The organism is Hydrogenophaga sp., from assembly GCF_022844385.1.
In the GTDB taxonomy this organism is placed as follows: domain Bacteria; phylum Pseudomonadota; class Gammaproteobacteria; order Burkholderiales; family Burkholderiaceae_C; genus Hydrogenophaga.
Map to the genome: position 1 here is coordinate 55,512 of NZ_JALHLX010000001.1, position 50,163 is coordinate 105,674.

Annotated in this window: 48 protein-coding genes and 1 tRNA gene; 26 read left to right on the forward strand and 23 right to left on the reverse strand. The window is 66.3% G+C overall.

Annotated elements, in window-relative coordinates; all coding sequences use genetic code 11:
• Nucleotides 1-154 precede the first annotated feature (154 nt).
• The 4 genes from Q0C59_RS00275 to Q0C59_RS00290 all read left to right on the forward strand — a co-directional run bounded on the left by Q0C59_RS00275 (nt 155) and on the right by Q0C59_RS00290 (nt 2,301).
• Nucleotides 155-943 carry an enoyl-CoA hydratase gene (locus tag Q0C59_RS00275; RefSeq protein ID WP_291210186.1) on the forward strand — a complete coding sequence of 263 codons (789 nt, stop codon included), beginning with the start codon at nt 155-157 and terminating at the stop codon, nt 941-943.
• Nucleotides 944-1,100: 157 nt separating this feature from the next.
• Nucleotides 1,101-1,517 (forward strand): high-potential iron-sulfur protein, encoded by a 417-nt coding sequence (locus Q0C59_RS00280; protein WP_291210188.1) that lies wholly within the window; start codon nt 1,101-1,103, stop codon nt 1,515-1,517.
• A gap of 66 nt (nt 1,518-1,583) precedes the next feature.
• Nucleotides 1,584-1,660, forward strand: a tRNA-Met gene (locus Q0C59_RS00285).
• Nucleotides 1,661-1,740: 80 nt separating this feature from the next.
• Nucleotides 1,741-2,301 carry a YaeQ family protein gene (locus Q0C59_RS00290; protein WP_291210191.1) on the forward strand — a complete coding sequence of 187 codons (561 nt, stop codon included), beginning with the start codon at nt 1,741-1,743 and terminating at the stop codon, nt 2,299-2,301.
• A 26-nt stretch (nt 2,302-2,327) separates the two neighbouring features.
• Here the strand turns inward: Q0C59_RS00290 and Q0C59_RS00295 are convergent, their stop codons facing one another.
• A complete protein-coding gene (locus tag Q0C59_RS00295) occupies nt 2,328-2,897 on the reverse strand; it encodes a lipocalin family protein (protein WP_291210193.1) in 570 nt (189 codons plus the stop codon).
• A 106-nt stretch (nt 2,898-3,003) separates the two neighbouring features.
• Between Q0C59_RS00295 and Q0C59_RS00300 the strand changes: the two genes are divergently transcribed.
• The 8 genes from Q0C59_RS00300 to mdoH all read left to right on the forward strand — a co-directional run bounded on the left by Q0C59_RS00300 (nt 3,004) and on the right by mdoH (nt 12,524).
• Nucleotides 3,004-3,351 carry a hypothetical protein gene (locus tag Q0C59_RS00300; RefSeq protein WP_291210196.1) on the forward strand — a complete coding sequence of 116 codons (348 nt, stop codon included), beginning with the start codon at nt 3,004-3,006 and terminating at the stop codon, nt 3,349-3,351.
• Between the two features lie 99 nt (nt 3,352-3,450).
• Nucleotides 3,451-3,852, forward strand: a complete 402-nt coding sequence (locus Q0C59_RS00305; protein WP_291210199.1) for a hypothetical protein — start codon at nt 3,451-3,453, stop codon at nt 3,850-3,852.
• Nucleotides 3,853-3,957: 105 nt separating this feature from the next.
• Complete coding sequence (gene miaB, locus Q0C59_RS00310) at nt 3,958-5,319, forward strand: tRNA (N6-isopentenyl adenosine(37)-C2)-methylthiotransferase MiaB (RefSeq protein ID WP_291210201.1); 1,362 nt, start codon at nt 3,958-3,960, stop codon at nt 5,317-5,319.
• A 14-nt stretch (nt 5,320-5,333) separates the two neighbouring features.
• Nucleotides 5,334-6,752 carry a sensor histidine kinase KdpD gene (locus tag Q0C59_RS00315; RefSeq protein ID WP_291210204.1) on the forward strand — a complete coding sequence of 473 codons (1,419 nt, stop codon included), beginning with the start codon at nt 5,334-5,336 and terminating at the stop codon, nt 6,750-6,752.
• Nucleotides 6,742-7,377: a hypothetical protein gene (locus Q0C59_RS00320; protein WP_291210206.1), complete on the forward strand. Its 636-nt coding sequence runs from the start codon at nt 6,742-6,744 to the stop codon at nt 7,375-7,377. The genes Q0C59_RS00315 and Q0C59_RS00320 overlap by 11 nt, the downstream gene beginning before the upstream one ends.
• Nucleotides 7,374-8,780 carry a sigma 54-interacting transcriptional regulator gene (locus Q0C59_RS00325; RefSeq protein ID WP_291210208.1) on the forward strand — a complete coding sequence of 469 codons (1,407 nt, stop codon included), beginning with the start codon at nt 7,374-7,376 and terminating at the stop codon, nt 8,778-8,780. The genes Q0C59_RS00320 and Q0C59_RS00325 overlap by 4 nt, the downstream gene beginning before the upstream one ends.
• A 190-nt stretch (nt 8,781-8,970) precedes the next feature.
• Nucleotides 8,971-10,542 (forward strand): glucan biosynthesis protein G, encoded by a 1,572-nt coding sequence (locus tag Q0C59_RS00330; RefSeq protein ID WP_291210210.1) that lies wholly within the window; start codon nt 8,971-8,973, stop codon nt 10,540-10,542.
• On the forward strand, nt 10,515-12,524 hold the full coding sequence (gene mdoH / locus Q0C59_RS00335; protein WP_370654538.1) for a glucans biosynthesis glucosyltransferase MdoH: 2,010 nt from the start codon (nt 10,515-10,517) through the stop codon (nt 12,522-12,524). The genes Q0C59_RS00330 and mdoH overlap by 28 nt, the downstream gene beginning before the upstream one ends.
• Before the next feature lie 54 nt (nt 12,525-12,578).
• On the opposite strand, the gene Q0C59_RS00340 is transcribed toward mdoH, so the two are convergent.
• From Q0C59_RS00340 to Q0C59_RS00360, 5 genes are read right to left on the reverse strand one after another with little or no spacing between them, the layout of a single operon-like run.
• Nucleotides 12,579-13,499, reverse strand: a complete 921-nt coding sequence (locus Q0C59_RS00340; protein ID WP_291210216.1) for an EamA family transporter — start codon at nt 13,497-13,499, stop codon at nt 12,579-12,581.
• Nucleotides 13,496-14,506 carry an SDR family oxidoreductase gene (locus Q0C59_RS00345; protein ID WP_291210218.1) on the reverse strand — a complete coding sequence of 337 codons (1,011 nt, stop codon included), beginning with the start codon at nt 14,504-14,506 and terminating at the stop codon, nt 13,496-13,498. Before Q0C59_RS00345 ends, Q0C59_RS00340 begins: the two co-directional genes overlap by 4 nt.
• Nucleotides 14,503-15,438: a bile acid:sodium symporter family protein gene (locus tag Q0C59_RS00350; protein ID WP_291210221.1), complete on the reverse strand. Its 936-nt coding sequence runs from the start codon at nt 15,436-15,438 to the stop codon at nt 14,503-14,505. Before Q0C59_RS00350 ends, Q0C59_RS00345 begins: the two co-directional genes overlap by 4 nt.
• Before the next feature lie 32 nt (nt 15,439-15,470).
• Nucleotides 15,471-16,784, reverse strand: coding sequence for an NAD(P)/FAD-dependent oxidoreductase (locus Q0C59_RS00355; protein ID WP_291210224.1), 1,314 nt, complete (start codon nt 16,782-16,784; stop codon nt 15,471-15,473).
• Nucleotides 16,781-17,590 carry an SDR family oxidoreductase gene (locus Q0C59_RS00360; RefSeq protein WP_291210227.1) on the reverse strand — a complete coding sequence of 270 codons (810 nt, stop codon included), beginning with the start codon at nt 17,588-17,590 and terminating at the stop codon, nt 16,781-16,783. Before Q0C59_RS00360 ends, Q0C59_RS00355 begins: the two co-directional genes overlap by 4 nt.
• 95 nt (nt 17,591-17,685) lie before the next feature.
• On the opposite strand from Q0C59_RS00360, the gene Q0C59_RS00365 reads away from it, so the two are divergent.
• Complete coding sequence (locus tag Q0C59_RS00365; RefSeq protein WP_291210229.1) at nt 17,686-18,459, forward strand: IclR family transcriptional regulator; 774 nt, start codon at nt 17,686-17,688, stop codon at nt 18,457-18,459.
• Between the two features lie 27 nt (nt 18,460-18,486).
• Here the strand turns inward: Q0C59_RS00365 and ffh are convergent, their stop codons facing one another.
• Entirely contained in the window at nt 18,487-19,857 is a 1,371-nt protein-coding gene (gene ffh, locus Q0C59_RS00370; RefSeq protein WP_291210232.1) for a signal recognition particle protein, read from the reverse strand.
• A gap of 173 nt (nt 19,858-20,030) precedes the next feature.
• Here ffh and Q0C59_RS00375 point away from each other — a divergent pair, with 173 nt between their 5' ends.
• The 8 genes from Q0C59_RS00375 to Q0C59_RS00410 all read left to right on the forward strand — a co-directional run bounded on the left by Q0C59_RS00375 (nt 20,031) and on the right by Q0C59_RS00410 (nt 30,566).
• Entirely contained in the window at nt 20,031-20,831 is an 801-nt protein-coding gene (locus tag Q0C59_RS00375; protein WP_291210235.1) for an inner membrane protein YpjD, read from the forward strand.
• Nucleotides 20,832-20,843: 12 nt separating this feature from the next.
• Complete coding sequence (locus Q0C59_RS00380) at nt 20,844-21,086, forward strand: PP0621 family protein (protein WP_291210238.1); 243 nt, start codon at nt 20,844-20,846, stop codon at nt 21,084-21,086.
• Nucleotides 21,087-21,134: 48 nt separating this feature from the next.
• Nucleotides 21,135-22,919 carry a PAS domain-containing sensor histidine kinase gene (locus Q0C59_RS00385; RefSeq protein ID WP_291210241.1) on the forward strand — a complete coding sequence of 595 codons (1,785 nt, stop codon included), beginning with the start codon at nt 21,135-21,137 and terminating at the stop codon, nt 22,917-22,919.
• A gap of 23 nt (nt 22,920-22,942) precedes the next feature.
• A complete protein-coding gene (locus Q0C59_RS00390) occupies nt 22,943-24,451 on the forward strand; it encodes a sigma-54 dependent transcriptional regulator (protein WP_291210244.1) in 1,509 nt (502 codons plus the stop codon).
• On the forward strand, nt 24,441-25,049 hold the full coding sequence (ampD, locus tag Q0C59_RS00395; RefSeq protein WP_291210247.1) for a 1,6-anhydro-N-acetylmuramyl-L-alanine amidase AmpD: 609 nt from the start codon (nt 24,441-24,443) through the stop codon (nt 25,047-25,049). Before Q0C59_RS00390 ends, ampD begins: the two co-directional genes overlap by 11 nt.
• A gap of 444 nt (nt 25,050-25,493) precedes the next feature.
• Nucleotides 25,494-28,427, forward strand: a complete 2,934-nt coding sequence (locus Q0C59_RS00400) for a ribonucleoside-diphosphate reductase subunit alpha (RefSeq protein ID WP_370654573.1) — start codon at nt 25,494-25,496, stop codon at nt 28,425-28,427.
• Between the two features lie 141 nt (nt 28,428-28,568).
• Nucleotides 28,569-29,768, forward strand: coding sequence for a ribonucleotide-diphosphate reductase subunit beta (locus Q0C59_RS00405; RefSeq protein ID WP_291210250.1), 1,200 nt, complete (start codon nt 28,569-28,571; stop codon nt 29,766-29,768).
• 225 nt (nt 29,769-29,993) lie between these two features.
• Nucleotides 29,994-30,566, forward strand: a complete 573-nt coding sequence (locus Q0C59_RS00410; RefSeq protein ID WP_291210252.1) for a histone H1-like DNA-binding protein — start codon at nt 29,994-29,996, stop codon at nt 30,564-30,566.
• 60 nt (nt 30,567-30,626) lie between these two features.
• Here Q0C59_RS00410 and Q0C59_RS00415 read toward each other — a convergent pair whose 3' ends face one another.
• From Q0C59_RS00415 to Q0C59_RS00445, 7 genes are all read right to left on the reverse strand, one after another.
• Nucleotides 30,627-31,517 carry a carbohydrate kinase family protein gene (locus Q0C59_RS00415; protein WP_291210255.1) on the reverse strand — a complete coding sequence of 297 codons (891 nt, stop codon included), beginning with the start codon at nt 31,515-31,517 and terminating at the stop codon, nt 30,627-30,629.
• Nucleotides 31,518-31,547: 30 nt separating this feature from the next.
• Nucleotides 31,548-32,516, reverse strand: a complete 969-nt coding sequence (locus Q0C59_RS00420; RefSeq protein WP_291210258.1) for a DUF3426 domain-containing protein — start codon at nt 32,514-32,516, stop codon at nt 31,548-31,550.
• A 31-nt stretch (nt 32,517-32,547) separates the two neighbouring features.
• On the reverse strand, nt 32,548-33,414 hold the full coding sequence (gene prmA / locus Q0C59_RS00425) for a 50S ribosomal protein L11 methyltransferase (protein ID WP_291210353.1): 867 nt from the start codon (nt 33,412-33,414) through the stop codon (nt 32,548-32,550).
• Nucleotides 33,415-33,466: 52 nt separating this feature from the next.
• Nucleotides 33,467-34,816, reverse strand: coding sequence for an acetyl-CoA carboxylase biotin carboxylase subunit (accC, locus tag Q0C59_RS00430; RefSeq protein WP_291210261.1), 1,350 nt, complete (start codon nt 34,814-34,816; stop codon nt 33,467-33,469).
• Between the two features lie 16 nt (nt 34,817-34,832).
• A complete protein-coding gene (gene accB, locus Q0C59_RS00435; protein WP_291210264.1) occupies nt 34,833-35,291 on the reverse strand; it encodes an acetyl-CoA carboxylase biotin carboxyl carrier protein in 459 nt (152 codons plus the stop codon).
• A gap of 251 nt (nt 35,292-35,542) precedes the next feature.
• Nucleotides 35,543-36,070 carry a TlpA disulfide reductase family protein gene (locus Q0C59_RS00440; RefSeq protein ID WP_291210267.1) on the reverse strand — a complete coding sequence of 176 codons (528 nt, stop codon included), beginning with the start codon at nt 36,068-36,070 and terminating at the stop codon, nt 35,543-35,545.
• Nucleotides 36,067-36,690: a hypothetical protein gene (locus Q0C59_RS00445; RefSeq protein ID WP_291210270.1), complete on the reverse strand. Its 624-nt coding sequence runs from the start codon at nt 36,688-36,690 to the stop codon at nt 36,067-36,069. The genes Q0C59_RS00440 and Q0C59_RS00445 overlap by 4 nt, the downstream gene beginning before the upstream one ends.
• Nucleotides 36,691-36,779: 89 nt before the next feature.
• Here Q0C59_RS00445 and mpl point away from each other — a divergent pair, with 89 nt between their 5' ends.
• Nucleotides 36,780-38,165, forward strand: coding sequence for a UDP-N-acetylmuramate:L-alanyl-gamma-D-glutamyl-meso-diaminopimelate ligase (gene mpl, locus Q0C59_RS00450; RefSeq protein WP_291210272.1), 1,386 nt, complete (start codon nt 36,780-36,782; stop codon nt 38,163-38,165).
• Nucleotides 38,166-38,167: 2 nt separating this feature from the next.
• On the opposite strand, the gene Q0C59_RS00455 is transcribed toward mpl, so the two are convergent.
• From Q0C59_RS00455 to Q0C59_RS00465, 3 genes are all read right to left on the reverse strand, one after another.
• Nucleotides 38,168-38,488 (reverse strand): hypothetical protein, encoded by a 321-nt coding sequence (locus tag Q0C59_RS00455; RefSeq protein WP_291210275.1) that lies wholly within the window; start codon nt 38,486-38,488, stop codon nt 38,168-38,170.
• A gap of 73 nt (nt 38,489-38,561) precedes the next feature.
• A complete protein-coding gene (locus tag Q0C59_RS00460) occupies nt 38,562-39,695 on the reverse strand; it encodes a 3-deoxy-7-phosphoheptulonate synthase (protein WP_291210278.1) in 1,134 nt (377 codons plus the stop codon).
• 209 nt (nt 39,696-39,904) lie between these two features.
• Nucleotides 39,905-40,957 (reverse strand): SPOR domain-containing protein, encoded by a 1,053-nt coding sequence (locus Q0C59_RS00465; protein ID WP_291210281.1) that lies wholly within the window; start codon nt 40,955-40,957, stop codon nt 39,905-39,907.
• Between the two features lie 102 nt (nt 40,958-41,059).
• Here Q0C59_RS00465 and Q0C59_RS00470 point away from each other — a divergent pair, with 102 nt between their 5' ends.
• Nucleotides 41,060-42,787, forward strand: coding sequence for a lysoplasmalogenase family protein (locus Q0C59_RS00470; protein WP_291210285.1), 1,728 nt, complete (start codon nt 41,060-41,062; stop codon nt 42,785-42,787).
• A 15-nt stretch (nt 42,788-42,802) separates the two neighbouring features.
• Here Q0C59_RS00470 and Q0C59_RS00475 read toward each other — a convergent pair whose 3' ends face one another.
• Genes Q0C59_RS00475 through ruvA form a run of 5 tightly spaced genes read right to left on the reverse strand, consistent with a single transcriptional unit; the run spans nt 42,803 to nt 47,715 of the window.
• On the reverse strand, nt 42,803-43,525 hold the full coding sequence (locus tag Q0C59_RS00475) for an ABC transporter ATP-binding protein (protein ID WP_291210287.1): 723 nt from the start codon (nt 43,523-43,525) through the stop codon (nt 42,803-42,805).
• A gap of 4 nt (nt 43,526-43,529) precedes the next feature.
• Nucleotides 43,530-44,756, reverse strand: coding sequence for an FtsX-like permease family protein (locus tag Q0C59_RS00480; RefSeq protein WP_291210289.1), 1,227 nt, complete (start codon nt 44,754-44,756; stop codon nt 43,530-43,532).
• Nucleotides 44,757-44,765: 9 nt separating this feature from the next.
• Complete coding sequence (locus tag Q0C59_RS00485) at nt 44,766-46,058, reverse strand: efflux RND transporter periplasmic adaptor subunit (protein ID WP_291210292.1); 1,293 nt, start codon at nt 46,056-46,058, stop codon at nt 44,766-44,768.
• Nucleotides 46,059-46,071: 13 nt separating this feature from the next.
• A complete protein-coding gene (gene ruvB / locus Q0C59_RS00490; protein ID WP_056267842.1) occupies nt 46,072-47,130 on the reverse strand; it encodes a Holliday junction branch migration DNA helicase RuvB in 1,059 nt (352 codons plus the stop codon).
• A gap of 6 nt (nt 47,131-47,136) precedes the next feature.
• The gene (gene ruvA / locus Q0C59_RS00495; RefSeq protein WP_291210299.1) at nt 47,137-47,715 is read right to left on the reverse strand and encodes a Holliday junction branch migration protein RuvA; all 579 of its coding nucleotides are present in this window, start codon (nt 47,713-47,715) and stop codon (nt 47,137-47,139) included.
• A gap of 35 nt (nt 47,716-47,750) precedes the next feature.
• On the opposite strand from ruvA, the gene Q0C59_RS00500 reads away from it, so the two are divergent.
• Genes Q0C59_RS00500 through ybeY form a run of 3 tightly spaced genes read left to right on the forward strand, consistent with a single transcriptional unit; the run spans nt 47,751 to nt 49,604 of the window.
• Nucleotides 47,751-48,731, forward strand: coding sequence for a PhoH family protein (locus Q0C59_RS00500; protein WP_291210302.1), 981 nt, complete (start codon nt 47,751-47,753; stop codon nt 48,729-48,731).
• 10 nt (nt 48,732-48,741) lie between these two features.
• Nucleotides 48,742-49,149 (forward strand): MliC family protein, encoded by a 408-nt coding sequence (locus Q0C59_RS00505; protein WP_291210304.1) that lies wholly within the window; start codon nt 48,742-48,744, stop codon nt 49,147-49,149.
• Complete coding sequence (ybeY, locus tag Q0C59_RS00510; RefSeq protein ID WP_291210307.1) at nt 49,149-49,604, forward strand: rRNA maturation RNase YbeY; 456 nt, start codon at nt 49,149-49,151, stop codon at nt 49,602-49,604. Before Q0C59_RS00505 ends, ybeY begins: the two co-directional genes overlap by 1 nt.
• Here ybeY and dtd read toward each other — a convergent pair.
• The gene (dtd, locus tag Q0C59_RS00515) at nt 49,601-50,044 is read right to left on the reverse strand and encodes a D-aminoacyl-tRNA deacylase (protein ID WP_291210310.1); all 444 of its coding nucleotides are present in this window, start codon (nt 50,042-50,044) and stop codon (nt 49,601-49,603) included. The two genes, ybeY and dtd, sit on opposite strands and share 4 nt — an antisense overlap.
• Between the last annotated feature and the right edge of the window lie 119 nt (nt 50,045-50,163).

Genomic DNA, 50,163 nt, shown 5'->3' on the forward strand with positions numbered 1-50,163 from the left:
GGTGGGTCTCCTCGGCTGGCGGTGGGTGTTCGGTGGATGGCTCGGCGGTGCAATTTACCATTCGCCAACCAATCGGTCGGTGAATGTTTTCCCTCGGTACCCCACCGCTATAGTGGACAGCTTTCCAGCCCCCACCGACACCCGAGGAGACCCCATGACCCCCACCACAGCGCCCGAATGCATCACCGTCCGTACCGAAGGCCGTGTCGGCATCGTCACTCTCAACCGCCCCAAACAACTCAACGCCCTGAACAACCAGCTGATGGACGAGCTAGGCGCCGCACTCAAGGCCTTCGATGCCGATGACGACATCGGCTGCATGATCCTGACCGGCAGCGAGAAGGCGTTTGCCGCCGGAGCCGACATCGGTGCCATGGCCAGCTACACCTTTGCCGACGTCTACAAGGGCGACTACATCACGCGCAACTGGGAAACCATCCGCAGCATCCGCAAGCCCGTGATCGGCGCGGTGAGCGGCTTCGCCCTCGGTGGTGGCTGCGAGCTGGCAATGATGTGCGACTTCATCATCGCCGCCGACAACGCAAAGTTCGGCCAGCCCGAGATCAAGCTGGGCATCATTCCTGGCGCCGGCGGCACGCAGCGCCTGCCGCGCGCGGTCGGCAAATCCAAGGCCATGGACATGGTGCTCACCGCCCGCATGATGGACGCCACCGAGGCCGAACGTGCGGGCCTGGTGAGCCGCGTGGTGCCGCTGGAGAAGTTGATGGACGAAGCCCTGGGCGCTGCGCTCATCATTTGCGGTTTCTCGCTGCCCAGCGTGATGGCGGCCAAGGAGTCGGTCAACCGCGCGTTCGAGGGCTCGTTGTCCGATGGCGTGATGTTCGAGCGCCGCATCTTCCACGCGCTGTTCGCCACCGCGGACCAGAAGGAAGGCATGGACGCGTTTGTGAACAAGCGCAAGGCCGAGTTCAAGCACCAGTAATGGCGCAGCGCGGCGGTGGGGAAGCACATGCTGTAACACGGCGAAACTTGCACAGGCGTATAACCATTGGCACACAGCAGTACACCGAAAGGCAACAAGTCGGGGCTGCGTGGGCATGCCATTGGCATGCATCTCTTTCACAACACAGGAAATCCCCATGACCACCCGCCGACTCTTTTTGATGATGGTGCCCGTGACTGGCGCCGCATTCGCCGCCGCTTGCTCCAAACAGGAAGAACCCGCTGCAGCCGCTCCGGCCCCAGCGCCCGCTCCTGCTCCGGCCGAACCTCCCGCCGCTGCCGCGCCCGCGCCAGCCGCCCCCGAGGCAGCGCCGGCAGCTGCCGGCCCGATGGTTGAAGCCACCGATCCCACCGCCGTTGCACTGGGCTACGTGGCTGTTGCGGCCAACGCCGACAAGGCGAAATACCCCAATTTTGTGGACGGCAGCAACTGCGCCAACTGCGCGCTGTACCAAGGCGCAGCTGGCTCTGAAGCCGGCCCTTGCCCATTGTTTGCAGGCAAGCAGGTGGCCGCAGCCGGCTGGTGCGCATCATGGGTCAAGAAGACAACCTGAGCGACCTGTTTGCGGCCCGGCAGCGTCCAGGCCGGGCTTTGATTTGAGCTACAATCCCGCCTCGTTGGTGATATAGCTCAGTTGGTTAGAGCGCAGCATTCATAATGCTGATGTCGGTGGTTCAAGTCCACCTATCACCACCAACATTCAAGAAGCGGGCTCTGGCAACAGAGCCCGCTTTTTTCATGGCGCACGCCGTTGCGGCCCTCACAGACGGATCTCCATGGCCATCAAGTCCACCATCTTCAAGGCGAACCTGCAGATCGCCGACATCGATCACAGCTACTACGCCGACCACGCACTCACGCTGGCCCGCCACCCCAGCGAGACTGACGAACGCATGATGGTGCGCCTGGTGGCGCTGGCCATTCACGCCCACGAATTGCAGGACACCTGCCGCGGTGACGGCACGTTGGCCTTCGGCACTGGCCTGTCCGATCCGGACGACCCGGACGTCTCGCTCACCGATTTCACCGGTCGCAAGCGCCTGTGGATCGAGGTCGGCCAGCCCGAAGACAAGCCCCTGGCCAAAGCCTGCAGCAAGGCCGACGCGGTGGTGCTCTACGCGTTTGGCAGCGCAGCCGATGTGTGGTGGCGCGGCATCCAGACCAAGCTCACGCGGCTGGACCGGCTGCAGGTCTGGCGCCTGCCGACCGAGGTGGCGCCCGCCCTGGCCCAGATGGCCGAACGCAGCATGCAGCTGCAGGCCACCGTGCAGGAGGGTGTGCTCACGCTCTCCGGCGAACGCGGCAGCGTGGCGGTGGAGCCGATCCGCTGGAAGTGAAGCACGAGACGTGAGGTGTGGGTCGATCAGCTGTCACTGCGCCGGTGCTCGACCCAGATGAGTTCGTTCGTCTTCACGCCCAGTCGCGCGGCCTGGGCCACGAGCTGCTCGCGTACACCCGGCGGCAGTTGTTTGTCGCGCGCCAGGATCCACAGATAGTCCGTGTTGGGGCCGATCACCATGGCCCAGCGGTAGCCGGGGTCGAGTGCGATCACGTGGTAACCGCCATAGAACGGCCCGAAGAACGAGACCTTGAGCGAGGCGGTGTTGGTGTCGCCGGTGAACAGGGCCTTGCCCACCGCCTCTTTCCATTCGCCCTTTTCGGTGTTGAACCCACGGTTGATCACGGCCACGCTGCCATCGGCCTCGAGCCGGTAGGTGGCGTTCACGTCGCTCAGGCCGCGCTCGAAGCTGTGGTCCAGCCGGGCGATCTCGAACCACTGGCCGGCGTAGCGCTTCACGTCAAAGGGGCTCACCACGGTCACGCCGTCGGGCGGCGAAGTGCACGCATTGAGCAAGGGAAGGATGGCCAGGCACAAGACCAGTACAGTGCGCGACCACCAGCGGTGCACAGGGAGGGGAGATGCAGGGCGCATGAGGGGCTTCTCGCAGGTTCGTGGACAAGTTTCATTGTGCGCCGTACATTGAAGCGCAGCTCCTCACGGGGCCAATGCCCCACTCTTCTCAACCGGCCCGATCACCATGTCGATGTTCAACCAGCTCCCCGGGTTCGTGCGCACACCCGCCGGGCTGGAGCGCGTGATCCTGCGCCGCATGCCCAAGGCCTTTCTGCTGAGCGCCCTGCTGCCGGCGCTGGCCGCGCTGTCGGCCCGCTGGTTCGACTGGAGCGGCAGCGAGGCCGCGGTGGCCGCGAGCATCCAGATGGTGGACTTCGTGGCGATCGGCGTGGTGCTGCTGCTCTGGACCCTGCTGCTCACCCTGGCCATCGGCGCTTTCATCGTCATGGTGATGAAAGGCCCGGCTTATGTCGCCGATGGCTATCCGCTGGTGGAGTCGGACCGGCCGCTGGACGGCCCGCGCCGGCCGTGAAGGGTCTTCGGCGGCAAGGGGCGTGAGACAATCGCGTCCTCCTGCCCAACGGCCTTCGTGACCGTTTCGGCCCCTCCCCACAGCCTCTGGACACACACCATGAACCGCTGCCCACCCTCCATCCGTTCCGGCCTGCTCACAGCGCTGCTGATCGCCCTGCCCTTCACCGCCCAGGCCCAGTCGGGCACACGCGACTTCCCCGCCAAGGCCCTGCGCGGCACCCTGGTGGTGGTGCAGCCGCCGAACGTGACCATGGACGACCGTGCCACGCGGCTGTCGCCCGGCGCGCGCATTTACAACACCAACAACTCGCTGGTGATGTCCGCTTCGCTGCTGAACAAGGAGGTGGTGGTGAACTACACGCTGGACCTGCGCGACCAGATCCAGAACGTGTGGATCCTCACCGAGGCCGAGGCCAAGGAAAAACGCGCCGGCTTCGGCGTGCAACGCAACTTCGTGTTCGAGTCGCTGCAGCCCAAGCCGGCCGCCAGCACCAACTGAAGCGCCCACCACCGCGCGCCGGCATGGCCGGCGGTGGTCACCCCGTTTCTCTCTGCGCCCGGCGCGGGCACCGCCTTTGTGAAGCCGGTGCCACAGGAGCTTTCCATGAGCAAAAAAGTTTTTATCAAGACCTTCGGCTGCCAGATGAACGAGTACGACTCGGACAAGATGGCCGATGTGATGCACGCCGCGCAAGGCTATGAGCCCACGCAGGACGTGGAAGAGGCCGACCTGATCCTCTTCAACACCTGCTCGGTGCGCGAGAAGGCCCAGGAAAAGGTGTTCAGCGACCTCGGGCGCGTGAAGCACCTGAAAGACAAGGGCGTGCTGATCGGCGTGGGCGGCTGCGTGGCCAGCCAGGAGGGTGCCGACATCATCAAGCGCGCTCCGTATGTGGACGTGGTGTTCGGCCCGCAGACGCTGCACCGCCTGCCCGAGCTGCTGAACCGGCGCGCGCGCCTGGCCGTGCCGCAAGTCGACATCAGCTTCCCCGAGATCGAGAAGTTCGACCACCTGCCGCCGGCCAAGGTGGACGGTGGTGCGGCCTACGTGAGCATCATGGAAGGCTGCTCCAAATACTGCAGCTACTGCGTGGTGCCCTACACCCGGGGCGAAGAGGTCAGCCGCCCGTTTGATGACGTGCTGGTGGAAGTGGCGGGTCTGGCCGACCAGGGCGTGAAAGAGGTGACGCTGCTCGGCCAGAACGTGAACGCCTACCGCGGCACCATGGGTGACAGCGGAGAGATCGCAGACTTCGCGCTGCTGCTCGAGTACGTGGCCGACATCCCCGGCATCGAGCGCCTGCGCTTCACCACCAGCCACCCCAACGAGTTCACGCCGCGCCTGATCGAGGCCTATGCCAAGATCCCCAAGCTGGTGAACCACCTGCACCTGCCGGTGCAGCACGGCAGCGACCGCATCCTCATGGCCATGAAGCGCGGCTACACCGCCATGGAGTTCAAGAGCACGGTGCGCAAGCTGCGCGCGATCCGCCCCGAACTGGTGATGAGCAGCGACTTCATCGTCGGCTTTCCCGGTGAGACCGACGAGGACTTCGACAAGATGATGAAGCTCATCACCGATGTGGGCTTCGACACCAGCTTCAGCTTCATTTTCAGCCCGCGCCCGGGCACACCCGCCGCCAATCTGGTGGACGACACGCCGTACGCCGTGAAACTCAAGCGGCTGCAGCACCTGCAGGCCACGATCGAAGAGAACGTGCGCCGCATCAGCGCCAGCCGCGAAGGCACGGTGCAGCGCATCCTGGTCGAAGGCGCGTCGCGCCGCTCCAGCACCGAGGTGCCCGAGCTCATGGGCCGAACCGAGTGCAACCGCATCGTCAACTTCCCCGGTGGCCCGCTGGCCGAGCGTCTGGTGGGCCAGATGGTCGACGTGCGCATCACCGAAGCGCGGCCGCATTCGCTGCGTGCCGAGGTGCTGACCCACGAGTCCGCGCTGGGCGCCTGAGACCACCCACTTCTGTGAAATCGCTGCGTTTTTCGTTCCCCCAGCTGCTGCTGGTGGCGTTCCTGCTGATCGGGCTGCTGCTGGGCGCGGCCGCCCTGCGCGCGCTGTTTTCGCTGGAGGCCCTGATGACCCAGAGCCGCGAGAGCGCAGCCCAGGCGATTGCGCTGTCGACAGCGGCGCAGTCCTTGTCCGAGCGCAGCCTCACCATGGAGCGCGCGGCGCGCCAGTCGCTCGTGTTGCGGGACAACCAACTGCGCCAGCGCTTCACCGAAGCCGCCGGCAACGCGCGCGACATCCTGAAAAGGCTGGAAGACAACGAACTCCCACCCGAGTTCGCCTTCAACTGGCTGCAGCAGCTGACCGTGATCACCGAACTGCTCGACGGTCCCGCCGAGACAGCGCTGGACCGCGAACGCGAAGTGGCGCGCGCCTTCCGCGAGATCGACGGCCACAGCGCATCGATCGCGCAGAAGGTGCAGTCCATCATCGGCACGCGCAACGAAACCCTGCAGGCCCGTTTCGAGACCAGCCGCCAGGAACTCACGCAGCAGGTGCTGGGCTCGATTTTTGTGGCCGCGGTGATGGCGCTGGGTTTCGGCGTGTGGCTGGCGCGCCCGTTCAAGCGCATCGAACGAGCCATTCAGGGACTGGGTGAAAACCGGCTCGATGTGCCGATCGACATCGCAGGCCCGGCCGACGTGCGCCGCGTGAGCCAGCAGCTGGACTGGCTGCGGCTGCGCCTGACGGAGCTGGACGCCGACAAGGCGCGTTTCCTGCGTCACATCTCGCACGAACTCAAGACGCCGCTGGCCTCGCTGCACGAAGGTGTGGCAGTGCTGGGTGACGGTGTGGCCGGCCCGCTCAACCCCAACCAGGCCGAGGTGGTCAACATCCTGCAGCACAACACTCTGATGCTGCAGCACCAGATCGAGGCGCTGCTGCGCTTCAACGCCGCGGCGTTCGAGGCGCGCCAGCTCAAGCGCGAGCAGACCGACCTCATGGCCGTGGTGGAAGACCAGATCGACGCCCAGCGCCTGCACTGGCAAGGCCTGGGTCTGACGGTGCGGGCCGAAGGCGTTTCTGTGAACCTTCCGATCGACCGGGAGAAGATCGCTTCCGCCGTGGGCAACCTGCTGTCCAACGCCATCCGGTTCTCGCCACAGGGCGGCGTGATCCGCCTGGTGCTGCTGGACCTGCCGGGACGCGCGAGCCTGGACATCATCGACCAGGGCCCCGGCGTGGCAGAGACCGACCGCGACCGCATCTTTGAACCTTTCTACCGCGGTGAACGACAGCCCCAGGGCGCCGTGCGCGGCACCGGTATCGGCCTGTCCATCGTGCACGAGTACATTGTTGCCCACGGCGGCCGCATCGAACTGTTGCCCCAGCGCCAAGGCGCCCATTTCCGTATCGAGCTTCCCCATGCGAACTAGTCTTTCTGCTGCTGCGGCGGCGCTCCTGGTGTGCGCCTGCGGCTCCACGCCACCGCCGCCCGCCGAGGCGTCCGTGACCACCGTGATCACCACGCCTGCACAAGCCCCGGCGCCCCAGATCCTGGTGATCACACCGGTGCAGGCGCCCGCGGTTGCGCCGCCCGAACCCCTGAACACGCAGGCGCCTGCGCTGCCCGATGTGGTCACGGCCCTGCTCACGTACTCGGAACGCGTGCGCCAGCTCAGCCCCGGCGACCTCGCCGCCGAACTCGCGGTGCAGGGCGACCCGGGCAACGCGCCGCTGCGCCAGATGCAGCTGGCCCTGGCGTTGATGCACAGCCCGCAGGCGGTGGACACGGCGCGCGCGCTGGGCCAGCTGCAGCGGGTGGTGGGCAGCACCGCACCCGAGGCCACGCCCCTCAAACCCCTGGCGCGTTTGTTGGGTTACCAGCTGATGGAGCAGCGCCGGCTCGAAGACAGCCTGGAGCGCCAGAGCCAGCAACTGCGCGAGAACCAGCGCCGCATCGACCAGCTCAACGATCGGCTGGAGGCCATGCGCGCGATTGAACGCAGCCTGACCACCCGGCCGCCGACGGCTCCCAATGGCGGCCGGACACCTCCATGAACACCGCTTCGCCACGCGCGCGCCTGCTGGTCGTTGACGACGACGCCGACATGCTGCGCCTGCTGGCGATGCGCCTGGGCTCGGCGGGTTACCACGTCACCTCGGTCGGCTCGGCCGAAGCCGCGCTCAGCCAGCTCGACATCGAGCGGCCCCAGCTCGTGCTCTCCGACGTGCGCCTGCCCGGCAAAGACGGCCTGGCCCTGTTCGACGAGATCCGCAAGCGCCACCCTTCGCTCCCCGTGATCCTGCTGACCGCGCACGGCACCATTCCCGACGCGGTGGAGGCCACGGCGCGCGGCGTCTTCACCTACCTCACCAAACCCTACGACGCCAAGGAGCTGCTGGAGAAGATCGCCCAGGCCCTGGCGCTGGGTGCCCCGGCCAGCAACAACGCGCGGGTGGACGAAGCCTGGCGCAGCGAGATCGTGAGCCGCTCCAACCGGATGGCCGACCTGCTGGCCGAGGCGCGCATGGTCGCGCAAAGCGACGCCAGCGTCCTGCTGCGCGGCGACTCGGGCACGGGCAAGGAAATGCTGGCGCGCGCCATCCACAAGGCCAGCGCGCGCGCAGGCAAACCCTTCATCGCGGTGAACTGCGGCGCCATCCCCGAGGCCTTGCTCGAGTCCGAACTCTTCGGCCACATGAAGGGCGCCTTCACCGACGCCGTGGCCAACCACAAAGGTCTGTTTCAGGCAGCCGACGGCGGCACGCTGTTGCTCGACGAGATCGGGGACATGCCGCCCGCCCTGCAGGTCAAGCTGCTGCGCGTGCTGCAGGAGCGCGCGGTGCGCCCGCTGGGCTCGAGCCAGTCGCTGCCGGTGGACGTGCGCATCATCTCGGCCACGCACCGCGACCTCGAAGAGGCCATGGCCACGGCGCAGTTCCGCGAAGACCTGTATTACCGCCTCAACGTGGTCACGCTGACCCTGCCCACATTGGCCGAGCGGCGCGAAGACATTCCGCTGCTGGCCAACCATTTCCTGGCCAAACTGGCCGCCAAGTACGGCAAACGCAGCTCGGGCTTCGCGCCCGAGGCGCTCAAGGCGCTGACCATGTCGGCGTGGCCGGGCAATGTGCGCCAGCTCTACAACGTGGTCGAGCAGGTCTGCGCCCTGTCCACCACGCCGCTGGTGTCGCTGGCGCTGGTGCAGCGCGCGCTGCGCACGCCCTCGGTGGAGGTGCTGAGCTTTGCCGACGCCAAGCAGCGCTTCGAGCGCGAGTACCTGGTGGGCCTGCTCAAGATGACCGACGGCAACGTGGCCGACGCGGCCCGACTGGCGCAACGCAACCGCACCGAGTTCTACCGGTTGCTGCAAAAGCACGCGCTGACACCCGGCCTGTTCAAGAGCGACGCCACGCCGGGTTCTTCGGGTATTCCCGGAGATGCTGTCGCCGATGAGTGACAGCCTGATTCCCTTGATTTCATTGGATTTTTTGTACAACGCGGCACCCGATGTCGCCGTTTGACGACAAAAACAGGCGTTTGAAGCCCTGGCCGGCGCCTCTTGCTGGTCAGCAGAAGAGGTTTTCCCTCCAAGCCTTTGATTCAGCTGGGTTTTTTCAACCTGGCACAGGGTTTGCCCACTACAAGGCATGTCCCTCACCATCCGCCCCTTTTCAGCCGCCCGGTGCACCCGCACCCTGGTGCTGCTGGGCGCCCTGTTTTCCCTGCTTTGCGGGGCGTCAGCCCAGGCCCAACGCTTCGACTGGGATGGCCTGACCCAGCTGGCGCAAAGCCGCTCCGCCGAGCCTTATCAAGCAAACAGCGACAAGCTGCCCGCCGAGCTGGCCAGCATCACCTACGACCAGCTGCGCGACATCCGTTTCAAACCCGAGCAGTCGCTGTGGCGCACCGATGCCCTGCCGTTTGAGGCGCAGTTTTTCCACCTTGGCCTGTACCAGACCGAGCCGGTGCGCATCCACGAGCTGCTGTCCGATGGCCGCGTGAACCACCTGCCCTACAGCGGTGCCGACTTCAACTACGGCCAGAACAGCTTCGACCCGGTCCCCTGGGGCGACCTCGGCCACGCCGGTTTCCGCCTGCACTACCCGCTCAACGGCCAGACCTACAAGGACGAGCTGGTGGTGTTCCAGGGCGCGAGCTACTTCCGCGCACTGGGCGCTGGCCAGCAATACGGCCTGTCGGCCCGCGGCCTGGCGATCGACACCGTGGGCGGCAGCGGCGAAGAATTTCCGCGCTTCACCGAGTTCTGGCTGCAGCGCCCGGCCGGCGATGCCAGCGAGATCACCGTGTTCGCCCTGCTCGAATCGCCAAGGGCCACCGGCGCGTACCGCTTCGTGATCCGTCCCGGCCAGCAGACCACCACCACGGTCACCGCGCGCATCTTCCTGCGCCCCGGCGCCGGCCCGGTGAACACGCTGGGCATCGCACCGCTCACCAGCATGTTCCTCACGGGTGAAAACCAGCCTTCGGCCAGCGACTTCCGCCCCGAGGTGCACGACTCCGACGGTCTGATGATCGTCAGTGGCGACGGCGAATGGCTGTGGCGCCCGCTGCAGCGCCCCAAGGCCGTGACGGTCAGCTCCTTCACCATGAAGAGCCCACGCGGCTTCGGCCTGATGCAGCGCGACCGCAGCTTTGCCAGCTACGAGGACGTGGAAGCGCGCTACGAGCGCCGCCCGAGCGCCTGGGTCAAGCCGCTGGGCGACTGGGGCCCCGGCCGCGTCGAACTGGTGCAGCTGTCCGCGCCCGACGAGACGCACGACAACATCGTGGCGTACTGGGTTCCGGGCACGTTGCCCGCACCGGGTCAGCCGCTCGAAGTGGCCTACGAACTTGCCTGGCAAGGCGATGTCCAGCAGCGACCGCCGTCGAGCTGGGTCACCCAGAGCCGCCGCGGCCATGGCTACACCAGGCTCAGCGCAGAAGAACAGGGCCGCCAGCCGCAATACGTCATCGACTTCACCGGCCCCGCGCTGGACGCGCTGCCGGCCAACGCCACGGTCAAGGCCGTGGTGAGCGCCAACACCAACGGCCGCGTGATCGAGACGCTGGCCTACCCCAACCCCGCCACGCGCACCTGGCGCGTGACCTTGCGCGTCGAGCGCGTTGATGCCACCCAGCCCGTGGAATTGCGCGCCTTCCTCCAGCACAACAACGACACCGTGAGTGAAACATGGACACATCTGCTGTTACCCGAATGAACACGTCCACGAACCCCACCCCGGCCTTGCGCAGCACCCTGCGCGAGGAACGCCACCCCAACGCGGTGACGGCACCCCCGCTCAACCGCGGCTCCATGGTGCCGCGCCCGTGGCGCGGTTTCTGGAACAGCATCGGCACCGCGCTGCTGAGCCTGGCCGGCAAGGCACTGCCGCCCTACGAAGCCTCGGTGCAAGCCAGCCCGCAAGCTGCACCCGAAGCCTGGGTGACGGCAGCGAACCGCCGCCGCGCTGTGTTCATGCTGCTCACCGTGCTGAGCACGGCGTTTGCCACCAGCCTGTTCGCCACCGCCCAGCCGGAACACAACAACGCGTGGCTGCAATACGGCCAGCTCGCACTCTTCGGCCTGCTCTCGGCCTGGGTCGTGACCGGTTTTGTGACCGCACTCATGGGTTTCTGGGTCTCGCTGCGCGGTGACGCACACACGCTGTCGGCCGCTGCGGTGCAACACCACCCCATGAACCCCGACGCACGCACGGCGATCATCATGCCGATCTGCAACGAAGACGTGGCCACCGTGTTTGCCGGACTGCGCGCCACCTGCGAGTCGCTCGCAGCCACCGGCCATGCGCGCCAGTTCGACGTGTTCGTGCTCTCCGACAGCTACAACCCGGCGATCGCCGCGGCCGAAAAATCCGCCTGGGAAAACCTGCGCGCGGCCCTGGCCGCCCAGCCCGAGCTGCCACAGATCGAGGTGTACTACCGCCTGCGCACACGCCGCAGCCACCGCAAGGCCGGCAACGTGGCCGACTTCTGCCGCCGCTGGGGCAACGACTACCGCTACATGGTCGTGCTCGACGCCGACAGCGTCATGAGCGGCAGCTGCATCGTCTCCATGGTCAAGCTGATGGAAGCCAACCCCAAGGCCGGCATCGTGCAGACCGCCACCCAGGCCATCGGCCACGCCACGCTGCATGCGCGCGCGCAGCAGTTTGGATCACGCGTCACCGGCCGCCTGTTCACGCTGGGCATGCAGTTCTGGCAGCTCGGCGAGAGCCACTACTGGGGCCACAACGCCATCATCCGCGTCGAGCCGTTCATGAAACATTGCGCGCTGGCCCCCATCCAGGGCACGGGCGGCATGTCCGGCGGCATCATGTCGCACGACTTTGTGGAAGCCGCGCTGATGCGCCGTGCCGGCTACCAGGTGTGGCTGGTCTCCGACCTCACCGGCAGCTACGAACAGCAGCCGCCTGACTTGCTCAGCGAGTTGCAGCGCGACCGCCGCTGGTGCCAGGGCAACCTGCAGAACTCGCGCCTGATGGCCGAGCCCGGCATCCACCGCGTGCACCGCACCATGTTCGCCATCGGCGCCATGTCCTACCTCTCCGCCCCCTTGTGGCTGGCCTTCCTGACCATCGGCACCGCCCTGTGGGCCGCCAACTCCAGCGCGATCCCGAGCTGGCAGGCTGTGCCCGAAGAGCTGCGCGCGCTGTGGATGTGGACGTTGACCATGCTGTTCATGCCCCGTGTGCTGGGTCTGATGGCGGTGTTCATGAAGGGTGAACAGAAGTCGTTCGGCGGCACCGCTGCACTGCTGGTCAGCTCCGTGGCTGAAACCGTGATGGCCCTGCTGCAGGCCCCCATCCGCATGCTGGCGCACTCGCTGTTCGTGCTGGTGGCCATCACCGGTCTCAAGCTGGAATGGAAGTCGCCCCCGCGGGAAGCCGTTGGCGTGACCTGGCGCGATGCCCTGGCGCGGCTGGCCCCCATGACGGTGGTGATCGGCCTGCTGGGTCTGGGTGTGGCGGCGATCAACGCCAACGCGCTGATCTGGCTTGCCCCGGTTGCGCTGCCCCTGCTGCTGGCTGTGCCCATGACCGTGGCCACCAGCCACGTGGACCTGGGCGCATGGATGCGCTCGCGCGGTGTGCTGCTGATTCCCGAAGAGTCGTGGTCGCCGGCCGTGCTGCGCCGCGCGTGGCGCCATGCCAGCCGCTTCACACTGGCACAGGCCGTCTGAGGATTGCTCAGCACGCTCTCTGCCAACGCGCCGCTTCTGCGGCGCGTTGTCGTTTCAGGACCCGTTGTGTCGCACGCGCATGCCCTGCCACCAGCCTCCCATCTGGTTCACGACCAGGCCCAGGAGGACCAGTCCCGTGCCCAGCCACTGCTGGAGCAACGGCAGTTCATCGAAGAACATCCAGGCCGACCACAAGCCCACCACCGGCACCAGCAGCGAAAACGGCGTGACACGTCCGGCCGGATGTCGCTTGAGCAGGCGCGTCCAGAGGCTGTAGGCCAGCAGCGTGGCCAGCCATGCGAGGAACAGCACGGCCAGGAAGGCCTGCAGGTTCATGCCGGCCACCTGCTTCAGCACGGTCTGAGGCCCGTCCATCCACAGTGCCAGCGCCACGAACGGCACGATGGGAAACACGCTGCTCCAGACAATGAAGGGGAACGGGTCGTAGTCGGCCACGCGGCTGGCCAGGCGGGCCACCAGGTTGGACACCGCCCACATGAAGGCCGCCGAAACGGTGAGCACAAAACCGGCCAGCGTCATTTGCCCCGGGCCTTCGCCGTGCGCGGTGGCGATCAACACCAGCCCGCCCAGTGCCACCACCAGTCCCAGCCCTTGCGAGAAGCGCGCGCGCTCACCCAGCACCGGCACCGCCAGCAGCAGCGTGAAGAAGGCCTGCGTCTGCATGACCACCGAGGCCATGCCCACCGTCATGCCCAGCTGCAGGCCGAGGAACAGGAAACCGAACTGCCCCAGGCCCTGCGCCAGCCCATAGGCTGCCACATAGCGCCAGGGCAGTCTGGGAAACTTCACGAACAGCAAAAAAGGCAGGGCGGCGGCCGCAAAACGCATCGCGCCCAGCAACATGGGTCCGATGCCCTGCAGGCCGACTTTCATCACGACGAAGTTCAAGCCCCAGATCACCACCACCGCGAGCGCGCGCAGCAGGTCGCCGCGCGAGAGGGGCAACGCATTCACGGCGCGGCCCTCACGCGGCGGCCCTGCGCGGTGCGCGCCGACACGAAAGCTTCAAAGGCCTCGGCGCTGGTCTTGCGCGGGGTGTAGCCAAAGCGCTCCTTCAGCGCGGTGTTGAGCAGCACCGGGCGGTAGCGCAGGAAGTCGAGTTGCTCCGGGCCGTAACGGGTGATGCCCAGCGCCGAGCCCACGCGCAGCGCGGCGCGCAGCAGACCGGCGGGCAGCACACGCGGCTTCTTGTGCAGGCGCTCTGCGATCTCGGACAAGGTCAGCGCGCCGTCGCCCGCGAGGTTGTAGCAACCCGGCTGGCCCCGGCCGCTGACCGCGTGCAGGATGGCGCCGGTCACGTCCTCGTCCCACACGAACACAAAGGGGCTGTCGCTGCCCTGGATCATGAGGATGCGAGGCTTCTCGAACAGCGCGGTGATCTGGTTGTCCACCCGCTCGCCCAGGATGGTGCCGATGCGCAGCACGGTCTGGCGCAGTTCCGGGGCGCTGGCGCGGGTCTTGGCCAGCATCTCCTCGACCAGGCGCTTGTGGTGCGCGTAGGCGAACACCTCGTTGCCGCGCAGCGGGTGCTCCTCGGTGAGCCAGGCCGGGTTGTCGGCGTGGTAGCCGTAGGCCGCGCCGCTGCTGGAGACCACGAGGTGGTCCACCCGGTGCGCCAGGCAAGCGCGGATCACATTGCGCGTGCCGCCCACGTCCACCTCGTACTCGAAGGCGCGATTCGATCCCTTGCCCGGCGTGACGATGGAAGCCAGGTGCACCACGGTGTCGATGGCGTTCATGGCCACCGTGTCGGCCAGCGCGGGCGAGCGCACGTCCTGCGCAACGTAGACCACGCGCGGAAGGCGCCGCTCGGGGGGCACCTCGCGCACGTCCACCGCCACGATGTGCTGGATGTGCTTGTCACCCGCCAGCGCTGCGATCAGGCCGCGTCCCAGGAAGCCGTCAGCCCCCGTGACCAGCACGCGCCGGGCGGCTGGCGCTTTCTCGGCCACGGTGTTCATGCGCGAGGAACCGGGGGAACCGCCGGCACGCCGCCCTGCAGCGGCCGTTTCGACCACCAGCTCGCCAGCAACAGGCCGGCGATGATGTCCCAGAAACCCCAGACACCGGCCACCACCGCCATGCCACCCAGGCCGCCGAAGAAGCTGAAGATCAGCACCAGGCCCAGGCCGGCGTTGCGGATGCCGACCTCGATGGACAGCGCGCGGCGGTCGTAGTCGGGCAGACCCGCCACCCGTGCAATGGCATAACCGGTGCCGAACGCCAGCGCATCATGGATCACCACCGCCAGCAGCACCAGCCCCACGTAGTCGAGGAAATAGCGCCAGTTGCCGGCGATGGCACCGACGATGAAGACGATGAGCGCAATGAAGCTCAGGATACGCACCGGCTTCTTGAAGCGCGCGGTCCAGTTGGGGAAGCGGTGCGCGCACCAGAGACCCAGCACGAAGGGCACACCGATGATGAGCAGGATGTGGCCCACCATCTCCAGCGGATCCAGCGCGATGGTCTTGAGCAGCGGCGCCGCGGTGGGGTGGATGCCGCCCCAGAACGCGAAGTTCAGCGGCATGGCGACGATGGCAATTGCGTTGGACACCGCCGTCATCGACACGCTGAGCGCGACGTTGCCGTTGGCGCGGTAGGTCAGGATGTTGCTCACGTTGCCCGGCGGGCAACAGGCCACCAGGATCATGCCGAGTGCGATGCTCGGCCCGGGCTGCAGCAGCAGCGTGAGCGCGAAGGTGATGGCAGGCAGCGCGATGAACTGCGCCACGATACCCACGGCGAACGCCACCGGCATGCGCAGCACGCGGCGGAAGTCATCGATGCGAGTGTCCAGCGCGATGCCGTACATCAGGAAGGCGAGCACGCCGTTGAGCACGGCCAGCGAGGCCGGGTTGAAGTTCAGCCGGATTTCGTCCACGGGCAGCATGTTGGTCTCCTCTTGTTGTTGTGGCGTGGCGCTCAGGCCAGCGCTGCAGCGGCCTGACGCACTGCGCTGCGGTAGGCGTCCTTGTTCACGTAATACGCCATGCGCTCAAGTTGCAGGTATTTGTAGCCACCCGACAGGTCCGGCGGCGGGCCGCCCTTGGCGGTTTTGAGCGCGGTGGCACTGGCCCGCCCCTCGTCCAATCCCTTGAAATAGCGCGCCACCAGCTCGGCCTGCTCATAGCGGCCCTGCCAGCCCAGGCCGCTGGCCTCGACCATGCCGAGCACGGCGAGGCGGTCGAAGCGCGGCGCGAAGATGTTGAGGTAGAGCCGGGGCGCCATGCCTTGCCAGTTGAGCAGGGCATGGTCGAGAAACGGGTAGTGCAGCTTGTAGCCGGTGGCCGCGAGCACCAGGTCGTAGTCGCCACGGCTGCCGTCCTTGAAATGCACGGTGTGGCCGTCGAAGCGGGCAATGTCGGCGCGCACCCCCACGTCGCCATGCCCGATGTGGTACAGGATGAGCGAGTTCACCACCGGGTGCGACTCGTACATCTTGTAGGCCGGCTTGGGAAAGCCGAAGCGCACCGGGTCGCCGGTGAACCACTTCAGTATGGTGCTGTCGATCTTTTGCTTGAGCCAGGGCGGCAGCGTGATCTTGCCGCCGATCGAATCGGCCGGTTTGCCGAACACGTACTTGGGCACGAAGTAGTAACCGCGACGCACCGAGATGTCCACGCTGCTCGCCTGGTGCACCGCGTCCACCGCGATGTCGCAGCCGGAGTTGCCGGCACCCACGATGAGCACGCGCTTGTACTTGAACAGGTCGGCGCTCTTGTAGGCCGAGGTGTGCAGCAGTTCGCCGGCGAAGCGGCCCTCGAAGGCCGGCATGTTGGGCTCGGCCAGCGTGCCGTTGGCCACGACCACGCCCTTGTAGTCGGCCCAGGTTTGCTGTCCGTTTGCGTCTTCGGTGGTCACGCGCCACAGCGTGTCGGGCGCGTCGCTCACCGGCTCGACCCGGAGCACGCGCACACCGAAGCGGTAGTGCTCGCGCAGCTTGAAGTGGTCTGCAAATGCCTGGAAGTAGTCCAGCAACTCGCGGTGGCTCGGGTAGTCGGCCACGCGCTCGGGCATGGGGAATTCGCTGAACTCCGTCATGCGTTTGCTTGAGATCAGGTGCGCCGACTGGTACACGGTGGAACGCGGGTTGTGGATGTTCCACAGGCCGCCCACGTCGGTGTGCGCCTCGAAGCCCTGGAAGGCAATGCCGTGTTTCTGCAGACAGCGTGCGCCCGCGAGGCCCGACGGGCCGGCGCCGATGAGGGCAATCTGCTGTTCGGTGGGAGTGGTCATTTCAAGCCTGGAATATCTGTTGAACCCGGCTCCCCGGCGCGAGGCTTGCGCGGTTGGCCGAGCAGGATGCGGTCGTGCAGCCGTGCAGGCAGCAAGTTGAGCGTTCGGGAAAGCCAGCCGATGCGCCGCGGCAACACGATGTGTTCGTTGCCTGCGGCCACGCCTGCAAGCAGGCGCCGTGCGGCCTCGTCGGCCTCCATCAGGCCGGGCATGGCAAAGCGGTTGCCGGTCGTGAGCGCGGTGCGCATGTAGCCCGGGCTGATGGTGTGCACCGTGATGGCGGTGGGCCGCAGCTCGGCGCGCAGGCTCTGCAGGTAGGCGATGAGGCCGGCCTTGCTCGCGCAGTACGCGCCGTTGCCCGGCATGCCGCGCCAGCCCGCCAGACTCGCCACGCCCACCAAGGCGCCGCGCTGGCCACTGGCGCGCATGGCTTCCAGGAAGGGCTGAAAGCTGGTGGCCACACCGAGCAGGTTGATCTCCAGCATGCGGCGCATCACGGCGAGGTCGCTCGCCTGCACGGTGTCGAAGCCGCCGGCCACACCCGCGTTGGCGATCACGAGGTCGGGCACGCCGAAGCGCTCCATCCAGTCAGCGGCCATGGCCTGCAGGGCGGTGGTGTCCGACACGTCGGGCTGGTAGACGGCACAGCGCTCAGGCGCCAGCGCGGCCAGTGCGTCGAGCGCGGGCCGCTGCAAGCCCACCAGCGCCACGCGTGCACCAGCGCCAATGAGCTCGCGCGCCAGCGCCTGGCCCAGGCCGCCGCAGGCGCCCGTGACCACGGCGTTGTGAAAAATGGAAGGCGTCAAACCCCGGTCTCCTCGTTCTTGTGTTGTCCGCGCACTGTAGGCGGCACTAGAATGAATCTCGAAATAATTGCACGAATCGTCTCATTTTTCGAGATATGAACACCACCTCTTCGGTCGACGGCGAGAGCAGCCCTGGCTTGCGCCTCATGGAGCTGCTGGATCTGCTGGTGCGCCAGGAGACGCCGCAGGCACTGCCCGACGTGGTGGGCCTGACCGGTTGGCCCAAGCCCACGGTGCACCGCATGCTGGCGCAGCTGGAGGCCGGTGGCTGGCTGGTGCGCGAGCCCGATGGCCGTCACTTTGTTTTTGCGCCCAGGCTGCTGCGGCTGTCCGAGGCGGCGCTGAGCAGCAGCGCGCTGCAGGGCGTGCGCCACGCGGTGCTGCGCCAGCTGGTGAGCGAGGTCGGCGAGAGCTGCAACCTGACCGCGATGTCGGGCGCCGACGTGGTTTACCTGGACCGTGTGGAGTCCGCTTTTCCGCTGCGACTGGAACTGCGCCCGGGCACCCGGGTGCCGGTGCACTGTTCGGCCAGTGGCAAGCTGTTTCTGGCCTGGATGGGCGCACGACAGCGCCGCACCTTGCTCGACGGCCTGCCCCTCACGCGCTACACCGCCAGCACCTTGACCGATCGCGCTTCGCTGGAGGCAGAACTGGAGGCGATCCGCCGCGACGGTCATGCAGTGGACGCCGAGGAGTTCGTGGAAGGACTGGTGTGCGTCGCGGTGCCGGTGGCCGCGCCGGGGCAGCGCACAGTGCGTTGCGCGCTGGCCTTGCAGGCGCCGGCGGCGCGCATGACGCTGGCCCAAGCCAGGCTGCAGTTGCCGCGCCTGCAAGTCGCCGCGCTGGCGCTGGCGCGCACCCTGGGTTGAGCCCGCCCCCGCTTCAGTGCAGCGTGTTCAGCTCATGCCGGGCAGTTTGGGCATGCCCTTCATGCCCCCCATGCGCTTCATCATCTTCATCATCCCGCCGCCCTTCATCTTCTTCATCATGTCCTGCATCTGCTCGAACTCCTTGAGCAGGCGGTTGACCTCCTGCACCTGCACACCCGCACCCGCTGCGATGCGGCGCTTGCGCGTGGCCTTGATGATCTCGGGCTTGCGGCGCTCCTTGAGCGTCATGCTGCAGATGATCCCTTCCTTGCGCACGATATCCTTCTCGGCGCGGCCCATGTCCACCTGACCGGCCTTGGCGGCCATCGCACTGGGCAGCTTGTCCATGAGGCTGGAGAGGCCGCCCATCTGCTTCATCTGGCGAATCTGGTCGAGGAAATCGTTGAGGTCGAAGCCCTCGCCGCTCTTGACCTTGGCCGCAAGCTTTTGCGCTGCTGCCATGTCCACCCCGGCGGTGACCTGCTCGACCAGCGCCAGGATGTCGCCCATGCCCAGGATGCGCTGCGCGTGGCGCTCGGCATCGAACACCTCCAGACCGTCCAGCTTCTCCGACACACCAGCGAACTTGATCGGCGCGCCCGTGATCTGTCGCACCGAGAGCGCCGCGCCACCGCGCGAGTCGCCGTCGAGCTTGGTCAGGATGATGCCGGTCAGCGGCAGCGCGTCCTTGAAGGCCTTGGCGGTGTTGATCGCGTCCTGGCCCTGCATGGCGTCCACCACGAACAGCGTTTCCACCGGCTTGAGCACGGCGTGCAGCTCCTGGATCTCGCGCATCAGCGCTTCGTCGATGGCCAGGCGGCCAGCGGTGTCGACCAGCAGCACATCAAAGTAGTGCCTGCGCGCGTAGTCGATGGCCGCACGCGCGATGTCCACCGGCTTCTGGTCGGGCGTGCTCGGGAACCACTCCGCGCCGGCCTGCGCGGTCACGGTCTTGAGCTGTTCGATGGCGGCCGGGCGGTAGACGTCGCCCGAGACCGTGAGCACTTTTTTCTTGCGCTTCTCGATCAGGTGTTTGGCCAGTTTCGCGGTGGTGGTGGTCTTGCCCGCGCCTTGCAGGCCGGCCATGAGGATCACCGCCGGCGGCTGCGCCGCGAGGTTGATGTCCGCCACGCCGTCGCCCATGGTCAGCGCGAGTTCGCGGTTGACGATGCCCACCAGCGCCTGACCCGGTGTGAGCGAACCCACCACCTCCTGGCCCAGCGCCTTGTCTTTGACGCGCGCGATGAAATCGCGCACGACGGCCAGGGCCACATCGGCCTCCAGCAGGGCCATGCGCACCTCGCGCAGCATGTCGGTGACGTTGGTCTCGGTGATGCGGGCCTGGCCGCGCATTTCCTTGACGATGCGTGAGAGTCGGTCGGAAAGGGCTGATGCCATGCTGCGCTCGGGTGGAGGGAGATGAACCCGCAGGCTGCTGAGTTTGCGCCGGCTGGGGTGGGTGTCGGGCCATTGGCCGGGCTTCCGGCGGCTGGCAACGGTCAAGGCCGTTAAACTCCGCCCATGATTTTAGCCGCGCCCACCCCCACCCTGCTGCGCGCGCCACATCCCGCATGAACCTGCTGCCCTCGCTTGCAACCAACCTGCCCGCGGTGGTGCTCTCGGGCCTGGCGGCTCTGGCCTACGCCGTGCTGGCCTGGGTCCATCCGCGCGCATCGGCCATGCAGAGCCGGGCCTTGCTCACAGTGGCCTGGCTGTTGCACCTGGGTGTGCTGGTGTTCGGCCTGTTCGAACAACCCGCACGGTTCGGTTTCGCGCCCTCGCTGTCGGTCACGGTCTGGCTGGTGCTCACCGTCTACATGATCGAGAGCCGCCTGTACCCGCAACTGCGCGAACGCTGGCGGTTTGCCTTTCTCGGCGCGGCGGTGGTGCTGCTGGCCCTGGTGTTTCCCGGCACGCCCTACCCCGCCTTGCGTTCGAACTGGATGCCCCTGCATTGGGCACTGGGCATCGCGTCATACGGCCTGATCGCGGTTGCCGTCGGCCATGCGTGGTTGATGCAGCGGGCCGAGAAGGCCATGCGCCTGGGCACCTCGGCCGACACCGCGATGCCGCTGCTCACGCTGGAGCGGCTCACCTTCCGCTTCGTGGCCGCCGGGTTTGTGCTGCTCACGGCCACGCTTCTGGCCGGCTGGTATTTCTCCGAACTGCTCAACCACCGCTGGGTGTGGGACCACAAGTCGGCCTTCTCGGTGCTCTCGTGGATCACCATGGGAGTGCTGCTCTGGGGGCGCTGGCGCCTGGGCTGGCGCGGCCGGTTTGCCGCGCGCATGCTCTATCTGGGCGCCGGGCTGCTGCTGCTGGGTTATGCCGGTTCCCGCTTTGTGCTTGAAGTGCTGCTGCAGCGCAGCTGAACGAACGCCTCCATGAAATACCTGCTCGTTCTGGCCGTGGTGATGGTGGCCTTTTATGTGTGGCGCCACAACCGCATCGCCGACCGATCGCAGTCCCGCCCGCCGCCACCACCACCTGCCTCGCCTTTGCCTGTGGTGATGGTGGCTTGCCGGCACTGCGGCACCCACCTGCCCCAGGGCGACACCGTGCAAGGGACACTGGGCCCCTACTGCAGCGCCGACCACCGCCGACTCAAGGAAGGCGGCCCGGCATGAGCGTGTCCCGCCCGGCGCTGGCCACCACACCCGATTCTCGGAACTGAGATGGCCCGGGAAGACAGCTCGCAGTTCGCCCCGTCGTGGTTTGTGGCCTACGAGACCGGCAACAACCAGGGTCGCGAGCAGCGCCTGCGCGCCTTTGTGCGCCTGTGGGTGGCTTTCATGCGCGCACGGGTGTTCATCGCCGTGGTGCTGCTGTCGCTGCAGATCTTCATGGTGGTCACCGGCACCGGCGGGCCCGACTGGCTGGTGCTGCTCGCTGCGATCCACCTCACGGCGGCCCTGGTCGTGCTCTACGCCTGGCGTCCGGTGGAGCAAGGCAAACCGATCCAGCTTCAGTGGGTGCTGACCATCGGGGTTGATGTGGTGGTGTTTGCGCTGCTGCAGTTCTTCCAGATCGGCTCCATCAACTACACGCCGCTGTTTGCCCTGCCAGTGCTGCTGGCCTCCATCCTCGGCCCGCTGATGCTCGCCCTGGCCACCGCCGCCTCCGTCACGCTGTACCTGCTGTGCGAAGCCGTGCTGAGCGCTCCCCTGTTCAGCGACATGGCCACGGCCAAACTGCTCCAGGCGGGTCTGGCCAGCACCGGCTTCTTTCTGGTGGCGGTGCTGGCCAACCAGCTGGCCATCCGGCTGGCGCGCGAAGAGGCTGTGGCTTCCAGCAGCCAGGCCGCTGCGCGAACGCAGGCGCAGGTGAACGAACTGGTGATCGAGAGCCTGAGCGTGGGTGTGCTGGTGGTCGATCCGCACGGCGTGGTGCGCAACGCCAACCCGGCCGCCCAGATCATGCTGATGGGCGAGGCCTATCCGCAGGCCGCCAAGCTGCTGCTCTCGGCCCGCCCCAGCTGGAGCCACCTGTCCGACCTGGTGACCGAGACCTTTGCACTGGGCCAGGCGCTGGAGACCGAGACCACCATCGACAACGAAGACCGGCCCAGCCAGCGACTGCACGCGCGCACGCGTCTGACCTCGCGCGGCGGGCGCAGCACCGGTCTGTGCGTGCTCTTTCTGGAAGACCTGCGCGAGGTCGAAGCCCGCGTGCGCACTGAAAAACTCGCCTCCATGGGCCGCATGTCCGCGGCGGTGGCGCACGAAATCCGCAACCCGCTCTCGGCCATCACGCAGGCCAATGCCCTGCTCGACGAAGAGGTCAAAGACCCCGCACAGAAGCGGCTCACCCACATGATCGAGCAGAACGCGCAGCGGCTTTCGCGCATCGTGGACGACATCCTGAACGTGGCGCGCGCGCAGCCCGTGCGAGGCGACGGCACCACACCCAGCCTGCCGCTGGACGCCATGGTGCGCCAGATCACGCTGGACTGGTTGCGCCAGAACCCGGCCAAGGGCGTGCTGGGCGTGCACCTGCACGCGCCGGCGGCCATGGTGGAGTTCGACCCCGAACACATGCGCCGCCTGCTGGTAAACCTGCTCGACAACGCCCTGCGCCACGCCAGCGGCAAGCCTTCGTCCATCCGCGTGGTCACACAACCCAGTGGCGCAGACCACAGCAAGCTCTCGGTCTGGAGCGATGGCCAGCCACTGGAAGCCAGCGTGATGCGCCACCTGTTCGAGCCCTTCTTTTCCTCCGAGAGCCGCTCCAGCGGCCTGGGTCTGTACATCTGCCGTGAGCTCTGCGAGCGCTATGGCGCCCAGATCGCCTATCAGCGCGTGCGGCTGGACCAGCTCGAAGGCAACGAGTTTTTCGTGTCCATGCCCAACGGACATCCAGGCCAGCAACCCATGCAACAAAACCTGTCGTATGCGGGTGGCGAATCGCGGCCCTTCAGCACCCGCTTCAGCCCCACCCTGGGCGATCCTGCCCCGAGCTGAACCGCGAGCGCGCACACCCACCCATGGCCTTCAGCCTCAACGCCACGTCCATCTCGGCCTCCGTGCTCGTCGTCGACGACGAGCCCGATCTGCGCACGCTTTACGAGCTCACCCTGCTGCGTGAAGGCCACGCCGTGGTGGCTGCAGCCGATCTGGCGCAGGCCCGTGAGTGGCTGGCGCAGCAACGGTTTGACGTGTTGATCTCCGACATGCGACTACCCGATGGCCTGGGGCTGGACCTGCTGCGTGAACTGACCGACGCCCAGCGCACGGAAAAGTGCATCGTCATCACCGCCTTCGGCTCGGCCGACAACGCGGTGGAGTCGCTCAAGGCCGGGGCCTTCGATTACCTCACCAAACCGGTGGACCTCAAACAATTGCGCAACGCGGTGACACAAGCCGTGCAGAGCCAGCGCCACCCGCTCATGGGCCAACAGGCGCGCGCCGGCAACGGCATGGCTGTCAGCACCGAGCCCATGCGAAGCGCCCCGCCACCTCCCTCGGGCCTGAAGTCACTCGGGCGGATCGTCGGTCGCGCGGCCAGCATCGTGCAGATCAAGGGGCGCATCGAGAAGGTGGCCACCAGCATGGCGCCGGTGCTGATCCTGGGCGAGTCGGGCACGGGCAAGGAGCTGGTGGCGCGTGCGGTGCACGACTGTAGCCACCGCAGCGGTGGCCCCTTCGTGGCGGTGAACTGCGGCGCCATTCCAGAAAACCTCATCGAGGCCGAATTCTTCGGCGCGCGCAAGGGCGCCTACACCGGCGCCACGCAAGACCGCGAAGGCTACTTTCAGGCGGCCAAGGGCGGCACCCTGTTCCTCGACGAAATCGGCGATCTGCCGCTGGCGATGCAGGCCAAGCTGTTGCGCGTGATCCAGGAGCGCCGCGTGCGTGCGCTCGGTGGCGTGCAGGAAGAAGCGGTGGACGTTCGCCTGGTCAGCGCCACCCACCGTGACCTGAGTGCCCTGGTGCAAGGAGGGCAGTTCCGCCAGGACCTCTTCTACCGGCTCAACGTGATCGAGCTGCGCACACCTTCGCTGCGCGAGCGGCGCGACGACCTGCCCGAGCTGGCGCAGGCCCTGCTGGAACGCATCTGCAAGGAATCGGGTCAGGACACACCCGAACTCTCGGCCCGGGCACTGGACTGGATCAAGGCGCGCGACCTGCCCGGCAACGTGCGCGAGCTGGAAAACCTGCTGCAGCGCGCGCTGGCCCTGAGCAGCGGCGACCGGCTGGAGCCCGAAGACTTCGGCGACACCGACGACACGGACGAGATCCCCACCCAGCCCGACCAGCTGCCCGACTCGGTGCTGGCTGCGTCACCCATGGCGCGCGCACCCGACGAGATCCCGACCGACCTGCAGTCCTACCTGGACGAACAGGAGAAGCAGGTCTTGCTCAAGGCCCTGCGCGAATGCGACTTCAACCGCACCGCCGCGGCGGCACGGCTGGGCCTGAACCTGCGGCAGATGCGCTACCGCATCCAACGCCTGGGCATCGCCATGCCTTCCAGCGACGACGATGCCGCCTGAATCGCCTGCAGCATCCTGGACCGGCGGCTGGCTGGCTGCAGCTCGTCACTGCCCTTCACCCAATCACGGCCTTCGACCAGATGGCGCACAGATCGACCTGATCGTGCTGCACTCCATCAGCCTGCCGCCCGGCGTGTATGGCGGCCCCGAGGTCGAACAGCTCTTCACCAACACGCTGAACTGGGACGCCCACCCCTACTTCGGGCAGATCCGCGGCATGGAAGTGTCGGCGCATTTTTTCATCCGCCGCGACGGTGAACTGGTGCAGTTCGTCGACGCCGATGCGCGCGCCTGGCACGCGGGTGCGTCCTGCTGGCGCGGTCGGGACAACTGCAACGACGATTCCATCGGCGTCGAACTGGAAGGCCTGGAAGGCGAAACCTTCGAGGCTGCGCAATACGCCACCCTCAGCCGGTTGTGCCAACAACTGCAAGCACGGTATCCAGTGGCCCACGTCGCAGGTCATGAGCACATTGCACCCGGCCGCAAACTGGACCCGGGGCCCGGATTCGACTGGGCACGTTTGCAACGCGCGCTGGGCTGGTCGCTGGCGTTTTTCCCCGAGCCGATGACCGGCACGAATCCACCCGGCGCCTGAAGTCACGGACCGGACGAGACCCGGCGCACCCACGCCACAAGCCGGTGGCGGCATGCGCGAGCAAATCACGCCACAAGGCCCGCCGTTGCTGCGTCCAAAATGCGGCGCCCAGTTTTTTCAGGCACTCCAGCGCGACCCTGGCCCGCACCAGTGCACGGACCGATCCGGCTCTTGTCGAGATCACCCAAACGGGGCTTCCCCCATTGGGGTGGTTTTTTCCAAAACGCTACCTGTAGTGGCTTGAAGACCACCCACACACCAGATATAGTGTGTGCTCTGCGTTTCCAGATTCGACACAGTCCACGTTGCTTCGGCCCGTTTTCACTCCGTTGAGAACTTTTTGGCACCCCGAACAACGCCGCGAACCCGAACTGAAACCGAACGTCTTGCTCCCCGTCCCCGCGCCTTGCGAGCAGGCCCATCACAACAAATGAAAGAGGAACCATGCTGACCGCTTCCCCCACCCCCGCCACACCGTCCGCCCCCCAGAAGCAGCCCATGGGTTCATCCACGCCGGCCTCCAACACATCCAGCAGCTCGGTGTTCGCGCAGTACCAGATCATTCGCCGCAATGGCGCGGTGGTTTCGTTCGAACCCAGCAAGATCGCCGTGGCCATGATGAAGGCTTTCCTGGCCGTGCACGGCACCCAGGGCGCCGCCTCGGCCAGCGTGCGCGAGACGGTGGACGAACTCACCGGCGCCGTGGTCAAGGCGCTGATGCGCTCGCGCCCCGGTGGCGGCACCTTCCACATTGAAGACGTGCAGGACCAGGTCGAGCTCGGTCTGATGCGCAGCAGCCACCACGAAGTCGCACGCGCCTATGTGCTGTACCGCGAGCGCCGCACGCAAGAGCGTGCCCACCAGGCCGAAGTGGCCAAACCGGCAGAGGCCACGTTGCACGTGATCGACGGTGGCCAGCGCGTGCCGCTCGACCTGCAGCGCCTGCAAGCCCTGATCGCCGACGCCTGCAAAGGTCTGGGCAAGGACATCCAGCCAGACCCGATCGTGGCCGAGACCAAGCGCAACCTGTACGACGGCGTGCCGATCGAAGAGGTCTACAAGGCTTCCATCCTGGCCGCGCGCACGTTGATCGAAAAAGATCCCGACTACACCTACGCCACCGCGCGCCTGCTGCTGCACACCATCGTCAAGGAAGTAATGGGCGAAGAAGTGCCCTCCACCGAGATGGGCGCGCGCTACGCCGACTACTTCCCGCAGTTCATCAAGAAAGGCGTGGACAACGACCTGCTCGACGAGCGCCTGCTGCAGTTCGACCTGGCCCGCCTGGGTGCCGCGCTCAAGCCCGAGCGCGACCTGCAGTTCGACTACCTCGGCCTGCAGACGCTGTATGACCGCTACTTCCTGCACGTGCGCAAGACCCGCATCGAACTGCCGCAGTCCTTCTTCATGCGCGTGGCCATGGGCCTGTCGCTCAATGAAATCGACCGCGAAGCGCGTGCCATCGAGTTTTACGAAGTGCTGTCTTCGTTCGACTTCATGTCGTCCACCCCCACGCTGTTCAACAGCGGCACGCTGCGCTCGCAGCTCTCCAGCTGCTACCTGACCACCGTGCCCGATGACCTCGACGGTATCTACGAGTCGATCAAGGAAAACGCACTGCTCTCCAAGTTCGCCGGCGGCCTGGGCAACGACTGGACCCGCGTGCGCGCCCTGGGCAGCCACATCAAGGGCACCAACGGCGAATCGCAAGGCGTGGTGCCGTTCCTGAAAGTGGTCAACGACACCGCCGTGGCGGTGAACCAGGGCGGCAAGCGCAAGGGCGCGGTCTGCACCTACCTGGAAACCTGGCACCTGGACATCGAAGAGTTCCTGGAGCTGCGCAAGAACACCGGCGATGACCGCCGCCGCACCCACGACATGAACACGGCGAACTGGATTCCCGACCTGTTCATGAAGCGTGTGATGGAAAAGGGCGAATGGAGCCTGTTCTCCCCCAACAACGTGCCCGACCTGCACGACAAGTTCGGCATCGAGTTCGAGAAGGCCTATGTGGCCTACGAAGAGAAAGCCGCGCGCGGCGAGATCAAGCCTTATCGCAAGGTGCCCGCCACCGACATGTGGCGCAAGATGCTCTCGATGCTGTTCGAGACCGGCCACCCCTGGATCACGTTCAAGGACGCCTGCAACGTTCGCAGTCCGCAGCAACACGCCGGCGTGGTGCACAGCTCCAACCTCTGCACCGAGATCACGCTCAACACCAGCGACACCGAAACCGCCGTGTGCAACCTGGGCTCGGTCAACCTGCTCAACCACATCAAGCACACCGACGACGGCGCCAAAGTGCTCGACCACGACAAGCTGCAGGTCACCATCAAGACCGCCATGCGCATGCTCGACAACGTGATCGACATCAACTACTACGCCGTCAAGAAGGCACGCGACTCCAACATGCGCCACCGTCCGGTGGGCCTGGGTGTCATGGGCTTCCAGGACGCGCTGTACGAACTGCGCATCCCCTACGCCTCCAACGACGCGGTGGAATTTGCCGACCGCTCCATGGAAGCCGTCTGCTACTACGCTTACTGGGCCTCCACCGAACTCGCCCGCGAGCGCGGCCGCTACGCCAGCTACAAAGGCTCGCTGTGGGACCAGGGCGTGCTGCCACTCGACACCCTGGACCTGCTGTCGCGCGAACGCGGTGGTTATGTGGATGTGGACCGCTCGGTCAGCATGGACTGGGACGCGCTGCGCCAGAAGATCGCCACTGACGGCATGCGCAACTCCAACTGCGTGGCCATTGCACCCACAGCCACCATCTCCAACATCATCGGCGTGGACGCTTCCATCGAGCCTTGCTTCGGCAACCTCTCGGTGAAGTCCAACCTCTCGGGTGAATTCACCGTCATCAACGGCTATCTGGTGAAGGACCTGAAGCGCCTGGGCCTGTGGGACGACGTGATGGTCATGGACCTCAAACACTTCGACGGTTCGCTGCGCCCGATCGACCGCGTGCCGCAAGAAGTGAAGGCGCTCTACGCCACCGCGTTTGAAGTCGAACCGCTGTGGCTGGTGGAAGCCGCTGCACGTCGCCAGAAGTGGATCGACCAGGCGCAGAGCCTGAACATCTACATGGCCGGCGCCTCGGGCAAGAAACTCGACGACACCTACAAGCTCGCCTGGCTGCGCGGTCTCAAGACCACCTATTACCTGCGCACCACATCGGCCACACAAGCCGAAAAATCCACGGGCCGCACGGGACAACTCAACGCCGTGTCGCTCGACGCCACCACCGCCGGCATGGCTGCGACCACCGCTGCGAATGCAGCCGCGGCATCGAGCGCAGTCTTGTCTGAAGTGCCCGCCACCGACATCAAGTTTTGCGCGATCGACGACCCTGGTTGCGAAGCGTGTCAGTGAAAGACACGTCGCTGTGTTGTGTGTGTTGAGTCACATCGGTCTTCAATCGATGCGACACAGCAACACAAACACAGCGCAGCACACACGATCACTTTGCAATTCATGCAGACACTTTGATAATCCGAGGAATTGGAAACACCTATGTTGACCTGGGACGAACACACCACGCCCTCCACGAAGCCAGCGAACAACCCCTTGCCCTCCGGCATGCAGGGTCTGCAAGCCTCACTGTCGAGTGAGCGCACCGCCTCCCCCGCTTCCATCGCCCCGTCTTTCACGTCGAACGCTGCGCCATCGAAAGCGCCCGTTGCAGCCACGGGTGGCCACCGCGTCAACGCCGCAGACAAACGCATCATCAACGGCCAGACCGACGTCAACCAGCTGGTGCCGTTCAAGTACAAGTGGGCCTGGGAAAAGTACCTTGCCACCTGCGCCAACCACTGGATGCCGCAGGAAGTGAACATGAGCCGCGACATCGCGCTGTGGAAAGACCCGAACGGTCTGACCGACGACGAGCGCCGCATCGTCAAGCGCAACCTCGGCTTCTTCGTCACGGCCGATTCGCTCGCCGCCAACAACATCGTGCTGGGCACCTACCGCCACATCACCGCACCCGAGTGCCGCCAGTTTTTGCTGCGTCAGGCCTTTGAAGAAGCGATCCACACGCACGCTTACCAGTACATCGTGGAGTCGCTGGGTCTGGACGAGTCCGAGATCTTCAACGCCTACAACGAAGTCCAGTCGATCCGCGACAAGGACGAGTTCCTGATCCCCTTCATCGAAGCGATCATGGACCCACACTTCCATACCGGTACGCCTGAGACCGACCAGCGCCTTTTGAAGAGCCTGATCGTCTTCGCCTGCCTCATGGAAGGTCTGTTCTTCTACGTCGGCTTCACGCAGATCCTGGCGCTGGGCCGCCAGAACAAGATGACCGGTGCCGCCGAGCAGTACCAGTACATCCTGCGCGACGAGTCCATGCACTGCAACTTCGGCATCGATCTGATCAACGCGATCAAGATGGAGAACCCGATGCTGTGGACGGCAGAGTTCAAGGAAGAGATCAAGCAGCTGTTCCTCAAGGCCGTCGAGCTCGAGTACCGCTACGCCGAAGACACCATGCCGCGCGGTGTGCTCGGCATGAATGCCTCCATGTTCAAAGGCTACCTGCGCTACATCGCCAACCGGCGCGCCACGCAGATCGGCCTGGAGCCCATGTTCCCGAACGAAGAGAATCCGTTCCCCTGGATGAGCGAGATGATCGACCTCAAGAAGGAACGCAATTTCTTTGAAACCCGCGTGATCGAATACCAGACGGGCGGCGCCCTGTCCTGGGACTGATGCCACCGCCGGGGTCGCACTGCCGAATTGAACTCAACTCACATGCGTTTCAACATTTCAGAACCTTGCCATCGGCACCTTGGTGCCGTGGGCAGAGTTTTGTCACAGGATTCAACACCTTGGGGCCAGCCGTGGATGCATCCACACGGCTCCAGCGCGTTGAATCACTTCACCGGCACAGTGACCGGATGAAGTGCTCTTTGCAACTTGATCAAGGAGAAAACAATGGCAACTGCGAAAAAAGCCCCGGCTAAAAAAGCTGTGGCGAAAAAGGCCGCCCCGGCCAAAAAAGTCGCTGCGAAGAAAGCAGCTCCAGCGAAGAAGGCCGCCCCGGCCAAGAAAGTTGTCGCAAAGAAAGCTGCACCGGCCAAAAAGCCAGCAGCGAAAAAAGCGGCTCCTGCGAAGAAAGCTGCACCGGCCAAAAAGCCGGCAGCGAAGAAAGTCGCGGCCAAGAAGCCAGCGGTGAAGAAGGCTGCACCGGCGAAGAAAGCCGCTGCGAAGAAGCCCGTCGCCAAGAAGGCTGCACCAGCGAAGAAAGCTGCTGCCAAGAAGCCTGCTGCGAAAAAAGCAGCGCCTGCGAAGAAGGCCGCCCCAGCGAAGAAAGCTGCAAAGCCTGCTGCGAAAAAAGCAGCGCCTGCAAAGAAGGCCGCTCCGGCCAAGAAGGCCGCCGTCGCGAAGGCAGCCCCAGCAAAAAAAGCTGAGCCGGCCAAGAAGCCGGCGGCCCCTGCTGCTCCTGCGGCTCAGACGAAGCTCAACCCTCAGGCTGCCTGGCCGTTTCCCACGTCCAGCAAGCCCTGAAGTCGTCCTTGTGATGGCTTGCAGCCCGGCGCGAAAGCGTCGGGCTTTTTCATGTCTGCTTCAGGGAGCAGGCGCCGAGTAGTTCTGGCCACCTCGGGTTGCGATCTTGGCCGCGCCCATGCGGTTGCCCAGCTCGGCACAACGCGCCAGCGACCAGCCCTGCTCCAGGCCATGCAGCAGCGCTGCGCGGAACGCATCGCCGCAGCCGGTGGGATCGACCACTTCGCTGGCTTTCACGCCAGACACCACGGTCTTCTGACCACCTTCCCACACCTCGCAACCGTGCTCGGCCAGCGTGACGATGAGTCCACGCACGCGCGATGCGATGTCTTCAAACGACCAGCCAGTGCGATCGGACAGCATCTTGCCTTCGTAGTCGTTCACCGTGATCCAGGTCGCCAGCTCGATGAACTGCTTGAGCTCCTCACCGTTGAACATGGGCAGGCCCTGGCCCGGATCGAACACGAAGGGCACACCTGCTGCGTGCAATTGCTGTGCATGGGTCAGCATGGCCTCTCGACCATCGGGCGAGATGATGGCCACTGCGATGTCCGTGCGCGCAGGCACCGGATTGTCATGAGCCATGGACATGGCGCCCGGGTGAAACGCGGTGATCTGGTTGTTGTCGCGGTCCGTCATGATCATGGCCTGCGCAGTGTAGGTGTCGGCTGCGCTGTTCACATGCGCGGTGTCGACACCGAGGGTGCGCAGACGTTCGAGGTACTCCTGGCCGTCGTTGCCCAGCGTGGCGAGCGGCACAGCCTGCGCGCCCAGCTGGCGCAAGCCGTAGGCGATGTTGCCAGCGCAACCGCCGTACTCGCGGCGCAGTGCCGGCACCAGAAAGGACACGTTGAGGATGTGCAGCTGGCTGGGCAGGATCTGCTCGGCAAAGCGGCCCTCGAAGGTCATGATGGTGTCGAAGGCGAGTGAGCCACAAACAAGAATGGGCATGGTGAAGTCGGTCCAGAAAGTTGAGAGAAGTCAGGGATAAAAGACCAAGGCACGGTAGCCGGCCATGGGCGTGGCTTCACCGACCGACAGCGACAGTCGAAAGCTCACGGTCAGCGAGCCCTGTGCGGGCAACACCTCGGGTGCATCGGGCCATTCTTCGGGCAGGAACACGCGGCGCGAAATGACCTGGTCGCGTGTGTCGGTCAGGCTCAGCTCCAGCGCGGGCAAGGCCAACGGCGTGTCGGACGTGTTCTTGAGAACAAGATCGAACGAGTGAAAGTTGCCGAGCCGGCGAACCAGCGCGGAGCTGTCGATCACGATCGCCTCGATGTTGCGCACCGCGCCCACGCGGCACCCCAGCGGCGCACAGACCTGCTCCAGCAGCGGTTTCAGGTCCGGCCGCCAGGCGGCAATGCGGTCGCGCTCGTGCAGCGCCCACTGCGCTGCAAGCAACACGCCGAGCAACAAGACCAGCAAGGACAAGCCGATGCGCACACCAGGTGACTGCCAGAAGGCCCGCTGGCGGGCCTGGCGCACAAACCCCGGCACAGCGTCGGGCTCTGGCACATCCGAAGCCTCGTCATGGGGCACCGCCGCGGGTGCTGCACCCGGGGGATTGCTGGGGGCCTTGGCCGCAGCCGCCGATGCATCCGCAGCGGCCTTGGCTGCGGCGAAACGCTGAAGTTCGGTGCCGAAGTCGGCGTCTTCCGGCGCAGCTTCACGCAATTCGTCGGGCAAGGGCAGGGGTGGCCGGGTGACGAGCTCGTCCTCGTCCGGGTCGCTGGCGGCGGTGAGCTGGGGCTGCGGCACCGATGGCGCGGGGAGGGGCGCATCTCCTGCGGGTGCCGGCGCGTCCGGCGACCAGGGCTCCAGGTAGAGCGTGGCGTCGAACACATCGGCGCAATGGCCACAACGCACCCAGCCCTCGGAAATCTTCAGTTGATCGGCAACGATCCTGAAGGTCGTTCCGCAAGCCGGACAACGGGTGGTGAAACTCATGCGCCGATTATCGGGGGCGCTGCGCGGCGGCTCAGGCCTTGACCGCGGTCATGAGGATCCAGCCCTCTTCTTCGTCGCTGACCTGCAACGCCACCCAGGGTGCATAGGCTTCGATCAGCTCTTCGGCCTGGCGCGCGAGGATGCCCGCAAGCACCAGATGACCACCCGGGCGAACGTGCGAGCACAGCAGCGATGCAAGCACCTTGAGCGGTGTGGCGAGGATGTTGGCCAGCACCAGGTCGTGCTCTCCCTGGGCGATGTCGGGCAGGCCTTCGCTCAGCGTGACGTGGTTGGCCAAGGCATTGAGCCGGGTCGACTCCACGGCGGCTGGATCGATGTCCACCGCCACGATCTCGCGCGCACCGAACTTGGCCGCGCCGATGGCGAGAATGCCGGAGCCGCAACCGTAGTCGAGCACCCGAGAACCCACCGGTGGGTGCTGGGCCGTCCAGCGCAAACACATGCGGGTGGTGGGATGGGTGCCGGTGCCGAAAGCCAGACCCGGGTCAAGCCGGATGACCTGCTGGGCGGCTGCGGGCGGCTCGTGCCAGCTCGGCACGATCCAGAACGTGGGCGTGATCTCCACCGGGGTGAACTGCGACTGCGTGAGCCGCACCCAGTCCTGCTCGGGCACCGCCTGCACACCCAGCACCGCGCAGCCTTCAAAAAAGTCCTGGAGCTGAAGCAGCCCGGCCGTTTCGCGCGCGGCCGCCTCGGACGCAAACAGCGCAACCACCCGCGAACGTTGCCAGCCCTCTTTGGGCGGCGGCATGCCGGGCTCGCCGAACAAGGCTTGTTCGGCGTCGGTCATGGCGTCGGCGTCTTCCACCGAGGTGCTCAGGGCTTCGAGCGCATCCAGTGCCTCGCTCACGGCCTCGACCGAAGCCTCGGGCACCATGAGCACCAGCTCAAAAAGAGACCCAGCCGATGGCTGGGTCTGGGAAGCGGAATCAGCGTTCACGTTGGGAAAGCCACTCTTCCAAGTAGTGGATATTGGTGCCGCCGGCCACGAAGCTGGCGTCCACCATCAGCTCGCGGTGCAGCGGGATGTTGGTCTTGATGCCTTCGATCACTGTCTCGGCCAGCGCCGTGCGCATGCGGGCCAGCGCCTGCTCGCGCGTGTCGCCGTGCACGATGATCTTGCCGATCATGGAGTCGTAGTTCGGTGGCACGAAGTAGTTGGTGTAGACGTGCGAGTCCACGCGCACACCCGGGCCACCGGGCGCATGCCAGGTCGTGATGCGACCGGGCGACGGTGTGAACTTGTAGGCGTCTTCGGCGTTGATGCGGCACTCGATGGCGTGTCCGCGCAGCTGAACCTGGCGCTGTGTAAACGGCAGCTTTTCGCCGGCCGCCACGGCAATCTGCGTGCGCACGATGTCCACACCCGAAATCCACTCGGTCACCGGATGCTCCACCTGCACGCGCGTGTTCATCTCGATGAAATAGAACTCGCCGTTCTCGAACAGGAATTCGAAGGTGCCCGCACCTCGGTAACCAATCTTTTTGCAGGCCGCCGCGCAGCGCTCACCAATCTTCTCGATCAGGCGGCGCGGGATGCCCGGCGCCGGTGCTTCTTCGATCACCTTCTGGTGGCGGCGCTGCATGGAGCAGTCGCGCTCGCCCAAGTACACCGCGTTGCGGTGCGTGTCGGCCAGGATCTGGATCTCGATATGGCGTGGGTTCTGGAGAAACTTCTCCATGTAAACCTCCGCGTTGCCAAACGCTGCGCCGGCTTCGGCCTTGGTGGTTTGCACCGCGTGCAGCAGCGCCGCTTCGGTGTGCACCACGCGCATGCCGCGTCCACCGCCGCCGCCTGCGGCCTTGATGATCACCGGGTAGCCCACCGCCTTGGCGGTGCGCTTGATCACCACCGGATCGTCGGGCAGCGCGCCTTCCGAGCCCGGCACGCAGGGCACGCCGGCGCGGATCATGGCCTGCTTGGCCGAGACCTTGTCGCCCATGAGGCGGATGGAGTCGGGTGAAGGACCGATGAAGGTGAAACCGCTTTTTTCAACGCGCTCGGCGAAGTCGGCGTTCTCCGACAGGAAACCGTAACCGGGGTGGATGGCTTCGGCGTCGGTGACCTCGGCGGCCGAGATGATGGCCGGCATGTTGAGGTAGCTGTGGGTGCTGGAAGCCGGGCCGATGCAGACGGCCTCGTCGGCCAGGCGAACGTACTTGGCGTCGCGGTCGGCCTCGGAATACACCATCACCGCCTTGATGCCCATTTCGCGGCAGGCACGCTGGATGCGCAGCGCGATTTCTCCGCGGTTGGCGATCAGGATTTTCTTGAACATGGGCTCGGGGCCTTCTTTATTCGATCACGTACAAAGGCTGGCCGTACTCAACGGCCTGGCCGTTGTCCACCAGGATCTTGGTCACGGTACCGGATTTGTCGGCTTCGATTTCGTTGAGGATCTTCATGGCCTCGACGATGCAGATCGTCTCGCCTTCCTTGATGGTGTCGCCAATCTCCACGAAAGGCTTGGCGCCCGGGCTGGAGGCGCGGTAGAAGGTGCCGACCATGGGGGACTTGACGGTGTGGCCCACAGGCTCGGCGGCGGCTGCCACGGCCACGGGGATTGCTTCAACGGCCGGCACCACCGGGGGTGCCACTGGCGCTGGCGCCATGCTGTAGGTGACGGGAGCCGCAGCGGACATCGGCGCGCTCTTGACGATGCGGACCTTGCCTTCGGCTTCGGTGATCTCCAGCTCCGACACGTTTGATTCGGACACCAGGTCGATCAGCGTCTTCAGTTTTCTCAAATCCATGATTTCTCCAACGAAAAGCGGCTAATTTGTTCTAAGTTCGAGCAACTTCAAGGCTGCCGACCCACCCCCACCGGCCAGGGTGCCGCAGTGTACACGAAGGGGTGTGCGGTAGCACACGCTCAAGCAGACTGGGCTTGTGAGCCCACCGCGGAACGCCCATTGCCGTTTTGGGCGACAAAGCTGGAATTTAGCCCTTTATTGCCGAACATTCCCGGCAGAGGACCAGCGGTCGATCGGGCCGCTGACGAGCGTCAGCCCAGTTGCGCCCATTGGGCCAGGTCGGCCTCGGACACTTTGCCGATCTTGCGGTGGAGCACCGTGCCCCCGGTCCCGAACACCACCGTGTACGGCAAGCTGCCGCTGGGGTTGCCCAGGCTCTTGCTGAGCTCGGTGCCGGCAAAGCCGGCCATGCCCACGGGGAAATTCAGCGGCAGCTTCTGCAGGAAGCCGCGCACCGCACTGGGCTGGTCCACCGCCAGGCCCAGCACTTGCCAGCCTTGCGCCGCGTGGGCCGTGTTGAAGGCATTGAGCAAAGGCAGCTCTTCCACGCACGGCGGGCACCAGGTGGCCCAGAAATTCACCAGCAAGGGTCGACCACGCATGGTCTCGAGGTTCACCGTCTCGCCGTTGGGGCCATCGAAGGTTCCGGCCCAGAAAGCGGCCTCGGCGCCACTCAGCACGGGCCGGGGCGCGATGCGGCGCCACGACAACCAGGCACCCGCGCCGGCAGCGGCCACGGCGGCCCCGGTCATCAACACATGTCTTCGTTGCAGTTTCATTCGTCCAGTCCAGAAATGCCGGTCGCACCGGCCATGCGCAGCCGCAGCGCCGCAAGGTCGCCACGCGGCTTGCGGCCTTGCGCATCGGGCTTGAGGGCGCCGCGCAGGTCATCGTGCTCGTGCACCATCAGGTGAATGAGCACCCACTGACCCAGCGCGTCGCAGCGGGTGCGCAGGGTCAGAGCCTCCACCGGTTCACCGCGCCAGCCGTTGACCGTGCCGGGGTGGTATTCCACCCGGTGATCGAGCAAGGCCCACTCGGGAGCCTTGGGGTCATCGCAAAAGAGCTGCATGTACAGATCGCTGTGGCGCGTGGCAGTTCCATGCCAGACCGAGCCGCCCAGGTGCGGGCGAAAGGCGTTGAGGCGCTCCATCCACAACAAGGCCAGTTCGCGCAGCGAAAGCAACTCGCCGGGCTGGGTATCGGCACAGAAGATGTCGATGTGCTCGCGCACCGCGGCTTCCAGCGTGGCGTTGTCGGGGAGGGCCGTGCGGGCCGGCAGACCGAGCTGCTTGACGGCCTGGCGTTTCGCGGCCGCGTACTCCAGGCCCTCCTCGGCCACCAGACGTGCTGCCACGGCGGCAATTTCAAAGGTGATGTCTTCCCGGCTCGCTTCCATCCACAGATTGTGCCCGCCCGTGTCGCGCGCAGCGGCCCTGCCCGGCCAAACCCGCAAGGCCCGGGTGGGCCGCCACCTAGAATCGCCCGATGCACATTCACATCCTGGGCATTTGCGGCACCTTCATGGGCGGTCTGGCCGCCCTGGCCCGCGAAGCCGGCCACCGCGTCACCGGCTGCGACGCCGGCGTCTACCCCCCCATGAGCGATCAGCTGCGCGCCCTCGGCATCGACCTGATCGAAGGCTTCGGCGCCGACCAGCTCGCGCTCAAGCCCGACATGTTTGTCATCGGCAATGTGGTGAGCCGCTCGCGCAAAGCCGACGGCACGCCCAAATTTCCGCTGATGGAAGCCATCATGGACAGCGGCGCGGCCTACACCAGCGGCCCGCAGTGGCTGGCCGAACACGTGCTGCAGGGCCGGCATGTGCTGGCGGTGGCCGGCACCCACGGCAAGACCACCACCACCGCCATGCTGACCTGGATTCTGGAAGCCAACGGGCTGGAGCCGGGTTTTCTCATTGGTGGGGTACCGATGAACTTCGGTATTTCCGCGCGCTTGGGCCAAGGCAACACATTCACCATTGAGGCAGACGAATACGACACGGCATTCTTCGACAAGCGCAGCAAGTTCGTGCATTACCGCCCGCGCACGGCCGTCCTGAACAACCTCGAGTTCGACCACGCCGATATCTTTGACGACCTGGCCGCCATCGAGCGCCAGTTCCACCACCTGATCCGCACCGTCCCGCCATCGGGGCGGGTGGTGTCGAACGGGCTGGAGGAAAGCCTGGACCGTGTGCTGCACCAGGGCCTGTGGAGCGAGCTGCGCACCTTTGGCGCGGCGGTGAGCGACTTCACCGCCGTGGGTGAACCCCATGCGTTTGATGTGCTCAACCAGGGCAGGCCCGCAGGCCGTGTGGAGTGGGCGCTCAGTGGCGTGCACAACCAGCTCAATGCGCTCGCGGCGATCGCCGCCGCCGAACACGTGGGCGTGGCCCCGGCCGACGCGGCGCGTGCACTGGCCAGTTTCGAGAATGTGCGCCGGCGCATGGAAGTGCGCGGCACGGTGGCGCATGCGGGGGGCGCCATCACCGTCTACGACGACTTCGCCCACCATCCCACCGCCATCCGCACCACGCTGGACGGTCTGCAACGCCGGCTCGGCAGCCCGCGCGGGCGCATCCTGGCCGTGTTCGAACCGCGCAGCAACACCATGAAGCTGGGCACGATGAAGTCGCAGTTGCCATGGAGCCTGGAGGCGGCCGACCTCGCGTTTTGCCATTCGGGTGGCCTGGACTGGGACGCCACCGAGGCCCTCGCCCCCATGGGCGCGAGGGCTCAAGTGGGCAAGAACATCGACGAGCTGGTGACCCAGGTGGTGTCAGCCGCTCAACCGGGCGACCACATCGTCTGCATGAGCAACGGTGGTTTTGGTGGCGTGCATGAGCGCCTGCTGAAAGCGCTCGCCGCCTGAGCCTAGTAGCTCAGCGATTGCGCGGGCACATCGATTGAAATGACGGGTTTGGCGAGCGCAGCGCTGGCCGCGCGCGCAAACGCCATGGCCCAGGCGCGGTGCGCCTCGTCCCGAAAACGCTCTTCACCCACGGCCTCGGCCACCGCCAGGATCTTGTCGGCCGTGAGCACCTTGCCGGTGGGCCGTATCGGCTCACAACCCAGAAACGTGAACTGGTCGTCGAGCCAGCTGCGCGCCAGGTCGTGCGGCATGGGTTGCACTTCTTCCAGATCGAAGTGGTAGGTGGCTGGCACACCCCAGCTCACGGTGACTTGGCTTCGCATGGTGGATCTCCTGATGGGCTTCCATTGTGGACCTCACCCAAGATGAGGCACCCCGTGAAAGCCCGCAGCCCGTTCAGGCCTTCGCCTGGCGCGCGGTCTGCACCGCCCTGGACAACACCTCAAGCGCCTGCAACGAATCGCCCCAACCCAGGCAGGCGTCGGTGATGCTTTGGCCGTACTTGAGCGCGTCCACCGCATCTTTGCCCGGCGTGAACTTCTGCGCGCCGGCTTCGATGTGGCTCTCGATCATCACGCCGAACACGCTGCGCGAGCCGCCGGTGATCTGGCTGGCAATGTCGCGCGCGACCTCCAGCTGCTTTTCGTGCTGCTTGCTGCTGTTGGCGTGGCTGCAGTCCACCATCAGGCGTGGGGGCAACTTGGCAGCTTCGAGTTCCTTCACCGAAGCGGCCACACTTGCGGCGTCGTAGTTGGGCGCCTTGCCGCCGCGCAGGATCACGTGGCAGTCCTTGTTGCCGTTGGTCTGCACGATCGCGACCTGGCCATTCTTGTGCACCGAGAGGAAGTGGTGCCCTCGCGAGGCAGCCTGAATGGCGTCGGTGGCGATTTTGATGTTGCCGTCGGTGCCATTCTTGAAACCGATCGGCGCCGACAGGCCCGAGGCCAGCTCGCGGTGGACCTGACTCTCGGTGGTGCGCGCACCGATGGCACCCCAGGCGATCAGGTCGCCGATGTACTGCGGCGAGATCACGTCGAGGAATTCGCTGCCCGCCGGGAGGCCCAGGCGGTTGATCTCGATCAGCAACTGGCGCGCGATGCGCAGACCTTCGTCGATGCGGAAACTCTCGTCCAGGTAGGGATCGTTGATCAGGCCTTTCCAGCCCACCGTGGTGCGTGGCTTCTCGAAGTACACCCGCATCACGATCTCCAGCGTGTCGGCGTACTTGTCGCGCAAGGGCTTGAGGCGACGCGCGTAGTCCACAGCCGCTGCCGGGTCGTGAATGGAGCACGGTCCGATGATCACCAGCAGGCGGTCGTCCTTGCCGTGCAGGATGTTGTGGATGCGCTGGCGGGTCTGGCTGATCAGTGTCTCCACCGGCGTGCCGCCGATGGGGAAAAAGCGGATCAGGTGTTCGGGGGGAGGCAACACGGTGATGTCCTTGATGCGTTCGTCGTCGGTCTGGCTGGTCTTGTCGATCGAACGGGCATGCCAGGCGTCGCTGCTGGCGGGGGCGTGTTTCGCGGTCATCAAGGGCTCCTGGGGCTGGTGTTGCGGGTGGGGAAACAGGGTCGAAAAAAAACCGCCGGGCTGAGGGCTCCGGCGGTTTGATCGAGATTCGGTGATGCGCTTACAGCCTCGCCTCTCGTCCGCCAGGGACAGAGAACCAAAAGTAAAAGGCAAAGAAGTTGCGCGCTTGCATGGGTTGGCAATGTAGCACAGGGCTGCTGATGCCTGGCTTACTGGCGGAACACCAGCGCGTCCAGCCCCAGCGCCCGGATGCGCGCCGCAGCGTCGTCGGCCAGGGCCCGGCTGGCAAAAGGCCCCACGCGCACGCGCGTGCGCTGACCATTGGGTGAGTCGACGACCTGGATGTAGGCCGGCAGGCCGGCATCGATGAGCCGCGTGAGCACACGATCGGCATTGCCGGCGTCGGCGAACAGGCCGACGTTGATGGCATGGCTCTGCACCGGATCGGCGCGGGTCTGCGGCGCAGCGGGCGTTGACGCCGGCACCTGCGCCGGCACTGTTGCTGGCGCCAAGGGTGCGGACACGACCGCAGGCGTGGGCTCCGGGGCCACGGGATCGGCAACGGGTTGGGCGGGTGGTGTCGCGGGCGGGGGATCAACGGGCTCCGTGGGGGCAGGTGGCACAGGCTCAACCGGCGGCACGGGGACCAGAGGCGCTGGCTCCACAGGCGCCACCACCTCGGACAACGCCTCTGTGGGCAGCACAGGTCGGTCGCCCACCCACCTGGACAAGCCCCAGTAGGCTCCCACGGCAGCCACCGCCAACACCCCGTTGATGACCACCAGGCCCAGCAGGCGTTTGCGGCTGCTCGCGCGTTGCGCCAGGGCGGCGCAGGCTTCTCGCACGGTCTTGGCCTCGCGCACGGCGCGGGTCATGCGGCGGCGCGTGTCCGCGTGCAGCCAGGCGTTGCCGTACACCCCGGGAATCAGGCAGCTCAGCACCAGGATCGCACCCAGAAACCCCCACTGCGCGAGCGACGGCCTGGCCAGCCATTCGCGGCCCAGTCCCAGCACCAGCAAGACCAGGCCCTCCACCGCGGCCACGTACACCAGGGCCGTGCCCCAGAGCTGGCGGAACACCAGCCAGTTGAGCGTGAGCAGCGCCGCCGCCCAGTTCCAGCTGGGGCCGGCGCGGCCCTCTTCGTCAAATCGTTCGAACACTGGCAAGTACCGACCGACGTTCACCGTGCCGAGAGCGGCCCGGTAGAGCGCGATGGTGGCGCTCTCCGGGGCGATCGCGGCGGGCTGCGAAGGGGCTGGCATGGCGCGATTCTGGCACGCGGCATGCGGGTTGTTGCCAGCACCGCGCAGGCTCGCTTCTGTCCACAATGCGCGCATGCAGACCGTCCCGCTCGACAAACGCCCATGAGTCCCAGTCAGATCATCGTGCTGGCCACGCCGGTGTTCTTTGCCCTGATTGCGGTCGAATACGCCATCGGACTGAAGCGCCGTCGCAACACCTACCGCCTCGACGACGCCATCAGCAGCATCGGCCTGGGCATGCTCAGCCAGATCAGCGCGGTGTTCACCCGGTTGCTGCGCGTGGGCATTTACACCGCCGTCTATTCGGCGGTGGCGATCTGGCCCGATCACCCCTTCTGGACCACCTGGGCCGGCTGGCTGCTGGCGCTGGTTTTTTACGACTTCTGCTACTACTGGCTGCACCGCGCCGGACACGAGACCGCCCTCTTCTGGGCCGCGCACGTGGTGCACCACCAGAGCCAGGACTACAACCTGTCCACCGCGCTGCGCCAGACCAGCTCGGGTGCCCTGGTCGGCTGGGTGTTCTACCTGCCCATGGCGGTGGCCGGCGTGCCGCCACTGGTGTTCGGTGTCGTTGCGCTGGTCGACCTGCTCTACCAGTTCTGGGTGCACACCGAGCAGGTCCGCAAGCTCGGCTGGTTCGACCGCTGGTTCTGCAGCCCCTCCAACCACCGGGTGCACCACGCGGTGAACGACCGCTACCTCGACCGCAACTACGGCGGCATCCTGATCGTGTGGGACCGGCTCTTCGGCAGCTTCAAGGAAGAAGACGAGAAGTGCGTCTACGGCACCCGCAAGCCGCTGCAGAGCTGGGACCCGCTGTGGGCCAATGGTGAGGTGTACTGGGGCCTGCTCAAAGATTCGTGGCACACCCGGCGCTGGGCCGACAAGCTGCGCGTGTGGTTCAAGCCACCGGGCTGGCGGCCGGCCGACGTGGCTGCGCGTTTTCCAGTGCCGGCCTTCGACATTGCGCAGGTGCAGCGCTACGCACCACCCATGACGCCGACAGTGCAGTGGTTTGCCGGCGCGCAGTTTGCCCTGCTGCTCGCGGGCGTCGCCGGCTTCCTGTGGTTTGCCGATGGCTGGCCGCTGTCGCGCAGCGCGGTCGTTTTCGCCGTGCTGGTGGTGGCGCTGTGGGCCATCGGCGCGGTGATGCAGGGGCGCATCGGCATGGGCGAGGCGATGCTGATCGAATGTGCTGCACTGTCCATGGCCAGCGCCGCACTGGGCTGGGTGGACCTGCACCGCGTGTTCAAGCCGCTGACCATGCTGGTCGCGATGGCGGTGGTGCTGGGCCATGTACGCGGGTGGGGTGACCTGCAGCGATCCGGCGGTTTGCTGCTGGGAGCGCTGGCCCTGTCGCTGGCGGGCGACGCATTTTTGATGTTCCCCGGTTACTTCATTCCAGGACTCGTGGCCTTCCTGCTGGCGCACCTGGCTTACATCGCGCTGTTCCGCCAGGGTGTCCCGTGGTTTTCGAGCCGGCGTGCGCTCGCCGCCACGCTGGGCGTCGGTGTGGCGATGTACACATTCCTGTGGCAGGGCGGGCTGCCCACCGCGCTGCGCGCCCCGGTGGCGGCCTACGTGCTGGTGATCGCGCTCATGGCGGCACAGGCCATCGGCCGCGCCACCGTGCAGCGAAACGCCGCAGCCGTCGGTGTGGCGGTGGGCGCGGTCTTCTTCATGCTCAGCGACACCCTGCTCGCGATCAACAAGTTTGTGTCGCCGCTGCCGATGTCGCAGGTCTGGGTGCTGAGCACCTACTACGCGGCGCAGATCCTGATCGTGCGAAACATGCTTCGAGCCAGGCCTGCCGCAGACCCACGCTGACGGCCTGGCTCCTGCTCAGCCAGCCACGGGCGTGGCCTCGTCGCGCGCAGTGCGGCCGTCCACCAATTCCACCAGCCGGTCGCAGCGCGCCGCCAGGCGCGGGTCGTGCGTGACCACGACGAAGGACACGCCGCGCTCGGCGTGCATGCGCCGCAGTTGCACGAACACCTCGTCGGAGGACGCCGTGTCCAGGTTGCCGGTGGGCTCGTCGGCCAGCACCAGTGGCGGCTCCATCACCAGCGCGCGGGCGATCGCCACGCGCTGCTGCATGCCGCCCGAGAGCTGCGAGGGACGTTTGTCCATGGCCTGGGCCAGGCCCACCGCATCAAGCAGTTCACGCGCCTTGGCCAACTGTGCCGCACTCACCCGGCCTTCGGCCATGAGCGCGGGCATGGTCACGTTTTCCAGCGCGGTGAAGGCCGGCAACAGGTGGTGGAACTGGAACACGAAGCCGAGCTTGTTGCGCCGGCGCATGGTCAGGCCGTTGTCGTCCAGCCCCTGCACCTCTTCGCCCTGAAAACGGTAGGTGCCCGAGCTCATGCGTTCGAGCAGGCCGATGATGCTGAGCAGGGTGCTCTTGCCCGAACCCGACGGGCCGATGAGCGCGATGAATTCGCCCGGCATCACGCGCAGGCCAATGCCATGCAGCACCTCGGCTTCGCTGGGCATGCCGGCGTTGTAGGTCTTGCGCACCTCGCTGAGTTCGATCAGGGGCACCGGGTTGGTCGGGGCGGTCATGGGCTCACATCCGGATCGCCTGGCCAGGGTCCATGGCCGCCGCGCGGCGCGCCGGCGCAATGGCCGCGAGCACGCCGCATACCGTGGCCAGCACGGCCACTTGCAGCGCCAGCAGGGGTGGCAGCGAAATGGAGAACAGCGGTTGCCCGTCGGCGCCGCGCACAAAGGTGGTGAACAACCAGATCATCAGCACGGCCAGCGCGATCCCCACCACCGAGCCCACCGCCCCCACCACCGCGCCCTGCACCAGAAACACCCGCAGCACCTGACCGCGCGTGGCGCCCATGGCACGCAAGATGCCGATCTCGCGGCGCTTCTGCACCACCGACACCACCAGCACGCTGGCGATGCCCAGCACCACCACCACCAGCACCACACCGCGAATGAGGCTGGTGCTGACCGACTGCGCGTTGAGGGCCGACACCAGCTGGGCGTTGCTCTCCTGCCAACTCTCCAGCTGGTAGGGCAGCTGGCGGCGCAGGTCTTCGGTCAGGCCCTGCGCGGCCCACACGTCGTCTACCGTGAGGTCGATCGTGGTGGCGCCACCGGGCAGCGAGAGCAGGCTTTGCGCGGCCCGCAGGGGCACGATCACGGTGCGCCGGTTGAGCTCCTTCACTCCGAAGTCCACCAGCGCAGTGACCCGCACCGATTCACTCACGTTGCTGGTCTGCACCGTGAGGCGGTCGCCCACACGCACCCCCAGATCGGCCGCGAGATCACGCCCCACGACGGTCTCGCCCGGGGCCAGGCGCGCGGTGCCGCTGACCACCTTGTTGCGCAGGCCGACGATGCGGTCGTATCGGTCCAGATCGACCCCGAACAAGGAGATGGATTGCGTGGCCTCGCCACGCAGCGCCAGCGCACCCCCGGCCACCATGGGCGAGACGGACGCGATGCCGGGCAAACGCTCAAGCTGGGGCACCAGCGCCTGCCAATTGGCTACCGAGCGCAGGCGCTGAGCGCGCGGCTGGGCTTCGGTCAGGGTGGTCGTGCCTGCGGCCCTGATGGCGGGCGGTGCCACCACGTCGTCGGGTGCGCTGAGCGTGATGTGGGCCTGCGCGCCGAGCGTCTTGTTCAAGGTGTTGGTCTGCAGGCCGCTGATCAGCGCGGAAATGTAAGCGATCACGGCGACCCCGGCGGCCACGCCCACGATGATCAGCAGGGTCTGCATGCGCCCTTCGCGCAGAAAGCGCAGTGCCACGCGGCGTTCAAATCCCAGCCAGGCACTCATGGGGTGTGCTCAGCGGCCCATGGCGTTGGTCAGCGCAGCGCCAGCGTCGGGCGCAGCCGCACCGGGCGCCATGCGCTGGCCCGGCTGCCAGGGCACCGGTCGCACGCGCACACGGTCGTCAACCTTCGGGTCCCCACCGATCAGCACCTCGTCACCCTCGGCCAGACCCTCGATCACTTCGGCGGCGTCGAGCGTGCGCAGGCCGAGCTTCACCGTGCGGCTGCGCGCGACGCCCGCCTCGCTCACCAGCACAGTGGCCGAACCGTCGGGCAGGGCGGTGCGCAAGGCGGCCAGCGGCAACACCAGCGCCTTGTCTCGCCGGGCGGTTTCCACCTCGACCGACACCGTCATGTCTTCGCGCAGAAAAGCCGGTGCAGGCGCATCCAGCGTGAGCTTCACCTCGATGGCACCGCGCTGTGCATCGACCGACGGGGCGATCGACAGCACCCGCGCGGCCAGCGGCTGGCCGGCAAACGCGTCGGCCACCACGCGTGCGATCTGGCCGGTCTGCAACTGGTCCAGGAAACGCTCGTCCACCGGCGCCACAATCTGCGTGGGACCGGCCAACGCCAGACCCAGCAAGGCCTTGCCGGGCTGCACGATCTGGCCGGGCTCGACCTCGCGCAGCAGCACCTGCGCATCGGCCGGTGCCACCAGCGTGGTCTGGGCCAGCCGGGCGCGCGCCGCCTCGGTGGTGGCCTGCGCCACGGCAAGCTGGGCCTGGGCCTGCACGAGATCGGAGCCGGTTTCTTCGTTGGCCCGCGTCTGCGCGCGCGCACTGGTCTGCTGGGCCTGGGCCACCTCCAGCGTGCGACGCACTTCGTCCAGCCGCGAGGCACTCACGAAGCCTTGCGCCACCAACTGTTCCGTGCGTGTGAGCTCGGCTTGGGCGGCGCGCACGGTGGCGTCGGTCTGGGCCAGCGCGGCCTGGGCGGATGTGCGCCCGGTGCTGCGCAAACCCGCCAGCCGCGCCGAGGCCTGGCGCTCGGCCGCCACCGCCTGGGTCAGCGCAGCAGCAAGCTCATCCGACTCCAGCCGCAACAACACGTCGCCTCGGCGAACGCGGGCGCCTTCTTCCACCAGCACAGCCTGCACCCGCCCGGTGATGGTGCTGCCGATCTCCACCCGCGAGAGGGTGGCCACGCGGGCCGAAAACTGCAGGCTGCGCACCAGCGGTGCCGCTTGCAGCTCGACCGCATCCACCTTGGGGTGGCGCCAGAGCCAGCCGGCCCAGAAAGCGAGCAGCAGCAACACGCCTGCGGCACCCCATCCCCAGCGGCGTTGAGCGGAAGACAGGGTCATGGCAGAAAAGGACTCAGTTGCCGGGCTGGAACAGCCCGTTGTCGGTGGTGGGCGGGGCCACGCCCAGATGCCGGTAGGCCGCCAGGGTGGCGATGCGCCCGCGCGGCGTGCGCTGCAGAAAGCCCTGCTGGATCAGGTAGGGCTCGATCACATCTTCGATCGTGTCGCGTTCTTCGCCGATGCTGGCGGCGATGTTGTCCAGCCCCACCGGCCCGCCGTCGAAGCGGTGGATCACGGCTTCGAGCAACTTGCGGTCCATCAGGTCAAAACCCTGCGGGTCCACATCGAGCATGGCCAGCGCGCGGTTGGCAATGTCTTTGGTGATGTTGCCGGTTCCCTTCACGTCGGCGAAGTCGCGCACGCGGCGCAGCAGCCGGTTGGCGATGCGCGGCGTGCCACGCGAGCGGCGGGCGATCTCGAAGCCCCCTTCTTCGTCCATGGGGGCGTTCAGCAGCCCGGCGCTGCGCTTGACGATGCGGCCCAGCTCCTCGGAGGTGTAGAACTCCAGCCGCGCCACGATGCCGAAGCGGTCGCGCAGCGGGTTGGTGAGCATGCCGGCGCGCGTGGTGGCGCCCACGAGCGTGAAGGGCTGCAGGTCGAGCTTGATGCTGCGCGCGGCCGGCCCTTCGCCGATCATGATGTCGATCTGGTAGTCCTCCAGCGCGGGGTACAGGATCTCTTCGACGACCGGGCTGAGCCGGTGGATCTCGTCGATGAACAGCACATCGTTCGCTTCGAGGTTGGTCAGCAGCGCGGCCAGGTCCTTGGGTTTTTCCAGCACCGGCCCGCTGGTCTGGCGCAGGTTCACACCCAGCTCTTGCGCAATGATGTGGGAGAGCGTGGTCTTGCCCAGGCCCGGCGGGCCGAACAGCAGCACGTGGTCCAGCGCCTCGTTGCGCTTCTTCGCCGCGCCAATGAAGATCTCCAGCTGCTCGCGCACCTTCACCTGGCCCACGTACTCGTCGAGCAGCTTGGGCCGCAGCGCGCGTTCGATCGCCTCTTCCTTGGGCGAAGCCGGCGCGGCGGAAACCATGCGCGGCGCCGGGGCGAAGTCGTCGGTCTGGATGCTCATCTTTTTTTACTTGGCAAGAGCCTTCAGCGCGAGCTTGATACCCTCGCTCACACCCACATCGGCGGGCAGGGGTTTCAGCGCGGCGGCGGCGTCCTTGTCGCTGTAGCCCAGCGCCATCAGGGCCTGCTGAATGTCGCTCTGCACGTCGCTCTGCGCCGGGCCACCGCCGGTGAGGTTGAGGTCTGCACCGAGCTTGCCCTTGAGTTCGAGCAGCAGGCGTTCGGCGGTCTTTTTGCCGATGCCGGGCACCTTGATGATGCGGCCACTGTCCTGGGCGCTGATGGCCTGGGCCAGATCGCCCACGCTCATGCCCGAGAGCACCGATAGCGCGGTGCGCGGACCCACGCCGCTGATCTTGATGAGCTGGCGAAAGGCCTCACGTTCGGGCGATGTGGCGAAGCCGTAGAGAATCTGGGCGTCCTCGCGAACCACAAAATGGGTGAGCAGGGCCACTTTTTCACCGGTGCCGGGCAGGTTGTAGAAGGTGCTCATCGGCACATCAACCTCGTAACCGACGCCGTGGCAGTCCAGCAGGATCTGGGGTGGGTTTTTCTCCAGCAGGGTGCCGGTCAACTTGCCTATCATTGGGCGCTTCTTCCTTGGTTCACGGGATTATCGGCTTGATTCTCAGACACACCTTCTCCCCGCCCGACAACGTCCGCATGGGTCACCTCTGCGGCCCCCTGGACACCCACATCCGCAGCATCGAGGCGGCCTTGAACGTGAAGGTGGCACACCGTTTCGAGCAGTTCCGCATCGAAGGCACCAAGCCCAAGGTGAACCAGGCGCTGGAAACCCTGCAGGCCATGTACGAAATGGCGAAGAAACCCATTCCGCCCGAGCAGGTGCAGCTGATGCTCAGCGGCGACACCGCGCTGGTAGACCCGGGTGACGGCGCCCTGGCCATGCAGACGCGGCGCGGCGAAGTGCGCGGGCGCACGCCCAACCAGGCGCGGTATCTCGAGAACATGGCCACGCACGACATCACATTCGGCATCGGCCCGGCCGGCACCGGCAAGACCTATCTCGCCGTGGCCTGCGCGGTGGATGCGCTGGAACGCAGCGCGGTGCAACGCATCGTGCTCACCCGCCCTGCCGTGGAAGCCGGTGAAAAGCTCGGCTTTCTCCCGGGCGACCTGGGCCAGAAGGTGGACCCGTACCTGCGCCCGCTGTACGACGCGCTGTACGACCTGATGGGTGCCGACAAGGTGCAAAAGGCCTTCGAACGCCAGCAGATCGAGATCGCGCCACTGGCCTTCATGCGCGGGCGCACGCTCAACCACGCCTTCGTGATCCTCGACGAGGCGCAGAACACCACGGTGGAGCAGATGAAGATGTTCCTCACCCGCATCGGCTTCGGCGCCAAGGCGGTGATCACCGGCGACGTGAGCCAGATCGACCTGCCGCGCACCGAGCTCAGCGGGTTGATCGACGCCGAGCGTGTGCTCAAGCGCGTGCAGGGCATCGCCATCACGCGCCTTTCAAGCGCAGACGTGGTGCGCCACCCGCTGGTGGCCCGCATCGTCGACGCCTACGACGCGCGCACGCCCCACGTGGAAGACGCGGCGCCGGCCAAACGCACACGCCGCAAGGCGGCCTGAGGTGAACTGCATGCTCTCGACATCCATCATCCGAGCGCTCGCCAGCCTGTTGGCCGTGCTGCCATGGGCCGCCGCCGCTCAAGGCATGCCGCCTGCAGCCGCGCCGGCCACACCATCGCTGGTCTTCAGCAGCCAGGCAGTGAACTACCGCTGTGACGGCGGGGCCGAGATCGAACTGGTCTACCTCAACCTGAGCAATGGCAACGCCTTTGCCGCCCTGCACTTCAACGGCCGCACGGTGATGCTGCAAGGCCGCCGCGCCACCACCGGGGTGCGCTTCATTGCGCTCGACGAACAGAACAGCCTGCGTTGGTACACACAAGGCATGAAGGGTGAGCTGAGTTTCCTGGCGGCCGACCACACGGCGCAGGAACAAACCCTGCTGTCCAACTGCTTCGCCCAACCGGCCAAACGCTGATGGCCTTGCCCAAGCTCACCCTCTCGCTGCAGTTCGGCGAACTGCGCGACGCCGCCACCCACCGCGCCGCGCTGCCGCGCCACAGGGTCGCGCGCTGCATCCGCCACGCGCTGGACGCCGACGCCGAGATCACCGTGCGCATCGTCGGAGCCGACGAAGGCCAGGCGCTCAACCTCGACTACCGGGGCAAGGACTACGCCACCAACGTGCTGACCTTCGACTACGCCACCGAACCGCTGGTGATGGCCGACCTGGTGCTGTGCGCGCCGGTGGTGGCGCGCGAGGCGGCCGAACTCAAGAAGCCGCTGGCCGAGCACTACGCGCACCTGCTGGTGCACGGCACCCTGCACGCGCAAGGCTGGGACCACGAGACCAGCGAAGCCGATGCTGAAGCGATGGAAGCGCGCGAGACCGAAATCCTCGCTGGCCTGGGCCAGCCGGACCCTTACCTCTAGGTCTTGATCTGCAGGGGTATGGTCACCGGCCCGTCGTTGACCAGGTGCACCTTCATGTCGGCGCCGAAACGGCCGGTCTGCACCACCGGGTGCGCAGCACGCGCGGCCTTCACGAACGCGTCGTAAAGCGACTCCCCGAGCGCAGGCGGCGCTGCCGCGGTGAAGCCGGGCCGGTTGCCACTCTTCGTGTCGGCCGCCAGGGTGAACTGGCTCACGATCAACAAGCCGCCTGCGATGTCCTGCACGCTCAGGTTCATCTTGCCGGCGGCGTCGCCAAAGATGCGCAGCTTCAGGATCTTGGCGAGCATCTTCTCGCCCACGGCCTCGGTGTCGTCGGGCTCGGCACACAGCAGCACCAGCAGGCCTTGGCCCACCGAGCCGACGGTCTCACCGTCGATTTCGACACGTGCTTCGCTCACACGCTGCAGTACAGAAATCAAATCAGATCCTTTTCATCGTCAAAGTGCGCTTCCACATCGCTGGGCAATAACTGAATCGTCGCTCGCAGCCCCGGCACCGCGCTCATGAGCGCCTGCTCCACGCTGGCGCGCACGGCAGC

What these genes read in the sequence shown, in the direction of transcription:
- Q0C59_RS00290 (WP_291210191.1), top strand. Translation starts at nt 1,741, where the DNA reads ATGGCCATCAAGTCCACCATCTTCAAGGCGAACCTGCAGATCGCCGAC.
- ffh (WP_291210232.1), bottom strand. Translation starts at nt 19,857, where the DNA reads ATGGCATCAGCCCTTTCCGACCGACTCTCACGCATCGTCAAGGAAATG.
- Q0C59_RS00375 (WP_291210235.1), top strand. Translation starts at nt 20,031, where the DNA reads ATGAACCTGCTGCCCTCGCTTGCAACCAACCTGCCCGCGGTGGTGCTC.
- Q0C59_RS00445 (WP_291210270.1), bottom strand. Translation starts at nt 36,690, where the DNA reads ATGGAAGCGAGCCGGGAAGACATCACCTTTGAAATTGCCGCCGTGGCA.
- Q0C59_RS00345 (WP_291210218.1), bottom strand. Translation starts at nt 14,506, where the DNA reads ATGAACACCGTGGCCGAGAAAGCGCCAGCCGCCCGGCGCGTGCTGGTC.
- Q0C59_RS00460 (WP_291210278.1), bottom strand. Translation starts at nt 39,695, where the DNA reads ATGACCGCGAAACACGCCCCCGCCAGCAGCGACGCCTGGCATGCCCGT.
- Q0C59_RS00280 (WP_291210188.1), top strand. Translation starts at nt 1,101, where the DNA reads ATGACCACCCGCCGACTCTTTTTGATGATGGTGCCCGTGACTGGCGCC.
- Q0C59_RS00355 (WP_291210224.1), bottom strand. Translation starts at nt 16,784, where the DNA reads ATGACCACTCCCACCGAACAGCAGATTGCCCTCATCGGCGCCGGCCCG.
- Q0C59_RS00440 (WP_291210267.1), bottom strand. Translation starts at nt 36,070, where the DNA reads ATGAAACTGCAACGAAGACATGTGTTGATGACCGGGGCCGCCGTGGCC.
- Q0C59_RS00400 (WP_370654573.1), top strand. Translation starts at nt 25,494, where the DNA reads ATGCTGACCGCTTCCCCCACCCCCGCCACACCGTCCGCCCCCCAGAAG.
- mdoH (WP_370654538.1), top strand. Translation starts at nt 10,515, where the DNA reads ATGGACACATCTGCTGTTACCCGAATGAACACGTCCACGAACCCCACC.
- Q0C59_RS00480 (WP_291210289.1), bottom strand. Translation starts at nt 44,756, where the DNA reads ATGAGTGCCTGGCTGGGATTTGAACGCCGCGTGGCACTGCGCTTTCTG.
- Q0C59_RS00415 (WP_291210255.1), bottom strand. Translation starts at nt 31,517, where the DNA reads ATGCCCATTCTTGTTTGTGGCTCACTCGCCTTCGACACCATCATGACC.
- prmA (WP_291210353.1), bottom strand. Translation starts at nt 33,414, where the DNA reads ATGGTGCCCGAGGCTTCGGTCGAGGCCGTGAGCGAGGCACTGGATGCG.
- Q0C59_RS00295 (WP_291210193.1), bottom strand. Translation starts at nt 2,897, where the DNA reads ATGCGCCCTGCATCTCCCCTCCCTGTGCACCGCTGGTGGTCGCGCACT.
- Q0C59_RS00455 (WP_291210275.1), bottom strand. Translation starts at nt 38,488, where the DNA reads ATGCGAAGCCAAGTCACCGTGAGCTGGGGTGTGCCAGCCACCTACCAC.
- miaB (WP_291210201.1), top strand. Translation starts at nt 3,958, where the DNA reads ATGAGCAAAAAAGTTTTTATCAAGACCTTCGGCTGCCAGATGAACGAG.
- Q0C59_RS00470 (WP_291210285.1), top strand. Translation starts at nt 41,060, where the DNA reads ATGAGTCCCAGTCAGATCATCGTGCTGGCCACGCCGGTGTTCTTTGCC.
- accC (WP_291210261.1), bottom strand. Translation starts at nt 34,816, where the DNA reads ATGTTCAAGAAAATCCTGATCGCCAACCGCGGAGAAATCGCGCTGCGC.
- ruvB (WP_056267842.1), bottom strand. Translation starts at nt 47,130, where the DNA reads ATGAGCATCCAGACCGACGACTTCGCCCCGGCGCCGCGCATGGTTTCC.
- Q0C59_RS00385 (WP_291210241.1), top strand. Translation starts at nt 21,135, where the DNA reads ATGGCCCGGGAAGACAGCTCGCAGTTCGCCCCGTCGTGGTTTGTGGCC.
- Q0C59_RS00485 (WP_291210292.1), bottom strand. Translation starts at nt 46,058, where the DNA reads ATGACCCTGTCTTCCGCTCAACGCCGCTGGGGATGGGGTGCCGCAGGC.
- Q0C59_RS00325 (WP_291210208.1), top strand. Translation starts at nt 7,374, where the DNA reads ATGAACACCGCTTCGCCACGCGCGCGCCTGCTGGTCGTTGACGACGAC.
- accB (WP_291210264.1), bottom strand. Translation starts at nt 35,291, where the DNA reads ATGGATTTGAGAAAACTGAAGACGCTGATCGACCTGGTGTCCGAATCA.
- Q0C59_RS00475 (WP_291210287.1), bottom strand. Translation starts at nt 43,525, where the DNA reads ATGACCGCCCCGACCAACCCGGTGCCCCTGATCGAACTCAGCGAGGTG.
- Q0C59_RS00330 (WP_291210210.1), top strand. Translation starts at nt 8,971, where the DNA reads ATGTCCCTCACCATCCGCCCCTTTTCAGCCGCCCGGTGCACCCGCACC.
- ybeY (WP_291210307.1), top strand. Translation starts at nt 49,149, where the DNA reads ATGGCCTTGCCCAAGCTCACCCTCTCGCTGCAGTTCGGCGAACTGCGC.
- Q0C59_RS00505 (WP_291210304.1), top strand. Translation starts at nt 48,742, where the DNA reads ATGCTCTCGACATCCATCATCCGAGCGCTCGCCAGCCTGTTGGCCGTG.
- Q0C59_RS00300 (WP_291210196.1), top strand. Translation starts at nt 3,004, where the DNA reads ATGTCGATGTTCAACCAGCTCCCCGGGTTCGTGCGCACACCCGCCGGG.
- ruvA (WP_291210299.1), bottom strand. Translation starts at nt 47,715, where the DNA reads ATGATAGGCAAGTTGACCGGCACCCTGCTGGAGAAAAACCCACCCCAG.
- Q0C59_RS00365 (WP_291210229.1), top strand. Translation starts at nt 17,686, where the DNA reads ATGAACACCACCTCTTCGGTCGACGGCGAGAGCAGCCCTGGCTTGCGC.
- Q0C59_RS00390 (WP_291210244.1), top strand. Translation starts at nt 22,943, where the DNA reads ATGGCCTTCAGCCTCAACGCCACGTCCATCTCGGCCTCCGTGCTCGTC.
- Q0C59_RS00380 (WP_291210238.1), top strand. Translation starts at nt 20,844, where the DNA reads ATGAAATACCTGCTCGTTCTGGCCGTGGTGATGGTGGCCTTTTATGTG.
- Q0C59_RS00465 (WP_291210281.1), bottom strand. Translation starts at nt 40,957, where the DNA reads ATGCCAGCCCCTTCGCAGCCCGCCGCGATCGCCCCGGAGAGCGCCACC.
- Q0C59_RS00275 (WP_291210186.1), top strand. Translation starts at nt 155, where the DNA reads ATGACCCCCACCACAGCGCCCGAATGCATCACCGTCCGTACCGAAGGC.
- ampD (WP_291210247.1), top strand. Translation starts at nt 24,441, where the DNA reads ATGCCGCCTGAATCGCCTGCAGCATCCTGGACCGGCGGCTGGCTGGCT.
- Q0C59_RS00305 (WP_291210199.1), top strand. Translation starts at nt 3,451, where the DNA reads ATGAACCGCTGCCCACCCTCCATCCGTTCCGGCCTGCTCACAGCGCTG.
- Q0C59_RS00420 (WP_291210258.1), bottom strand. Translation starts at nt 32,516, where the DNA reads ATGAGTTTCACCACCCGTTGTCCGGCTTGCGGAACGACCTTCAGGATC.
- Q0C59_RS00410 (WP_291210252.1), top strand. Translation starts at nt 29,994, where the DNA reads ATGGCAACTGCGAAAAAAGCCCCGGCTAAAAAAGCTGTGGCGAAAAAG.
- mpl (WP_291210272.1), top strand. Translation starts at nt 36,780, where the DNA reads ATGCACATTCACATCCTGGGCATTTGCGGCACCTTCATGGGCGGTCTG.
- Q0C59_RS00350 (WP_291210221.1), bottom strand. Translation starts at nt 15,438, where the DNA reads ATGCTGCCCGTGGACGAAATCCGGCTGAACTTCAACCCGGCCTCGCTG.
- Q0C59_RS00320 (WP_291210206.1), top strand. Translation starts at nt 6,742, where the DNA reads ATGCGAACTAGTCTTTCTGCTGCTGCGGCGGCGCTCCTGGTGTGCGCC.
- Q0C59_RS00405 (WP_291210250.1), top strand. Translation starts at nt 28,569, where the DNA reads ATGTTGACCTGGGACGAACACACCACGCCCTCCACGAAGCCAGCGAAC.